The sequence below is a fragment of the Sphingomonas sp. PP-F2F-A104-K0414 genome (genome assembly GCF_004340945.1).
Lineage (GTDB): Bacteria > Pseudomonadota > Alphaproteobacteria > Sphingomonadales > Sphingomonadaceae > Sphingomonas.
The window spans coordinates 1-57,671 of record NZ_SLYD01000005.1 but is presented as its reverse complement, the minus strand read 5'-3'; the positions used below and the strand labels follow the sequence as shown (position 1 = coordinate 57,671).

Below are 57,671 nucleotides of genomic sequence, written 5' to 3'. Positions count from 1 at the left end.
CTCACGGAACATCAGCGTATTGCCGCGAGTAGTTCCGGTCCTAACCCTGTTCTTCAAGGACCTGAGGCATGCGTTACATTTCCCTGATCGCACTCCCGTTACTGGCCATGACGGCATCGCCAGCCTTGGCCAAAGGTTGTATTCGCGGTGCGGCAGCCGGCGGCGTCGGTGGCCATTTCGTTGGCGAGGGCCACGCGGTGATGGGCGCCGCGGTCGGTTGTGCCGTAGCGCATCATCACTATGCGAAGCAGGCAAGGGCCGAAAAGGCTCGCGCCCGGGCTCATGGCTGAGGTCTGCCAATGACTGGAATGTCCAAGTCGATAGGTAGCATGGCCTAGTCGTTTCGGTTGGGGCACCAGATAACGACGCACTGTCCGGTAACAGGTACGGTGCGTCGTCTGACTTTATGCCTGCCCGTCTTGGCATGCCCGTCTCAGCCGCTGCACGATTGATGCTCTGGGCCGAATCCGTGAGCTTGCCGATGCACACAGCGCGATGACGGCAACGTTAAGCGATCCGTGACTTTAACAGCGCGACGAAACGGTCGAGCCGACACGGCGCCGCACACCCCGGAACAGCAAGCGGTGTCGCGATGACCTCCGGGCGCAGCGCACGGATCGTCGCGAGAGACTGTACGCGGTAGTACAGGCGGACGAACCGTTCGCCCGATCGTGGATCGCGCAACCGTTCGATCACCATCGCACCGCCCGGAGCGACGTCGTTGCGAGCAAAGCCGGGGGCATCGAGAGCAACGTGCAGCGCGGCGGCCAGCGCGGTGACGTTGGTGTCGTGGCCGACCATCACATCGAGACGCGGCGCGCGGGCGGCGGTCAGCGTATCGATGATCCGATGGCCGAGTGGCGAAGCCTGATGCGCCGCCATATAGGGTGACCGCGTGAACACGTCGAACAGCGCGGCATGCAGGGCGCCGAGCCGCGCGATCGTCGCGGGATCGGCGCGTCCCCATCCAACCGCACGACGCGGCATGCCCTCGGAGTCTTCCAGCAGGAGGACCTGCGCGATACCCGACGCCGCCCGGATCGGCCCGGATAGTTCGATCCCACGGCGATCGGTCGACGCGACCAGCGACGGCGGGTCGACCGGGCTGCATGCGCCATGACCGCATCCCAGCACGGTGTCGAGCAACGCAAGGGCTGCGCGGTGACGCGCGACGAGCGCGGCCATCCCACCGGTGAAGCGATCGATCGAGGCGATTGCCTGGCTGGGGCTAAAGGCGGTCGCGCCGGCGGCCAGTGGTTCGAAGATCGGATCAGTCCGATCTTCGGCAAGGTGGCCTACGGTCAATCGACAATCGGGCGCTAACCCCTGCGCATACGCCTCTCCACTGGCGATCGTCCGGCTGGCCGTGTTGGTCCAGATCCGAACCGTAGCTGCGGCTGGACACCGCGTGAGCGCGAGCGACGCAAGCCAGCGACGATCATGGCGCGCGAGCAACTCGATTGCGGAAGCGCCGTGCGGTGTCAGCTGGCCTTCGGGAACGGGCCAGTTCGGCCAGGGCTGGGCGGTGCGCGTCGTCACCGGCACTTCGCCCGAGAGCGGCGCGCGGACGCCGTGCCGCATCACTATCACGACTCGTTCGAGGCGCAAGTCTCTGGGAATCGGGTGTGCCTGGGTCATGGTCGGTATGGCCGACAGCAGGGCGAGCGCCGTACAAAAACTGGACAACGAGGGACGAATAGCACGCATCGAGGAAGTCCTGGTTTGACATGAGACGGCAGCCGCCGATCGCGCTGTACGCGCACCCCTTTTCAGTGGCGTGACACCATCCTCGTCTCTTTCAGGGCCGATCCCGATACGGCGAGCCGCACCCGATGACGATCGGATGGGAACATACCCCGGCCGCTGGGCGCATACCGCGATAGCGCTTTCCAACACGCGCCCAACCACCTAAGCGACAGACATCCCCGGGGGGCCGCTGATGCGCGGCTGAGAGGTGGGCTGCAGCCCATGACCCGCTGAACCTGATCCGGCTTATACCGGCGTAGGGAGGGTCTGCGGCTGGCCCGTCGTCCCTCCGATTGGAGTGGACGTGACGTTTTTCAGTGCTGGTTTTGTTGTGACTTCCGCCGGGCGCGAGCGGCGGCTTTTTGGGCGGGTCGCGTTGACTCTGTCGGTAACCCTCGCGGCATCGTCGGCCGGGGCGCAAGTCGCACCCGATCCAGTCGAACCCGCCGAGATTCGCGTCGTCGGCAAACAGGATCCTGCCGGTCTGCTCCCTGACCAGAGCGTGCCGCGCGCGCAGAGCGCGATCTCCGCCGACTTCATCGTCAAGCAGGCGCCGACGCTCAACGCGTTCCAGCTTGTCACGCTGCTGCCCGGCGCGAACGTCGCGTCGAGCGATCCGTATGGCCTGTCGACGAGCTCCAGCCTGACGTTGCGCGGTCTCGGCCAGGACGAGATCGGCGTGCTGATGGAGGGCGCGCCGCAGAACGACATCGGCTATTATTATGCCTATCCGTCGCAGTTTGCGGACCCCGAGAATTTGAGGCGCATCTCGCTCGCGCAAGGGTCGGCCGATATCGATTCCCCGACGCTCGGCGGGGCCGGCGGGCTATTGTCGCTCGCGCTCGACGATCCGAAAGCGCGTCCCGGTGCGCTCGTCGACCTGTCACTCGGCAGCTACGCGGCGCGGCGGGGGTTCTTCCGTGTCGATAGCGGTACGATCGGCAATACCGGGCTGAAGGCGTTCCTGTCCTATTCGAACACGCGCGCGGACAATTGGCGGGGTGCCGGCTATGACACGCGCCAGCATATCGACGCGAAAATCCTGAACGAATGGGGTGCCGGCAACCGTGCCAGCCTCGCGCTGTCGTATAATGACGCGAACTCGTCGAGCTATCCGAGCCCGACGCTGGCCGAGTGGAACGCGCAGGGCCGCAGCTTCAACTACGACAAGCGCTACACGGCGGGGAACACCAACTATTGGCGCCTGTACCGCGCGCCGTTCCGCAACCTCTACGCCTCCGCGCCGGTGCACCTCGTCCTGAACGATCGGCTTGCGCTAGACACCACCACCTATCTCCAGTTCGGCTACGGCAACTCGCCCTACGGTACGCAGCTGACGACCGAAGGCAATTTCCTCGGCACCGAGGAGCTGGCCCAGCCGATCGCGCTGCCCGGCGCGGTCGACGGGGTGGCGACCGTACTCGGCAATTATACCGGCGACCAGATGCGGACCGGCAACGTCAGCACGCTGACCTTCAAGACCGGCGCGCATACGCTCACGGCGGGGCTCTGGCTCGACTACGGCACCGATCGCGTCACGCAGTCCTACACCTCGATCGACGCCGATGGGCAGCCGTTCGATCGCTGGGGCTACCGCGCCAAGGCGATCCGTACTGCCGACGGCCGCCTGCTCGCCTATGAGAACCAGCGCACCGTCACCGTGACGAAGGGCTTCTTCCTCGCCGACAGCATCGCGCTGACGCCGCGGCTGACGGTCGATGCCGGGTTCAAGGGCGTGAACGTGCTGCGCAACGGCCGCAATTATTTGCCCGGACCGCAGGACAAGGTGCGCAACGACAGTTTCGCCGCCTTGCCGCGTGCCGCGATCCACTACCGGCTCGACGATCGCCAGCAGCTGTTCGCCAACATCACGACCAACTTCCGCACGCCCAACGAGTTCACGCTCTACAACAGCTATTACGGTGGCGACGTGGTCGTGCAGGGGACGAACGCGCTCAAGAACGAATATTCGGTCTCGCAGGAAGTGGGCTATCGCTTCATCGGCGAACAGCTCTCCGCTTCGGTGACCGGCTTCCATTACAAGTTCCGCAATCGCCAGCTCGCCACCGTGATCGACCAGGGCGGCGCGCAGGTGAACGCGACGATCAACGCTGGTGGCCAGACCTCGTACGGCGTCGATGCGGAGATCGACTACCGCCCGGTGGCAGGCGTCAGCCTCTACCTTTCGGGCGAATATTTGCGTGCGCGGATCGACGACGATCTGCCGGTCGGGGCGGACTTCCTGCCGACCAGGGGCAAGCAGGCGGTCTCCAGCCCGGCCGTCCAGTTCGGCGCAGGCGGGATCTATGACGATGGCCGGTTCTTCGGCAGCGTCGCGTCGAGATATATCGGCCGGCAATATGCGAGCTTCATGAACGACGAGGCGATCAAGGGCTATGCGACGCTCGACCTGTCGGTCGGCATGCACCTTGCCGACTGGCTCGACGGCAAGCGCACCGACCTGCGCGTCAACGCGATCAACGTCACCGATCCGCACGTCCTCGCCGGCGTCCAGTCGGTCAGCACCAACGCGCAGGACACGATCGGCCGCAACGGCACGGTCATCGCCGGTTCGCCGCCCGCTTATTATGTCGGGAGCGGCGCGGCGGTCATGGCAACGATCTCGCGGGCGTTCTGAGGTGGCGACGCAGCCTGCGCATCTCGTCCACGGCATGGGCCTCGCGATGGAGGCGCCGACCTGGCCGGCGATCACCGCCGACGAGGCCGGGGCGGTGCTGGCGCACTTTTCGGGCATGGGCCGGATGACGGGGCTGCACTGGCATTCTCCCCGGCCGTTTTCCGCCGCGACCTTGGTGCACACGACCACCGGCACGTTCCTGTTGAAGCGCCACCATCACCGCATCCGCACGGTCGAAGGGCTTGCCGAGGAACACGCGTTCATCGCGCACCTTGCAGGTGCTGGCGTATCGGTGCCTGAGGTGATGGCGACCGCGGACGGTGCGACGGCGGTGGCGAGCGGCGCCTGGTCGTACGAACTGCACCGCGCGGCGCCGGGTGTGGACCTGTACCGCGACAGCCTGTCCTGGACGCCGTTCGCCGCGCGCGCGCATGCCCATGCGGCAGGGGTGGCGCTCGCGACGCTGCACGAGGCGGCGCGCGGTTTCGCTGCCCCGGCGCGTCGCCGTCAGCCGTTGGTTGCAAGCTTTACGATCCTGCCCGCCGCCGATCCGATCGCCGCGGCCGAAGCCTATATTGCTGCTCGCCCCGCTCTGGCCGCGTTCTTGAACGTCAAGCCTTGGCGACGCGAACTCGGGCAGCTCTTTGAAAGCTTGGGGCAGGGGCTCGCGCCGTTGCTTGCCGACCAAATGCCGTTGTGGACGCACAACGACTGGCACCCGTCCAACCTGCTGTGGGCGAGCGATGGCGGTGTCGAAACCGTGTTCGACTTCGGACTCGCCGATCGCACCTGCGCGGTCCACGATATCGCCATCGCGATCGAGCGCACCGCCGTTCGCTGGCTCGAGCTGGGGCAGGGGACGGACGACATCGGCGATCCGGCGGCAGCACTCGCGCTGCTCGCGGGCTATGCCACGATCGCGCCGCTCGGCCGCACCGACGTTGCGGCGATCGTCCGCCTGTTGCCGCTTGTGCACCTCGAGTTCGCGCTGTCGGAGATCGAGTATTTCGCCGCGGTCGTCGAAGACCCCGCGTCCGCGGCACTGGCCTGGGACGAGTATCTCATCGGTCACGCCGCGTGGTTCCAGTCCGCTCCGGGCCGGGACTTGCTCCGCGCGATCGAAGCCGGAGCGCTTCCTCAATGACCGCGTTCGAGATCGTCGCGGTCGCGGTCAGTGCCGCGGGTATCTGGCTGACCGCCACTCGCCGGATGCTGTGCTGGCCGGTCAACCTCATCGCCTGCGCGCTGTACTTCAAGCTGTTCCTCGACGTCCGGCTCTACGCCGACATGGTTCTGCAAGCGCTGTTCGGACTCGCGATCCTGTACGGCTGGCTCGCCTGGAGCCGCGGAAAGGACGCTGCTGGTGATGTCGTCGTGGCGCCGCTCCGACCTGCGCAGGCGCTCGCCGGTCTCGTTGCGGGCGCGGTGGGCGCTGTCGCGATCGGGTGGTTCACGAGCCGCTATACCAACGCCGCGCTGCCGTGGATGGACGCCGCGCTCAGCAGCTTCAGCCTGGTCGCGCAATATTGGACAGCGCGCCGCCACGCCGCGAGCTGGCTGCTCTGGATCGGCGTGGACGGTTTGTACGTCGGAATGTTTCTCGTCAAAGGGCTGGTGCCGACTGCAGGGCTCTATGCAGCGATGATCGTGCTTGCCGTCATCGGGTACAGGCAATGGCGACGGGCCGAAACCATAGGGCCGGCTGCCGCTTGATGGCCCCCACTTGATAGCGGTTGCCGCCGAGGTTGCCTGACGACCTCGTGCATGCTCTACCTACTCCGACAAATAGGATAGTCTGGAGAGGATGTCGCGATGATCGACCCATGTCACGCCGGGTATGCGCGTCGCCACGTCCTGACCGGCGTCGGCAAGGCGGCGTTGGTAGCGGGATTGTCGGCAGGCCAAGTGTCCGTGCTGGACGCCGCCAGGCCGTCCTCGTTGGCGACTGCGCTCCCGTTGCCAATGGCGCGGCTCGTGCCGTTCGACATGGCTGACGTGACGCTCGGTGACGGCCCATTCCTGAATGCTCAGCACAAGACGTTGGCCTATCTGCTGACGCTCCAGCCCGACCGCATGCTCCACAATTTCCGCGTGAATGCCGGGCTGCCGCCCAAGGCCCCGGTCTATGGCGGGTGGGAGTCGGACCCAATTTGGGCGGATATCAACTGTCATGGTCATACGCTCGGCCATTATCTGTCGGCGTGTGCGCTGGCCTATCGGTCGACCGGGGACGCGCGGTTCAAGGCGAGGATCGACCATATCGCGCGCGAACTTGGCGCGTGTCAGGTGGCATCGGGCACAGGGCTGGTCTGTGCCTTTCCCGACGGTCCCGCCGTGGTGGCAGCGCATTTGCGCGGCGAGGCGATTACCGGTGTGCCTTGGTACGCTCTGCATAAGGTCTATGCGGGGCTGCGCGACGCCGCGTGTCTGGCCGACAGCGACACCGCACGTACCGTCCTGGTGCGGCTCGCCGACTGGGCCGTGGTCGCGAGCCGGCCATTGAGCCCGGCGCAGTTCGAGACGATGCTCGACACCGAGCATGGTGGCATGAACGAAGTGTTCGCCGACCTTTACGCGATGACCGGCACGCCCGACTATCTCCTGATGGCGGAGCGGTTTTCGCATAAGGCGATCCTCACGCCATTAAGCCAGCACCGCGATCATCTCGACGGACTGCACGCCAACACGCAGGTCCCCAAGGTCATCGGCTTTCACCGCGTTTGGGAGATCACGGGCAAGCCCGAATATCGCGACGCCGCGGCGTTTTTCTGGAAGACGGTAGCGCTGACCCGGTCGTTTGCTACCGGTGGGCACGGCGACAACGAGCATTTCTTTCCGGTGGCGGATTTCGCCAAACACGTGTTTTCCGCAAAGGGATCGGAGACGTGCTGCCAGCATAATATGCTGAAACTGACACGTGCGCTGTTCCTGCAAGATCCGCAGGCGGAATACGCCGATTACTATGAGCGCACGCTCTATAACGGCATCCTTGCGTCGCAGGATCCGGATAGCGGCATGGCGACGTATTTCCAGGGTGCGCGGCCCGGTTACATGAAGCTGTATCACGCGCCCGAAACCGCATTCTGGTGCTGCACCGGCACGGGAATGGAGAACCACGTCAAATATCGCGACTCGATCTATTTCCACGACGATCGCGCGCTGTACGTGAATTTGTTCGTGCCGTCGGCGGTCCGGTGGAGAGACCGGGACGCGGTGCTGACGCAGACGACCGCGTTCCCGGAGTCTCCGACGACGATCCTCCGCTGGACGGTAAAACGCCCGACCGAGGTCGCGCTCAAGCTACGTCATCCAGGCTGGAGCCGCGCGGCGGTCGTCCTGGTCAACGGCGTCGAGGTGCTGCGCTCCACCATCCCCGGTCGCTACCTCGAGATCGTCCGCGTCTGGCGGAACGACGATACGGTGGAATTGCGTCTGGACATGCATCCGGTCGCCGAGCGCTCGCCGGCCGCCCCGGATATCGTCGCATTCACCGTCGGTCCGCTGGTACTGGCCGGTGCGTTCGGGCGAGACGGGCTTGCGCCGGGCGCGGACATCATCGTCAACGAGCGTAAATATGGCGAGTACAATGCAGCGCCGTTCACGCCACCGACGCTCGCCGGCGATCCCGCGACGCTGGCGAACGCGATCCGCGCTAGCCATCGTCCACTCGAGTTCACGATCCCCTCCGCCGACGGCCAACCGGTTCGCCTGATCCCGTATCACCGCATCGCCCACGAGCGCTACGCAACCTATTGGCAAGTCCAGCCGGCGCCGGCCTGACCCGAGGCCAAATTCACAGTTTTCGACAGCGGTTGAAGCGATGTCGGCGCGGCACGTAACAAGTTTACCTTACGTAACGTTACTGTCGCGAAACGTTCGCTTAAGTGACGCAGACGATACCTAGTGGCGCCGGGGGTGGCAGCGTCGCCACGGGGAAAAATCAACGATGCATATGATCAAAGGTCTGTTGCTGGCCTCGGTTCCGCTTATCCTGACGTCCGGTGTTGCCACCGCGCAGGCACAAGAGCGCGTGGACGCGGCCTCACAAACATCCCCCTCGACGGATGCAACGACCCAAGAGAATGGCGAGATCGTCGTCACCGGCAGTTACGCACGCAGCCTGCGCGCCGCGACCGAGACGAAGCGTCGTGCCGATTACGGCGTCGACTCGATCAATTCGACCGATATCGGCAAGTTCCCGGCGCAGAACGTCGCCGAGGCGCTGCAGGTGATCCCCGGCGTGACGATCACTCGGCCTCGCGGCGAGGGGCTGTACGTCAGCGTCCGCGGGCTCGGGCCACAGTTCCAGAGCACATTGCTCAACGGCAGCACGGTCGCGCTGAACGACCTGATCGAGAATGGTGGCGCGAACGGCCGCCAGTTCCGCTTCGAGATGCTGCCCGCCGAATTCACCTCGAGCATCGACGTCGTCAAGACGCCCACCGCCAACATGACCGAAGGCGCGCTCGGCGGGAACATCGATGTGAAGACGTTCCACCCGCTCGACGTCGGCAACAAGACCACGGTCAATCTGCGCGGCACCTATACGAGCCAGACCGACAAGGTGAAGCCGAACGCGACGGTCATCACCAGCGCGACCAACGCCAGCGGCACGTTCGGCATCCTGGCGGGTGCGCAATATTGGCAGAAGGCGGTGCGCAACGACCGCTTCCTGAACTTCGGCTGGAATCTGGACAAGTTCACCGCGCCCGCGTCGGGCGGTCTCGCGACCGGGCTCTACACGCCGACGCGCACGCGGCCGACGATCGAGACCGAGGATCGCAAGCGGATCTCGGGCATGGTTTCCGCGCAGTGGCGGCCAAGCCCCGAATTTCTCACGACGCTCGACATTCTCGCGACCCGGCTCGACGTCGCCTATGACGAATTCGGCCTCGACATCTATCCGGACGACGCGAGCGTCGCGGGGCATCGCCCGGTGATCGTCCCCGGCAGCGTCAAGCTCGACGGCGATACGGTGGTCGGCGCGACGATCAACGACGTGCGGTTCATGGCATCGCGCGAATACAGCCTCAATCGCCACGACCTGCTCAACATCGGCCTGCGACAGACCTGGGATTCGGATGCCTGGCACGCATCGGGTGCGGTGAACTGGTCGAGTGCGCACAGCTATCACCCGAACTATAACGAAGGCACGGTACGCAGCCGCGCGATCTTCTTCGCGCCGCTGACCTATGATGCGTCCGCCGGGTACAAGACGATCCCGACTTTCACGACGACGACCGATGCGACCAACCCGGCCAATTACCAGCTCTACCAGTTCAACATCGCGCCCAAGGACAGCAAGGACTGGGATTTCTACACCCGCGCCGATCTGTCGCATGATTTCGACGGGTTCATCACGAAGCTCGCGGCGGGTGGCGAGTATCACTGGCGCAAGCGCGATTATTTCCGCCGCGATTTCAACGTCAATCCGGCCGCCAACACGCCGCTGTCCAGCCTCGGTACGGGCGCCTACGAGCAATTGCCGTACGACGATTTCCTGAAGGGCGTCTCGGGCAACACGCTGCGGCAGTTCCTGGTGCCCGTCACGCAGGCCTATCTCGACGCTTTCTTCACCCCCGCGGTGCAGAATTCGCCGCTGACCGCGGGCGATCTACGCTCGTCATTCGTCGTGAAGGAGAAGATCTGGGGTGCGTATGCGCGTGCCGATTACGGCTTCGACGTCTCTTCGGTGGCGGTCACCGGCAATCTCGGCGTGCGCTATGTCCACACCGATCAGGTCGCGAGCGGCACGCTGACCACGGGCAACGTTGCGACGCCGGCGAGCTTTCCCAAGACGTTCAACAACTGGCTACCGAGCTTCAACCTGCGCGCCGAACTGACGCACGACCTAGTCGGCCGTCTCGCCGCGAGCCGCGTGCTGACCCGCCCGAACGTCACCGACAGTGCGCCGCGGATCACCGTGTCGACCGATGCGCCAACCGCGGGCGGCGGCAATCCTCAGCTGGTGCCGTTCCTGGCCACGCAGTTCGACGGCTCGCTCGAATGGTATTTCAATCGCGCGGGCTCGCTGACGGGCGCGGTGTTCTACAAGGCGATGGACGATTACATCACGCAGCAGAACGTCAACATCGACATCCCCGGTCGCGGTACGGTGCTGCTGTCGACGCAGGTCAATGGCGGCGATGCGAAGGTGTACGGCGTCGAGGCGGCGTACAATCAGGTCTTCACGTTCCTGCCGGCGCCATTCGACGGGCTCGGCGTGCAGGCATCCTATACGCACACCTCGGTCAAGGCGAGCTACACCGCAGGCGCGCGGCCGATCCGCGACGAACTGATCGGGCTGTCGAAGAACAGCGCCAACATTAGCGGCTTCTACGAGAAGGGACCGATCTCGACGCGACTGTCGTACGTCTGGCGCGACCGGTATCTGTCGGGCACCGGCAGCACGACGCAGGCGCCGGTCTACACCGCGCCGTTCGGATCGCTCGACGGCAATATCTCGGTCAAAGCGAGCGACCGGGTGACGTTCAGCCTGGAAGGCATCAACCTGTCGGGCGCGCATCTCTACACCTATAACGACGACGAGAACCGCTTCGGCGAAATCAACTATTGGGGCCGGACCGTGTTGTTCGGCGTGCGGGCAGAATTCTGATGCGGACCCTCGTACTCGCGGTGCTGCTGGTCGGTCTGTCGATCGGTGGCTCGACCCACGCCGCCAAGCCCGCCGGTCCATCGGGGCAGGGGCCGGCGCGAATGAACGAGATCCAGGTCGTCGGCTCGCACAACAGCTTCAAGGCGAAGATCCCCGATGCGATGATGGCCGAGCTGCGGCGGCGCGATCCGAAGACCGCGGCGGCGCTCGATTATTATCATCTGCCGCTGGCCGCACAGCTCGATCGCGGCGTGCGGCAGCTGGAGATCGACATCTTCGCGGATCCGCAAGGCGGTCGCTATGCCGATCCGAAGGGCGAGCGGCTCGCACGGGCGGCGGGGGAGACGACCGCGTTCGATCGCGCGGCGATGCTGCGGCCGGGGTACAAGGTGTTCCACGTTCCCGACATCGATTATATCTCGACCTGCGTGACGTTGCAGCGTTGCCTCGGCGAGGTGCTTGTCTGGTCGCGCGCGCACCCGCGGCATCTGCCGATCATGATCACGATCAACGCCGCCGATACGCAAGCGTCGCCGCAGGTCGCGGCACCGCTGCCGCTAGACAATGCCGGGCTGCTCGACTCGCTCGATCGTGAGATCCGCCAGGCGATACCGGGACGGCGATTGATCGTGCCGGACGAGGTGCGGGGCAATGCTGCGACGCTGGCGGCGGCCGTGCATAACACGGGCTGGCCCACGCTGGACGCTGCGCGCGGTCGGATCTACGTGCTGTTCGACGTTCGTCCGGCGGTGTCGGCCGCGTATCGCGCGGGGCATCCATCGCTGCGGGGGCGGGCGATGTTCGGCTGGTATCTCGACGGTGAACCCGAAAGCGCGATCCAGATCGTCCAGGATCCGTTGGTCGACGGCGCCCGCATCCGCGACTGGGTGAAGGCCGGCGTGATCGTCCGGACGCGGACCGACGCCAACACCGTCGAAGCGCGCACGCACGACATGACCAAGGCGAAGGCGGCGGCGGACAGCGGTGCGCAGGCGGTCAGCACCGACTATTATCCGGGCGCTCCCGACCCGCAGGGGTTCGGTTTCGCGGTGACACTGCCCGGTGGAGCGATGGCACGGTGCAATCCGGTGCTCGTCGGGGCGCCGTGCACGGTTGCGCCTTGAGGACCGCCGCTGCCGCGCTCTCGCCACCCTTTCGATGGCCGTCTAAACGTCGACAATCATGGAGGATGAACGCGTGACGGTTGAACTATACGGAATTCCGAACTGCGACACGATGAAGAAGGCGCGTAGCTGGCTCGACGCGCACGGCGTCGCGTACGGTTTTCACGACTACAAGAAAGAGGGCGTCGCGGAGGACCGGCTAAGGCGTTGGATTGGTATCGCGGGCTGGGAGGTGGTGCTCAACCGCAGCGGCACGACGTTCCGCAAGCTGCCCGAGTCCGAACGCACAGATCTGGACGCAGATCGTGCGGTCGCGCTGATGCTTGCGCAACCGTCGATGATCAAGCGCCCCGTGCTCGAAGCGGGGGAGACGCTGCTGGTAGGGTTCACGCCCGATCGGTATGACGTGGCGGGGCTGGGTCACGCTTGAAGGAGTTTATAATGCCTGTTGCAACCTGGAATGGCCACGAGATTGCCCGGTCGGACGATACGGTCGTGGTCGAGGGCAATCATTATTTTCCCGCGGACAGCATCGACGCGGCGCTGCTGGAGGATAGCGCAACGCACTCGAACTGCCCGTGGAAGGGCGTCGCGAGCTACAAGACGCTGGTCGTCGACGGAAAACGCAACGTCGATGCGGTCTGGTATTATCCGACCCCGAAATCGGCCGCGGCGGAGATCGAGGGCCGCTACGCGTTCTGGAAGGGCGTGACGGTCGCCTGAGGCGCAATAGGACCGACGATCCTCCCCCTTGCGAGGGGATGATCGTCGGGTCCAATCAGATCGCGCCGGAGAACGTATCGCACTGCGCTGGGTCGCCGCTGTCCAGCCCGCGCTTCAACCACGTCTGGCGCTGTGCCGACGTTCCGTGCGTGAAGCTGTCGGGCACCACGCGGCCTTGCGATTGCTTCTGTAGCGTATCGTCGCCGATCGCCTGCGCCGCGGTCATGCCTTCCTCGATATCGCCTGCCTCGAGCCGCGACCGGTTCGCCGCCGCCCAGACGCCCGCATAGCAATCCGCCTGCAGTTCAAGCTTCACCGACAGCGCATTGCCTTCGGTTTCGCTGGCCTGACGCTGCGCCTGCTGGACCTGCGCATTGGTGCCGAGCAGCTTCTGGATGTGATGGCCGAACTCGTGCGCGATCACATAGTCCTGCGCGAAGTCGCCATTCGCCTTGAAGCGAGTCGACAGCTCGTTGAAGAAGCTCGTGTCGAGATAGATGCCCTGGTCGGTCGGGCAATAAAACGGCCCCATCGCCGATTGTGCCGCACCGCAGCCCGAACGGCCGTTGCCGTCGAAGAAGACGAGCTTGGGGGCTTCAAAACGCTGGCCGTTCTTCTGGAAGATCGCTTCCCAGGTGTTGTCCGCCGAACTGAACGCGTTGCACGCGGCCTTGCTCTCGGGCGTCAGGTTGCAACTCGATGTCGTGTCCGTGCCCGCACGGGGCGGCCCGCTCTGGGTGGTCGGGGCGGAGGATTGCCCGCCCCCGAGCAGGCCGCCGAGACCGCCCATGCCACCGAACACGGCCATCAGGATCAGCACGACGACGATCCCCCCACAGCCGAAGCGGCTGCCGATCATCGGCAACAGTCCCATCAGCAGCCCGCCACCGCCGCCGCCAAAGCCGCCGCCTCCGCCGCCCGACCCACGTTGGTCCTCGACGTTGATGTTCGGATCGTAATCGTCGAGCCGCATGAATATGCCCCTTTTCGTTTCTGCTTGGGAACGAAATGCGCAAGGTGGCGCTAGAGTTGCACGGCGGCCGAATCCGCTGCGCAAAGCGATTGGGGAGTGTGCATGTTCCTGAAGGGCAAGACCGCGGTCATCACCGGATCCACCTCGGGGATCGGGCTCGCTTATGCCAAGGCGTTTGCCGCCGAGGGCGCGGCGGTGGTGCTCAACGGCTTCGGCGATGCGGACGCGATCGAGCGGGAGCGCGCGGCATTGGCGGAAACCAGCGGTGCGCTCGCGTTGTACGATCCGGCCGACATGACCAAGCCCGACGAGATCGCGGCGATGGTCGAGCGGGCAGCGATCGAGACCGGCAGCGTCGACATCGTCGTCAACAACGCGGGCATCCAGCATGTCGCCGGGATCGCCGACTTTCCGATCGACAAGTTCGACGCGATCATCGCGATCAACCTGTCCTCGGCATGGCACATGATGCGCGCCGCGGTGCCGCACATGCGCGCGAAGGGCTGGGGCCGGATCATCTCGACCGCGTCGGCGCATTCGCTCGTCGCGAGCCCCAACAAGTCCGCCTATGTCATGGCCAAGCATGCGATCGCCGGCCTCACCAAGACGATCGCGCTGGAGACGGCGACCGACGGCATCACCGTCAACTGCATTTCGCCGGGCTATGTCTGGACCCCGCTGGTCGAGAACCAGATCCCCGATACGATGGCGGCGCGGGGGCTGACGCGCGATCAGGTGATGAACGACGTCCTGCTCGCCGCGCAGCCGACCAAGGAATTCGTCACGCCCGAACAGGTGGCGGCGTTCGCGCTGTTCCTCTGCTGCGACGAAGCCAAGGCGATCACCGGCGCAAACCTGTCGATGGATGGTGGCTGGACCGCGGCCTGAGCAACGTAATGGCACGGGATAAATGCCGTTGCGGCCGGGTATGCCAAAAGCATAGCATCTGTGTTGTGTAGAGGAACGATGACGATGCGGACTTGGCTAAAGACGACCGCATGCAAGACGATCGTGACCTGCGGGTCGATCGTCGTCAGCGTCGCGCAGGTCGGCGCTGTGCCGCTGCTCGATCGTCAGGATCGTGACATGGACTGGCGCCGGGTCGCGACCGAGGCCGATCGCGGGCGGTTGAGGGGGTGGCGCGGTGCGTGGATCGACGCGCTAGCGCAAGTCGACCCCAAAGAGGTCGCGGGCGATCCGATATTGTTCAACCCGGATCGCTCGCTCGTCGATCCGTTGCCGCCCGAAGGCGCGTATCGGTGCCGCACCTACAAGCTGGGCGCGCGTGCCGGGATCGGTCCGACCTTCACTATGTCGGGATGGTTCGCCTGCCGGATCGGTACGGGCGACGACGACGGCGAGAAAGTGGTCAGCCTCGTCAAGCTCGACGGATCGCAGCGCCCGGTCGGTACGATCTTCGCCGACACCAACGCGCGGGCCGTCTTTCTCGGGACGATGGAGCTGGGCGACGAGAAGCGGCCGATGCGTTATGGCCGGGATGCCAATCGCGACATGGCGGGGTTGATCGAACGGATCGGCGCCAAGCGCTGGCGCGTCGTGCTGCCCTATCCCAGGTTCGAATCGGTGCTGGACGTGGTCGAACTGGTGCCCGCAAACTAGCGTGGCGAGGCGGACGTCGGTTGAGTAAGAGCTGCCGCCGCGGACTGATACGCGGTCGCGGCGGACGCCGACGCCGACGTTGCGGGTATGGCGCCAACCGGCACGATCGGCGCAAGGCTCGCGAGATACGCTTTGCCGTGCATCCCGACCGGGATGACCCGACCAATGTTCGCCGCGCCGACCGCCTTCAGATACGAGCGCGGCTTCTTCATCAGCTTGGGCTGGTCGAGCCCCGACAGTCCGACGATCCGCGCCGCTTCCTTGACGAAGTGGACGCAATTGTGATCGCCGAGACGGTACACGCTGTCCGGCTTGCCCTCGCTCCACGCGTCGACCAGCTTCAGCACCTGCGTATATTGGCCGTCGGTCATCACCACCGAGAACTGCGCGTCGCTGCCTGCGACATAGGTAGGCTTTGCGATGTCGAGCTTGCCCGAGACCGGGCCCATCAGCAGCGCCGGGGATACCGATTTCGCGGTAAAGCCGAAGTTCGCGTCGACCGGCGCGCCGCCAGCGTCGGGTACGCCGCGCACCGTGAAGAACGCATGCGGAAAGCTGTTGCCGAGCTCGTGGCTCCAGAAGGTGATGGTAACGGCAGCCTGTGCGGGGAGCGCATATCCCAAGCACAGGCAGAGCAGGGCGATCAGCCGAAATAGCGGTCTCATTCCCCAATATTATTTAAGAATGTCGAGCCTTGCCAGTGGGATGAGTCTGATTTTCATCAGTGTGGCGTGGTAGTCACAGCAGCGGTGTCCCGCGTTGCAGGAGTATGTGCGAGCGTCGCGTTCTCACGCTTCTCGGGCCGGATGTAGATCGACGACAGCGTCGGGACGGCGGCGCGGAGTTCGGTTTCCATCGCCTCGATCATCGTCTCGCCATCGCCCATCGTCACCGAATCGTCGAAGTCGGCACTGATCGCTGCGAAGATGCTCTCGGGCGCCGTGTGAATCGTGCGGACGTGATTGACCGAGACGACCGCGGGATGCGCCGCCACGATCCCGCGGATCGTGGCGATCACCGCGGGGTCGGCGCGCTCGCCGATCAGCAAGCCCTTCGACTCGCGGGCGAGCAGGACCGCGACCATCGCGAGGATCACGCCGATCGCGATCGACGCGGCACCATCGATCCAGGGCTGGTTGAACGCATGGCTCGCCCAGATGCCGATCCCGGCGATCACGAGGCCGGCAAGCGCCGCCGAATCCTCGAACAGCACGATGAACCCGGCGGGGTCCTTCGACCGGTGGATCGCGTCCCACCAGCCCAGATCGCCCTTGGCCTTGGCGAACTCGCGCATCGCGATCGTCCAGCTGCTACCCTCGAGCGCGAACGAGATCGCCAGCACGACATAGGCGACTGTCGGGCTGGTCAGCGGCTCGGGCTCGCGGATATGCCGCCAGCCCTCGAAGATCGACACGCCCGCACCGATCGCGAAGATCAGGATCGCGACGACGAACGCCCAGAAATACAGCTCGCGACCATAGCCGAACGGATGCGCCTCGTCGGCGGGGCGCTTGGCCTTGCGCTGGCCATAGAGCAGCAGCACCTGGTTGCCGCTGTCGACCACCGAATGGACGCCTTCGGTGAGCATCGACGACGATCCGGTCATCCCGGCCGCCACGAATTTAGCCACGCCGATCCCGAGATTTGCGGCGAGGGCGCCATAGAGGACGATGTCGTCCTTGATGCGAGCAGTCAGTGTCTTGGCCATGCCGCCGTCCTACACGAGGGAGGGCCATTGGAAAGGGCCGGCTTCGCAACGGGTTGGGTATCGCCACTCGACCTTCTCCTTGCCGGGGGAGGATAATCAAGAACGGGAATACCCGCCGATGGACGAGCCATCGGCGGGTACCTTTCCTCCCCAGGAAACTGTGTGAAGCGCGTCAGCCAAGCCGGCCGAGGCGGTGGTACAGCGCACTCATCCGCGTCAGGCGCTCGTCGTCGATCGAGGTCTTGCTGATCATTTCGCCGAGCACTTCTTTCATCAGCGCGAAGTCATTGGTCGAGAAGACGGCGCGGGCACGGGGTTGTTCGGTGGTCGTCTGCATGGCTTGCCTCCTTCGATGATACACGGATCGTCTTGTCTCTCTCTTTACAGCGAGGCTGGTCGAGAGAGGCGATGCACACGTACTAACGGGGATGGCCGGCAGGTTGGAACGCAATACCGCATCGTCTCCGCGTCGCGGTGTCCGTGCAGCTTGTCTTGCGACTGTCGATCTGTAAACATCGTGACAGGAGGGTTTGCGATGGCGGAGCGGAAATTGCTGGCGGGGCATGCGATCCGTCGCTTGCGGCGTGGGGCGGGGCTGACGCAGGCGGCGATGGCCGACATGCTCGCGATCAGTCCGAGCTATCTCAACCTCGTCGAGCGTAACCAGCGTCCGGTATCGGCGACGCTGCTGATCAAGCTGGCGGAGAGTTTCGACTTCGATCCGCGGTCGCTTACCGCGGCCGAGCCCGGCGGCGGCGCGGACGCGATCCGGCGCCGGCTGGCGGACCCGATGTTCGCCGACCTCGAGATCGACCGCAACGAAGTCGAGGAATGGCTCGCCAGCGCGCCCAGCGGCGCGGCGGCGTTCGCGCGCGTGTTCGACAGGATCGGCGATGGCGCGGTGACCGAAGCCGGCGACGATCCGGTGACTTTGGTACGCCGCGAGATTGAACGCTGGCGCAACCACTTCGCCGATCTCGACGCGGCGGCGGAGGCGTTGGCGGACGAACTGCGGCTTGGTGCGGGCGATCTGTATGGCGCGATCGCCGAACGATTGCGCGCGAAGCATGGCCTGACGATTAGGGTGCTGCCCGCCGATGTGTTGCCGGACATGCTGCGCCGGCTGGACCTGCATGCGCGCCAGTTGCAGCTGAGCGAGATGCTCGACCCCGCCTCACGCACGTTCGCGGTCGCTTTCCAGCTCGGCCAGATCGAGGCAAAGGCGGAGATCGACGCTCTGGCCAAGGGGGCGGGCTTCACCGATCGCGCTGCCGAGAGGCTTTATCGTCGCCATTTGCTCGGGTATTTCGCCGCCGCGCTGATGATGCCGTATGCGCGGTTCCTGCGTGGCTGCGAGGCCACCGGGTATGACATCGAGTTGTTGCAACGGCGTTTCGGCGCGGGTTTCGAGCAGGTCGCACACCGGTTGACGACGTTGCAGCGCGTCGGCGCACGCGGCTTGCCCTTTTTCATGATCCGGATCGATCGCGCTGGGCAGGCATCGAAGCGCTACCCCGGCGCAAGCGGTGCTGCACTGGTCGAGGCGGATGGGCGTTGCCCGTTGTGGCGACTGCACCACGCGTTCGACCGGCCTGGCAGCCTGATGGTGCAACTGGTCGAGCTAGAGGATGGTGCGCGCTGGCTGACGATGGCGCGGACGGTGACGCCGCAAGGCAGTCGCTTCGGTGCGGTGCATGCCGAGTTCGCGATCGGTCTCGGCGTTGCTGCGTCGCAGGCCGGCGTGCTGGCGGCGGCAAGCGGCTTCGACTTGGCGGGGAGGGCGATGCCGATCGGTCTCGGCTGCCGCGCCTGCTTTCGTAATGATTGTCCGCAACGCTCGATCGCGCCGGCAGGGCGGGCGCTGCTGATCAACGAACGCGAGCGGCGTACGTCGGCACTGACGTTTGCGGGCGACTGACACCGTGGCAACACACCGGGATCATTGCGCGTTGTGCAAAGCTTCCCGCTGGCGATTTGGTGTCATTCCGCTATATCTTCCGTTCGCGCCACAGGAAATGGTAAGCAAAAAACATGCGGTTGATTAACATAGACTGGACATCGGACGCGGTGATATTCCTCGTCACGGTGTTCGCCTTGGTCGTCGTTACAGTCGTCATGCTGGAAAGACTGTTTCCAAAAGGGCGAGACAAGCGACGGCGATCAGCGGAAAAATCGAATGAAATCATAGACTAGATACTTTAAGATGATGTGATCATCTCCGAATGAAGAAAACCATCAAAACCACGGTTTTCCACCAGTCCGTAGAGTATTCGCCCAAACCTATTAACCAACCAGCAGCATGTCAGCGCTCAGTGCATTCGTAAGGGTACCCAAAAGACAGCCCGTGCGCTAACCGGAATTTGCGTCCTCTGGTGATTTGGGGCGCATGGGGGAAGTGTAATGGCGCGTGTTCTGATATTCGGTTTCAGCGTCACGGAAGAAACCGCCGGCTTCGTTCCCTTGGTCAGACGCGCCTTGTCGGGCGAGATCGCGGTCGAAAGAAAGGCGCTCGGCGGCGCCGCCATTCCTGTCGTGCCCTATCTCGGGCGGCTGCTGCGCTACGATCGGTACGATTACGTGCTGTTCGAGATTGCCACCTGTCTGCGCTATGCCGAGGCTGATCCGGATCGCTATGACCGTGAGCTGGCGGAGATCGTCGCGCAGGTGCGGCAGGCCGGTGCGATGCCGTGTTTCGTCAACCTGTTCCGCGGCCCGGTCGATTATCGGACCGATCGGCTGATCCGAGCGATCCGCACCCTGGCGGAAAAGGACGACCTGCCACTGCTTGACCTCACCGATACTATGGTCGAAGCGAAGGCGGAGGGGCGCCTCGCGGACCTGTTGCGCGACGGTACGCATACTACACCGCTGGGGGCTGCGTATTATGCCGATGCGATCACCGCGTTCCTGCGTCGCATCGTCCGGGATCGACCCTGGGCCAATCATACCGATACGGTTTGCGAAGGCCGTTTCCGGTATATTCCTGCAACCAGCTTCGGTCCGGTGGCCGGTGTGATGGAACGCAAGGGTATCAAACTGCCGTATGTCGAGCTTGCGGCGGGCGCCGTGCTGCGCGGCACTCTGCCCGAGGGATTGACGTTTCGCGGGTTGCTGTTCGCCATGGGGCCGGCGACGGGAATTTTCGAAGTCGCGTCCGGGGGGATGGCGCACAAGGCGACCGCCTATGATGAATTCAGCTATTATCGACGCTTTTCCTATTGGCTTCGTACCCTGCCACAATCGCGCAACTTCATCGTTCGGCAACTCGATCTCGAACCGAAGGCCGTGCTACGCAAGGGCGAGCGCCATCACGGTCCCCGCGTCGGACAGATTGCCGGCATTCTCGCCGAAGAGATCGGCGAGCCGGGCGTGACCGACCAGACCGACTGACGCGCAGCAGGTCGGCGGACACAACCATCGTTCCGGTCCCGGCGCGCGCGATGCTGCTGTAATGGGGGCGGGTGCTCCCGATGCGTTGACGTCCGCGAGGCTTGCCAATAGCCAGCCTGCATGTCTTCCGTCGCTCCCCCCGCCCGCGGATGCGCGACCCCGCGCGCCACGCCACCTGATATTTCTGCGAGGATCGATCATGCCGTTTCCTGATCGCTACGACGTCCTGATCGTCGGTGCAGGGCATGCCGGGTCGCAGGCGGCGATCGCGCTGCGCCAACGCGGGTTCGACGGAACGATCGCGCTGCTCGGCGATGAGCCCTCGCTGCCCTATGAGCGACCACCTTTGTCGAAGGAGTATCTCGCGGGCGACAAGCCGTTCGAGCGCATCCTGCTTCGGCCGGCAAGTTTCTGGGACGATCGTAGGATCACGCTCCTGCCCGGGCAGACGGTCGTCGAGGTCGATCCCGACGCACACACCGTGACCACCGCCGAGGGCGTCGCGGTCGGATACGGAACGTTGATCTGGGCGACCGGCGGGGTGCCACGGCGTCTGCCGTGCGCGACGCATGATCTGGTCGGCGTTCACAGCGTACGGACGCGCGCGGATGTCGATCGAATGATCGCGGAGCTGCCGGCCGTCGATCGCGTCGTCGTGATCGGTGGCGGGTATATCGGGCTCGAGGCGGCCGCGGTGCTCACCAAGCTCGGCAAGCGGGTAACCGTCCTGGAGGCCCAGGACCGCGTGCTCGCGCGCGTCACGGGTGCGGCCGTGTCGCAATTCTACGAAGCTGAACACCGCGCGCACGACGTCGACGTTCGCACGAGTGTCGGCGTCTCGGGTATCGAAGGCGCTGCGGGGGTGGTCAGCGGTGTCCGCCTCGTCGACGGCGATGTCGTGCCCTGCCAGATGGTCATCGTCGGGATCGGCATTATGCCCGCAGTCGGTCCGCTGTTGGACGCCGGCGCCGATGGCGGTGCGAATGGCAGCGATGGCGTGCGCGTCGACGATCATTGTCGCACCACAGTGCCGGATATCTTCGCGATCGGCGATTGTGCTGCGCATGCCAATGCGTTCGCGGAGGGACAGGTGATCCGTCTGGAATCGGTGCAGAATGCCAATGACCAGGCGACCATTGTCGCAAAGACGCTGACGGGCACGCCTGAGCCGTATCACGCGGTGCCGTGGTTCTGGTCGAATCAATACGACCTGAAGCTCCAGACGGTCGGTCTCTCGTCGGGGTACGACCAGACGGTGCTACGCGGCGATCCGGCTACTCGGAGCTTCTCGCTAATTTATCTGCGGCGTGGGCGGGTAATCGCACTGGACTGCATCAACCGCGTACGGGACTACGTTCAGGGCCGCGCACTGGTCACCGGATCGGTCGAGGTGGATGCAGCAGTGCTGGCGGATACGTCGATCGAGCTCAAGACACTGGGTGTTGCCGCTATCGAGCACTGAACGATCCGCGAGCCGAGGCTGCACGTGGTGCGGGAAACGGTGCAGGCGGCAGCGATCAGGCCAGCCACCCGCCGGTGAAGCCCGCGCGCTCCAGCCCACGGCGGATGTGCGGATTGCGCTGCATCGTCGACCACACCAGCCCGGTCCGCCAATTCTCCATCATGACGACGATCGCACCCTGGTCGATCCCGAGATAATCGCCGTCGACCCAGCCCATCTTCGGATTGATGCTGCCATGCTTCAGCGGGGCCGACGCTGCGGTCAGCGTCGGGTTGAACGAGTCGAGAAACCCGTATTTGCCGTAGATCTGCGTGCCGTAGCGACCGTGCATCGTCTCGATCGCGCGGCGTGCCAGTTCGGGCTCGAACGCGATCGACGCGGCCGCGGCGGTCGGTGCCAGCGTGCCGTCGTCACGATCGTCCGGCCCGCGCGCGGAATAGCTGAAGAACTCGCGCTTGCGGCCGCCGAGGTCGATCGTGAAATCGCCGGGTCCGTCGCACGCGGTCAGTCCCCAGACGTCGGGGCCATAGCCGGTCCACCCACCCGGATTGGCGATCGCATACGCCCGCTGCGACCGCACCGCTCTGCGGCTGTTCTCGAAATAATCGATGCCCTTTTTCGCCATGTAGCGGTCGCGGATGCCGCGGAAGTCGATCCAGCAATGGCTGTATTGATGCACGAACAGCGGTGCGAAATGGATATGCGGTTCGCCGCCCCATTTGTCGGTCCACTGCGCGTCGAAGCGATCGGTCCACGCGTCCCAGGTTTCCGCCGGCAAAGCGTGCGTCGGCGAGCCGAGTGCCAATACGTAAAGCAGCATCGCCTCGTTAAAGATGTTCCAGTCGTGCGGAATAAAGCCGCTTTCGGGGTGCCAGCCCATCGACATAAACGGCGGCCGCGGCACGATCCAGCTCCAGTCAATCGCCGCATATAGCTGATCCGCAAGCGCCCGGATCCGGATCTCGCCGGGATGATCCGAGTCGAACCAGCTCTGCGCGAACAGCACGCCGCCGATCAGGAGCGCGGTGTCGATCGTCGACAGTTCCGCACGCGCGAACCGGTGCCCCTTGGTGGTACCGAGGAAGTGGTAGAACAGCCCCTTGTAGCCGCTATCGTCGCTCTTGCTGTCGCCCTGCGGCGCGGCGGCAAGGAATTCCAGCGTAGCGAGCGTGCGAGTCCGCGCCTCGTCACGCGTGATCCAGCCGTTGACGACCCCGATCGGGTACGCGGTCAGCGCGAACCCGACCGCCGCGATCGACGCGAACGACGGTGTCGGCCAGCGATCCGGTGCAAGCCCGGTCGCCGGATCCGTCGTCTCCCAGAAGAACCGAAAGCTGCGCTGATGCAGATCGGCGAGCAGCGCGGTCGGCATCGCCGTGCCGCTAGCCGTACCGGTCGTGGCGCCGGTCCCGCTGCCGAGCCGAGTAGCGGACGGCATCGCGCAGCCGGCCATAAGTCCCGCCAGGCCCAACGTCGTGTGGCCCAGCAACTGCCTGCGATCGATCATGGCGTCCTTCGGTTACTGATAAGCGAGTAGAAACGGGACGCGGTGTAACCGCGTCCCGCTGGTGTGTCTTAGAACGAGAAGCCCGCCGACAGCTTGACGGTACGCGGTGCGTTGCCACCGATGCTGTAGGACGACCGCTGACCAAAGGCCGGATCGCTCGCATTGGCGTTGAAGTCGACATAGTTGCGATCGTTCATCACGTTCAGGATATCGAGCCGCATCCGGACCCGCGCCTGATCGTTCACGAAGCCGATCGGAACATATTTGGTGAAGGCGAAATCGAGCTGACGGCGACCCCAGGCATCGCCGAGGCCGGCCGTCTGCCGTCCGACCAGGACACGCCCGAACGGATCCGCATTGTCGATGAAGCCCTTCACAAAGCTCGGCGATTCGATCTGGAACTTGCTCGAGAACGTGACGCCGATCGGGGTGTCGACGCTGCCCGCGATCACAAACCGGTGACGCGGCACGCCGGACGAGCGCAGCGTCGGATAGTCCGAGATCTGTGCATAATCGAGCGAATAGGTCTCGCCGAACTGCCGGTTCTCTTCCGCTCGGGTATAGGTGTAGGTGGCGTCGATGCTCCACGGCGAAGATGCCGAATACACCTTGGTCAGCTTGAAATAGGCCGCGTCCGAATTGGTCTTCAGGCCGTTGCTGCCGAGGATGATCGAGCCGTAGCCGCTGGGCGTGAAGGTGAAGGGCGATTGCGGGATATCGGTCGCCGAGGTCGGATCGTTGAAGAAGAACGAGCCGTCCGGACGGCGATTGCCGAGCAGGAAGACGAACCCGTCATTGCTTTCGATATGCGTGACGCCGACCTCCAGCTCGACCGGCGAGAAGCGACCGCGCACGCCAAGGCTGAACTGATCCGAATAGGGCACCTTCAGGTCGTTCTTCATGAAGCGGAACTCGCTGCCGCCGCCGGTCGCGGCGCCGAGCAGTTGCTGGCGCCCGGCATCGGTCAGGTAGATCGGATTCCAGGCTATGCAGGTCTGGCTCGGCGTGCAGGGATTGACCGAGTCGTTGCCGATGAAGTTGAAGCTGCGGACCTGGAACCGGCCCTGGCTGACTTCCTGCTGGAGGAAGTCGAACTGGTTGCGGTCGTAGGACCGGCCATAGCCGCCGAACATCGAGAAGCGGCCCGCCTCGTCGAAGCGATAGGTGAAGCCGAGACGCGGCTGCCACGCACCCTTGAACGCCTTCCGCTTGCTGCCGTCCGTGATGAAGTCGTTGATGTTATAATCGGCGCCGATGAGGTTCGGATAGTTTTCGGGCGACACCGCAGCCACATTGACCGCTGGCGTGACGTAATCGAGATAGGCGGGGGTCCGCTCATAGTCCCAGCGCAGGCCGAGATTCAGCGTGAGGTGGCTGGTGACGTCCCAATCGTCCTGCGCATAGAAGCCGATCTGGAAGTTCTTGGACCGGACCGTCGCGTTACCCGAGGCATCCGTCGTCGCACCGAACTGGAGCCGATAGGGCAGCGTGTCGTTGAAGGCGACGCCGGGGATCGCGTTGACGTCATAGGTGTATAGCGGGTTGGTCAGGTTCTGCTCGAGCGAATTGAGCTTTACCCATTTGGCCTTGCCGCCCACCTTGATCGTATGGCCCTGGAAGCCAGTGAAGGTGAAATCGTCCTGGAACGTCCAGCCTTTCTGGCCCTTCGACTGGAAGTTGCTGCCCGCGCCGAACCGCAAGAGGTCAGTCCGCGAGACGGCCGTTCCGAACCGCTGGGTCGCCTGGAAGAATTGCGTGATGCCGTCGCTGGCGGGCGTCGGCGAAAAGACCGCATCCTCATAGGACAGGCGCGCATCGTTGATCCACTGGTTGCCGGTATGCTGCCAGCGCAGCAGCCCGCGCTTTTCGTCGACCTTGTTGAGCGTGGACGTGCTCGCCGCGTCGATCCCGGTCGTGTTCTGGAGACCCGATTCCTTGCGGTACTTGCCGGACAGCTCGATCAGGTCGTTGTCGGTCGGCACGATGTCGATCTTGCCGAAATACAGGTCTTCTTTGAATGTCTGCGCGAAGGTGCCGAAATTATCGCGATACTGCTCGGGGACGGACGAGATCGGGAAGTCGTTGTTCGGGCGGACGTCATACGGGCTGGAGATGCGCTTGCCTTCGTAGGTGCCGAAGAAGTGCATCTTGTCCTTGATGATCGGGCCACCCAGCGCGGCGCCGAACTGTTTGTTGCTGGTGTCCGCCTTGGGGATGTTGGTCGGGAAGATCTCGCTCGGGCGGCGGTCGCGCAGATCCTGATTGGTGAAGTCGAAAAACGCCTCACCGTGAAACTCGTTGGTGCCCGACTTGGTGCCCGCGGTGATCGCGACCGAACTCACCTGGTCGAACTCGGCCTTGTAGTTGGACGACAGCACCTGATACTCGCCGATCGCGAGCTGCGGAAAGGGGTTGCCCGAGCTGGTGTCCTGGCCAGTGATACCGTTCTTGAGAACATAATCCTTCTGGCTGACGCCATCGATGAAGACGTTGACCGTGCGGCTGTCCTGCGCGCCACCCTGGATGCGCGACGTGCCGCTCGAATCCTCGAGGAAGCGGACGCCCGGTGCGAGATCGGCGAAGGCGAGGAAGTTGCGATTGTTCTGCGGCAGTTGCTCGATCAGGCGCGACGAGATGACGCTGCCGACCTGGCCACCCGACAGCGAACGGATGCGGTTGCCGGTGACGACGATCTCGTCACCGCCGGAGGCTGCACCAGTGGCTGGCACATCGGCGCCGGGGGTGCCGGCAGGTTCGGCGCCGGTGGTCGCAGCGGGTGCGGTAGGCGCGGACAAGTCGAGGTCGAGCCCGGCGACCTGGCCGACGCGCAGCGTGAGCGCGTCCGAATTGCGCGTGCCGTTGCGCTGTTTGATCTCGAGCCGATAGGTGCCCGCACGCAATGAGGCAAAGTTGTACGCGCCGCGGGCATCCGCTGGCACGGTGCGCCGCAAGCCCGTGGAAATCTCGATCGCGCTGACCTCGACGACCGGATTGTCGGCGGGTGCGGTGATCGTGCCGCGCAGCGAAGCCTGGCCGACCTGCGCAGCCGCCGGGGCAGGCGCATACAGCAGCCCGCCGGACAGCGCAGTCAGCGAGACGACCGCCGCACGCAACATCATCTTGTTCATGGTAGTTCCCCTATTCCCGATTATTCGGGTTTCTAGTTGTGGACGTTGGAAAGATTCTGATTGGGCTGGGCACTCAGCCTCGGCCCGGTGGACTCGCGCACGATCACGATCGGTACGCGCTGCTCGACACCGCCATCGTCGTCGCCCGCGATCGCCTTCACGAGCCGGGCGACCGCGCTGGCGCCGAAGCTGGCGATGTCGATGCTCGCCGAGGTGAGCGACGGCGAGATGAGCCGGGTCAGCGGAACATCGTCGAATCCGGCAATCGCAATCTGGTCGGGGACGACGATGCCGGCACGCTTGAGCGTCATCATCGCGCCGATCGCCATCATGTCGTTGGCGGCGAAGATCGCGTCGATATCGGCGCCCTCCTCGACCAACGTCGCGGCGGCAGCGGCGCCCGATGGCTCCTTGAAGTCGCCGGCCAGCACGCGGAGCGGAAGCCCGGCGCGCGCGCACGCCTCCTGCGCGCCGCGCAGTCGTTCGTCGGCATCGATGTTGCCCGCTGGCCCTGAGATATGGACCAGCCGCCGACGGCCGGTCGCGATCAAATGCTCGACCAGCGCCGACGCGCCCGCGACATTGTCGATCCGCAATTCGGTGCGTCCCGAGTGTCCCGGCGCACAATTCACCAGCACGGCGGGCATGCCGCGGGGCAGGTGCGCGAGCAGTTCGTCCGCCGACACCTGCGGCGCCATCACCACCAGCCCGTCGACCCGGCCGCGCATCGCGTGCAACGCCGCGACGCCGCGCTGCGCATCGCCGTGCATCACCATCATCATGCAATACAGGCCGCGCTCGGACGCCTCGCGGTCCATGCCGCGCAACAGTTCGGAGAAGAATTCGCCGTGCAGGTCGGGGACGACGACGCCGATCATCCCCGACTTCGCCGAGCTCAGGTGGCGTGCCGCCGCGTGGGGGACATAACCGAGCCGCAACGCGACGCTCTCGATGTGCTCGCGTACTTCGGGGCGCACGTTGCTGTGCCCGTTCAGCGCGCGCGACACGGTCGCCACCGACACCGCGGCTTCGCGGGCGATATCACGGACAGTGGCGTGCGGCATGAAGCGTCAGGATCCCCTCTGGCACCGATCTTCCGTTTTGCGATCGGCATCTTGTTCTTGATGTAACCGGTTACATGATCCAGAAGCAGGGATCAAGAACCTTGCGACGATCGTCTTTCCGGTGTGTGCCGGCGCGATCGCTAGAGGCATGGACAGGGGTGAGCGGATGACGGTGGCAACAAATTCACGGGCGAATTCAACGGCGATTTCACGGCGGGCGATGATGATGGGCGCCGCCGCGGTGACGGCCTGGGCGGCGAGTCCCGCACGCGCGCTGCTCCAGCAGGCGAGGGGCGGTACGGCGGCCTTGCCCGCATCGGTCGAGGCGCTGATCGGCCGGATGACGGCGGTGGAAAAAGCCGGCCAGCTGACGCTGATGGCGGCGGCCTGGGCTGGCGGCGCAGCAACATCGCTCAACCCGGCCGGCGGGACCGCCAGTTTCGATAGTCAACTTGCCGATGTTCGGGCGGGGCGGCTTGGTGGTGTGTTCAATGGCAACGGCGCAGTGATGGCGCAGCGGATGCAGACCGCTGCCATGCGCGAGTCGCGGCTGAAAATCCCGTTGCTGTTCGCGGCGGACGTCATCCATGGGCTGCGGACCGTGTTCCCGGTGCCGCTGGCCGAGGCCGCGAGTTTCGATCCGGAACTGGCCCGGCGGACCGCGCGCGCGGCCGGGGCCGAGGCTGCTGCGTCGGGGATCGACTGGACCTTCGCGCCGATGGTCGACATCGCCCATGACGCGCGCTGGGGTCGCGGCGTCGAGGGTGCGGGCGAGGACGTCCTGCTCGGCCGGATGATGGCTGCCGCCCGAGTGCGCGGGTTCCAGGGCGAACGCGGTCTAGCGGCGCCCGATGCAGTCGCGTCGTGCGCGAAGCATTTTGCCGCCTATGGCGCGGCCGAGGCGGGGCTCGACTACAACTCGGTCGACATCTCCGAACGCACCCTCCGCGAAACGTATTTCCCGCCGTTCCAGTCGGCCTTTGCGGCGGGGGCGCCGACTGTCATGGCGTCGTTCAACGAGATCAACGGCGTCCCCGCCACTGCCAACCCCTGGCTGCTCACCGACGTGCTGCGGCGCGAATGGGGGTTCGGCGGCCTCGTCGTCTCGGACTATACCGGCGACGAGGAGCTGATCGCGCACGGCTTTGCCGCGGATGCGCGTGAAGCGACCAAGCTCGCCTTCATGGCCGGCGTCGACATGAGCATGCAGAGCGGGTTCTACCTCAAGCACCTTCCCGATCTGGTCGCGTCCGGCGATGTGCCGATAGCGCGGCTCGACGAGGCCGTCCGCCGCGTGCTCGCGCTGAAGGTGCAGCTCGGACTGTTCGACGACCCGTTCCGCCGGATCGATCCGCGCCGCGAGAAGACCCGGATCCGCACGCGCGAGAGCCTCGCGCTCGCCCGCGAGGCCGGTGCGAAGTCGATCGTCATGCTCAAGAACGACGGCGGTCTCCTGCCGCTGCCGAGGCAAGGCAAGCGGATCGCGCTGATCGGTCCGTTCGCGGCAGGCCAGCACGACCTGATCGGCCCGTGGAACGTCTACGGCACCGATGCCGAAGCGGTCGACCTCGCAACTGGCGTCCGCGCAACGGTTGCCGATCCGTCGCTCGTCAGCATCGCGCTCGGTTCGGGTGTCGACGATCCACTGGCTGGCGGCATCCCCGCCGCCGTCGCTGCCGCGCAAGCCGCCGATATCGTCGTGCTCGCGATCGGCGAGAGCCAGCGCATGTCGGGCGAGGCACAGTCGCGCGTCGACATCGTCATTCCGGCCGCGCAGATGGCGCTGGTCGACGCGGTCGCGGCAACCGGCAAGCCGATCGTCGTTCTACTCCGCAACGGCCGCGCATTGGCGCTCGGCGGTGCCGTGCTCGACGCCCCCGCGATCCTCGTCACCTGGTTCCTCGGCTCGCAGGACGGTCCAGCGATCGCCGACGTTCTGTTCGGCAAGACCGGGCCGTCCGCGCGCCTCCCGGTCTCATTCCCGCACGCGACGGGCCAGGAGCCCTATCATTACGATCACAAGAGCACCGGTCGTCCAAACCCGCCGGGGCCGTTGACGGAATACAAGGCGCATTACCGCGAGTTCGCCAACGACGCGTTGTTCGCGTTCGGCCACGGCCTGACCTATGGCACGATCGGCTATGCCGGCCTCGACCTCGGTACAGCGCAGATGGCGAGTGGCGGTGCGCTGACCGTGCGCGCGACGATCACCAACACCGGCACGCGGGCTGCCGAGGAAACGGTGCAGCTCTACATCCGCGACGTAGCCGCCAGCGTCACGCGCCCGGTCCGCGAGCTGAAGGCGTTCCGTAAGGTCATGTTGAAGCCCGGCGAGAGCCAGGTCGTGGCGTTCACCCTGCGCAAGGCCGACCTGCTGTTCGTCGGACGAGACCTGAAACCGACCGTCGAGCCAGGCCGGTTCCAGATATGGGTCGCCCCTTCGGCGCAGGCCGAGGGCGTCTCCGGCGAGTTCACGCTCGCCTGACCTGCAACAGCGTATCGCGGCGAAGCGGGATGGCGATCACCGCCACCAGCATCGCCGCGATCAGCAAGGCGGGGCCCGCTAGCATCAGCCACCGGATCGCGTACAAGCTGTCCGAGCCTTGCGCCGCACCGGCCACGAACCCGTTCGCCTGATAGACCGCACCGATCGCGAATCCCGTGCCCGCGAGCGCGATCTTCTGCACCAGCGCGAAGCTGCCGAACGCCAGCGCCTCGACGCGTTTGCCGCTCTGCGCTTCGCCCCAGTCGACCGCATCGGGCAACAGCGTCCACGCCGCCACCGAGACGCCGACGAACGCTGCCTGCATCGCCAGCAGGAACGCTGCCGTCGCGGTGGTGCCGGGGCTTGCGATCAGCGCGAACCCGGCGGGCAACAGAAGCGCGAACACTCCAGCAACGATCCAGGCGGTCCGCGCACCCCGGGCTCTCGCGACCGCCGTCCAGAGGGGCACCGCCACCAGGCTGCCGAGCGCCATGCCGGCCAGCGCGTGCGGGCCACCAGGCGCGTCGTGGAGCACATAGCGAAAGAAATAGAGCACCGATTGGCTGGTCAGCGCGGTCGCGGCACCGCCCGCTGCCGCTGCGATGTTGAGCGCGACGAACGCGCGATTGCGAACCAGTGCGCCAAGCCCGGACAGGATCCGGGGATGGTCGGATGTCGAAACGGGCGGTGTCGGTTCGGGAACGCGCCATGCGATGACGATCAGCACCGGCACGCCCAGCATTGCGAGCAGCGCGGTCGCGGCGGCGTGGGTGCCGGTACCTCGGACCAGCCAGGGCAGGGCCAAGGCGACCAAAACGCCTGCCGCTGCGCCGAACCCCATCCGCAGACCTGCCACCAACGAGCGCTCCCGGCTGGTCGGCGCGACCCGCGTCGTCCACGCGGCATAGGGTATGTTGGTGAAGGCATAGAGCGTGCGGAACACGACCTGTGTCGCCAGCGCCCAGGCGGCTGCACCAGCCGGGACCGCGAACATCGCTACGAATGCCAGACCGAGCGGCAGCGCACCCCATCCCACTAGCCGACGATAGGAAAGCCGCATCCGCTCCGCTGCCGCGCCGGCGGCGAAATCCGCGATCCCGTCCCAGATCGCGCCGATCATGAAAACGATACCCGCGGTCGCCGGCGGCAACGCCAGCACGTCGATATAGTAGAATAGCAGATATAGACTGATCGCCTGCCAGTAGAGATTGAACGCGAAGTCCCCGGCACTGAACAATACCAGCGTGCCGCGCACGGACGACGATTTACGACGTCGGATCATAGGGTCACGCGGTAGAAACGGCATTTCACGTAGGATCGCACGCAGTTGGACCGGCGGCGTCGGCCTAGGAGAATAACAACCGGGGCAACGCAATCTGCGAGTATCGCGAGGGGCGGTGGGGGAAGCGACATCATGGCGCGTCTTCGCGGCTCGTTCGCCTTGGCGCAACGGCTGACCGCGTCACTAAAGACTGGCGTCGCAAAACACTGCCCTGTAAACAAAGGCATGCAGGCATATTCCGCGTTGAAACTTCTCGTCGTAGCGCTGGGTGCTCTGCCGTCGATCGCCACCGCGGGTGGGCCGGTGCTCGCGGCCGGACGATGGGATGTCACGTCCACCGTGGCCGACATCGCCATACCCGGAGCGCCGGGCTTCATCTTGCGGATGATGCGCGGCAAGTCGAAAGCCGAGCATAAGCGACTACCGCCGGCGCAAGGCGTCGAGGCGTTGTTGGTCCCCGATCCAAAGGCGGGATGCAGGGTCGATAGTCAGCGTATTGCGGATGGCCGCTATGCACAGGCGCTCACCTGTCCACAGAAGCGCGGCGAGCCGATGCAGATTGTGCGCGCCGGCACGTATGACAGCAATGGCTTTGTCGGGCAGGCGACGGTCACGGGTACGACCCCCAAGGGTGCGATGCGGATCGTGCTGAACCAGCGCGCGGCGCGGATCGGCAACTAGGCTCAAACGCGACATTTTCGGCCGGATGGATCATCCCGCGATCGGTCCTGTATCAAGTTCAAAGTAGAGTTCTTCCGCAGCAACATCGCTGTTAGTGCAGAAGGACGTCGCAATGAGCCTCGAATACTCCCCGATCGTGTCGGCCGACCCGGATGAATCGTCTTATCAAGCCATCGAAACGCGGCCAACACCCGCGCCACGCCGACTTTTCGAGGCCGCCGATCTGGAAACGCAATTCGACCCCGCGAGCAATACCCTGTGGACCTATATGCGGCAGCGCAGCCGGCCCAGTTTCAATCCGGGGCTGCTGGCCGAATTCCGGCAATGGCAGGATGATATCCGCAGCGCGCAGTCATCCGGTGCGATGCCGATCCGCTATGTCGTACTCGGATCGCGTTTTCCCGGCGTCTTCTCGCTGGGTGGCGATCTCGACCTGTTCGCGGCACACATCCGCAACGGCGACCGCGGCGCACTGGTCCGGTACGGTCGGGCCTGTGTCGAAATCCTGCATCGCAACATGCGGAGCCTGGACCTGCCGATCATCACGATTGGCTTGGTCGAAGGCGATGCGCTGGGTGGCGGTTTCGAAGCCCTGTTGTCGTTCAACGTCGTCATCGCCGAGCGCGGCACGCAGTTCGGGCTGCCGGAAACCAATTTCGGTTTGTTTCCCGGGATGGGCGCGCACTGCTTCCTGTCGCGCAGGCTTGGTGCCGCACGCGCGGAGCATATGATCCTTAGCGGGCGGTCCTACAGTGCCGAAGAGCTGTACGAGCTCGGTATCGTCCATGCTCTGGCGGACCCCGGCAAGGGACGCGCCGAAGTCGAGAGCTATATCCGCCAGAACCGACGTCGTCACAGCGGACATTGCGCGATTTACGAGGCCTCGCGCTCGGTCAATCCATTGCCCCTGGCTGAACTGGAAACGGTCGTCGACCTTTGGGCGGATGCGGCGTTGCGGCTCAGCGATGCGGATCTGAAATTGATGCGCCGGTTGGTCGGCGCACAAACCAGATTGCTGGAGAAGGCGGCGGCATGATCGCCGCGTTCATGATCGACCCTGTGCCTTGATGTGTTCACCGGCGAGCATGGTCGCGACCATGCTCGCCGGCATTGGCCGCGCCAGCAGGAAACCCTGCACCGCATCGCAGCGAGTCCGGCGCAACTGATCCAATTGGGCCTGCGTCTCGATCCCTTCGGCGACCGTCCGCATCCCGAGCTTCGCCGCCAGGTCGATCACGGTCTGGACGATCGCGACCGATGCCGGGCTTTGCTCGAGATCGGCAATGAACGATCGATCGATCTTCAACGTCTGGAAGGGAAATTTCGTCAGGTAGCTGAGCGAGGAATAGCCGGTGCCGAAGTCGTCGAGCGTCGTGCGAACATGGAGGCGGTTGATCGCGTCGAGTGCGGCCAACGACGCTTCGATGTCGTCGAGCAGGACCGACTCGGTGACTTCGAGTTCGAGCCGTTCCGCGGCGAGGTTGCTCGAGGCCAATGCACTCATGATGACCATCGGCAAATTGGCCGATCGCAACTGGATCGGCGACAGATTGACGGCGATCTTGACCTCGACCGGCCATGCGCTCGCGGTACGACATGCCTCGCGGATGACCCAACTGCCGATCGGCACGATCAGGCCATTGTCTTCGGCGATGGGAATGAACTCGGCCGGCGAGATTGGACCGTGACGGCGATTGGTCCAGCGCAGGAGCGTTTCGCAAGACAGCACGCGTTGTCCCGCGAGATCGAATATCGGCTGGAACATCAAGTGGAACTCGCCGCGTTCCAACGCACCCTGCATTTCACTGGCGAGATCGCGGCTACGCTCGATCTTTTCATCCATCAACGGTTCGTAGAAACACATCTGTCCACGCCCGCTGTCCTTGGCACGATAGAGAGCGAGATCGGCATTCTTCAACAGCGTATCCGCGTCGGTTCCGTCGACGGGTGCGATCGCGATGCCCAGCGATGCACCGACATGCAGCAGGCGCCCGTCATGGTGAACCGCCTGCTCGACCAACTCGATGATCGTCCGGCCGATCGTCGTCGCGGCAGTCCGGTTCTCAACCTCGCAAACGACTGCGAACTCGTCACCGCCCAATCTCGCGACGATCCCGGTGCTGCCAAACGCATCGTTCAGCCGGTGCGCGACCCCTGCAAGCAGCGCATTGCCCGCAAGATGTCCGAACGAGTCGTTGATCTCCTTGAAGCGATCGAGGTCGATCCAGTGGATCGTCAGCCATCGGTCCGCGCCGGAAAGTGCCCGCAACCGCGCCTCGAATTGTTCCCTGAACGCCGTTCGATTGGCGACCCCAGTGAGATCGTCACGACGCGCAACCGCGGCATGATACTCGGCCAGCGCGGCTTTTTCGCGAGAGACGGTGGTCGCCTTCAGGATCACGCCGTACGTCTGGAGCGTGATGTCCATCATCGCGACGACGAACAGCATGATCACGACCGCGAGCGCGACCTTCAGCGGATCGAACGAGACGATCAGACCTACCGCAAGCGGCAGGGACGCGAAGCATAGCTGGGACAGGGCAATCCAGGGGCGGCCGGCGTTACGTCCTGCGATTCCGGCCGCGTATCCGATCGTCGTCGTAACCGCGAGCAATTGCAGAACGGCGTCGTGCGTATTCACAAGCGTCAAAAGCCCGAACACGCCAAGCAAGCCCGAATAACACAACGCACCGAACCGGTAGAGCATCTCCTGGCGGTCGGTCTGCATCCCCGCCAGCACGCCCTTCCGTTTGGATCGCGGCCATATCCCGATCGCGTCGAACACCCTTACGCCGGCGACGAACGCAATCGCCACGGCGCACAGGATCATCGATCGGTTGCCGCTGACGAGCGCGACGATGGTCATGACGCCGCTCGATGTCAGCGCACCGATCACGAGCGACTGCGGGGACGCATAAAGCGATCCCACAAGGGTCTCGCGCACCGAGGCGGCGATCGCATGGTCGGAGTGCCTGAGCTGTCTCAGGCGTGATATCAGGCCGCTCATCCACGCTGCCATGAACGGCATAAGTGTAAAAGCAACGAACAAAACCCTTCAAGTCGGCCAAACTGCCAGATATTTTCGATCGAGCGCCTTCAGGGTTCATGAACGCGCCCGCGGTTAGCAAACGGCCAAGGTGGATCTTACCAATCCAATTTGCGCAGGCGCCAAGTGAAGGCGATCCGGCATCGAGAGCGCCAGCGGCCTGCCGGTTCACCTCGCCGCTAGCGGTCGGTCTCGGTGACAAAATCGAGCGCATCGGCGGGCCCCACTTTCTGCTCGCCGGAGAACAGCTGATCGAGCCGCGCATCGATCTCGCTGCGGTGATCGCGCGAGGCGAGACGGCGATAGGGTCCGATTGCGAGTTCGTCGCCGATCGCTGCCTTGATCCGCGTAAGTGCGGCTTCGGTCAGCACGTCGGCCTGCCTGAGTTCGATGCACAATTGGATCAAGCCGACCGCGGTCGCCTGCGCGCGCAAGCCGACGTTCGTCACGTCGTGATGCAGCCGTTTCTGCTTCTCGTAGGTGTTCGTCACTGCCGTCTCCCTGAGGGTAGCTGAGTGGATCTTCTACGACGGATCGTATCGGTCTCGACCAACGCCGCGCAACATCCTGATTATCATACGCATTCGATCAAGAGCGCAATGCCCTGACCGACGCCGATGCACATCAATGCCATCGCATAACGGCCGCCGGTGCGGTGCAGCTCCTCAACCGCGCTCATCGTGATCCGCGCGCCCGACATGCCGAGCGGGTGGCCGAGCGCGATCGCGCCGCCGTTGCGGCTTACGCGGGGGTCGTCCAACGGATCGATATCGAGGTCGCGCAGCGTCGCGATCGCCTGGCTGGCGAACGCTTCGTTAAGTTCGATCATGTCGAGCGTGATGCCGCCGATCCGCATCAGCTTGCGCGCCGAGGTCGCGATTATACAGGTTGTTCACGGTGGTCGGCGTATTGCGGTAATACATCGCACCGGTCTGCCCTCTGAACTTTGAGTCGTTCGGCGTGCTGTGGATCCGCAACTCATGCGTGACGAACTTGTCGTCGGGCGTCAGGATGGTCTGGTCGGCGTTGAACACCGTACCGCGCGCCACGATCGTCGCGTTCTGATACCAAGTGCGGACCGCGGGGATGTAGGTGATTTCGACCGGCCCGAGGTCGAGTTTGAAGTTCCCAATATTGACGGAAATGGTTCTTGCCGGTGCCGCTGCCCTGCGACGTCGCGACCGTCGCGGCGGCGCCGCCGACCACGCGGGGAACGTCTTCGAGGATGTTCTTAAGTTCGTAGCGAACCTGGCGAAGCATCTCCGCGCTCGGACGCACGGTGATCGCCGCCGCGGTCTTCTGCGCGGTGTTGAACCGGCTCTCCGCCGTGACGATGATGTCCTGCAATGCGGAGGCGTCGACGGGCGCCTGACCGGGTGTCGATGGAGGCACTGCCTGAGCGGGGCTTGCCGAGGCGAAAGCCGCTTCGTCCTGCGGGTTCGCCGTGGACGGCGGGGCAGGGGGGACACCGTCCTGCGCCATAGCCGGCGTGGCAGCGGCCATACACACCAGCAGCGACGTCGACAGAAGTAATTTGAACTTATACATTACGTTCCTCCCCAACTGCCCAATTTTACTTGGGTCGGTTACCTGGTCTTGCAATTGGCTTGGCCGAGCTCTTGATGGCTTGCAGATCAAAAATTCTTCGCAGTATCAGATCGATTTCGCGATGCTCGCAGCCCCGCTATTCGTGTTGTTTTCGCGAATAAAAGGGCGGACGCCGCTCTTGATAGTGGGTGTTACCAGGCTTCCAAAAGCCAGCTAGGTGTCTGAATTGTCGTTGCCAGGGCGGCGAGAGGCATACTGCGAAATCTACACGGGGGCCGAACGGTCCATCGAACTGAGGCGCTGTCGTCGAAAGGCGGTTGAAAATACCCGATCATCGCCAGCGCGACCCAAGCACATTTTCACGGAGCGGCGCTTTAATAAGCTAGCGGCGCGAACGATCAACTGCGGGTCATCATAGTTGTGACGCCGATGAGCGGGAAAGCGCGATGGCCTCTTTACCCTATCCGAACTCGTCTATCCCGCTATGTTTTTTTAACGGTCGGCGATTTTTACTCATGGGCTCGGGCTAGCGTGGCCTTCGCCAATGTGAAAATCTAACCGAATTGCCCGGCTTAGGGCGTCGTACTCGTTGTGGCCCGTCGCGCATGAGCGCTTCCGCATCGGGATCATCGCTCGAGTTCAATGACCACGATTCCAAGCGCTCGTTATCGAAGACGAAGCCTGCCCGATCATCGAGCCGGAAGGTGACGAAATCGGTCCAGTGCTGACCGCACGCGACACCGTTCTCGACGGTAAAGAAGCGACCCTTGATAGAGATCGAACCGTTACTGTCCAAAAACGGATCGCATTGCCCGCCCCGATCCGCCCTGAGGATCACAAAATCATTCCGACCGACTAGGATAAACCGTTCGCCGTGCCGCTCGAAAATGAGAAGGGGCCGCGCGTGTGCGTTCCCCCGTAGTGAGCGGAAATTCTCCCCGATGCGTCCGAGCGCGACGAGCTCGAAAATGCGTGAAGGCCGCGTGACGGACATGGTCACGCTGGAGAGACGTTCGTATCCCGGGGGCAACTGTCGAGCGATGCCAGACGGTATCGAACCAGCTGGAGCCGGTAGCGCCACGAACGCGGTCGTCGGTGCTGCCAAGGCTAGAAGAACAAGCAGAATCCTTGTCATTTCAGCAGACTGCGCAATCGCCCGGATTTTGGCAATGCAGCGCAGCCGCGTGGATGTCTTGTCGTCTCGCGCGGAACGCAATGGAAGAATGGTCCGTCAAATGACGTCGACACGCGAACCGAGCCGTTCCGAATCGGCAACGTGCCAAGTCAACGTCCCCTGGATCGTCACATTCGGGAAGTCTTGGCTGCGGCCCTTCACGAACACCGCCATCGCGTACCCGTGAGCTCGAATGGCGTGCCTTATCAAGCCAGCGACTGCTGATCGAAGCGTGCTCGCGCGGTTTCGACCTTTAGCAAATTCTCTTCAGCTCAAAGCCACACCCCACAAAAGGCAGCGCCGAGCGTCTCGCCCAGCGGCGTGAGGCGATAGTCGACGCGCGGCGGAACCTGGGCATGCACCGTCCTGATGAGCAACCCATCGCGCTCCATGTGGCGTAATGTTTGGGTGAGCATCTTCTGGCTGATCCCCGCCACCCGGTGTGACAGTTGCGTAAATCGCTGCTCGCCATTCTCCTCAAGCGCCTCAAGGATCAGCATCGTCCATTTATCTGCAACCCGACCAGTCAACTGCGTGACGAGCGCTTCGACACGGGGATCGACCTCCGCGCAGAATGCTGCTTCCGGCATGACATTCGACGCAACGCAGGCCGCCGCGACGGGCTCCGACGCGACGGGCTCCGAAGCAACGGGCTCCGACGCAACGGGCTCCGACGCAACGGGCTCCGACGCAACGGGCGCGCTCGATGCAGACGCGCGTGCATCACTCTCCTTCGAGTAAGTATCGATCTTTTCGGTGCCTTCTTTCCAGGAGTTCGCGACCAATTACATGGACGTGTCACGGAAATACAGGAGCAACCACGATGAAGCGGACAGGCAACACCATTTTGATCACCGGCGGCGGATCGGGCATCGGTCAGGCGCTCGCGCACCGCTTTCACGACCTTGGCAACACGGTCATCATCGCCGGCCGCCGGCAGGACACGCTCGATCAGGCGATCGCGGGGCGGCCGAACATGCACGGCGTGACGGTCGACATCGACGACGCGACGGCAATTACTGCGTTTGCCGCATCGGTGATCGCGCGCTTTCCTGCATTGAATGTGTTGGTCAACAATGCCGGGATCATGCGGACCGAGACGCTGGACGTCGCGCGCGATCTGTCGGATGCGGAGGCGACGATTACCACCAATCTGCTCGGGCCGATCCGGCTGACCAATGCGCTGGTGGATCATCTCCTCTCAAGAGGCGATGCGACGATCGTCAACGTCACGTCAGGGCTGAGCTTCGTTCCCCTGATTACCACGCCGACCTATTCGGCGACCAAGGCGGCATTGCATTCCTACACGATGTCGTTGCGTGCAGCGCTGAATGGCAAGGTCGAAGTCGTCGAACTCGCGCCACCGGCAGTGCAAACGGAACTGACGCCGGGCCAGTCGACCCGCGACGGCTATCAGCCGCTGGAGGCGTTCGCGGATGTAGTGCTCGCGCTGTTCGAAGCGCAGCCGACACCGGCGGAGGTGCTGGTCAAGCGCGTCCACGCGCTGCGGTTCGCGGAGCGCGACGGGCGACTGGATGAGATGCTGGCCGCCTTGAACGGGCATGCGGGGTGACTGCCAGATGGAAGGCTGAACGTTTGCAAGACGTCGACACAATGAGCTTTGAGGGAATGGAATGAACGATATCGAAATGAGCCATCTGCGGCGGTGCGTCGAGCTGGCGACCGAAGCCGTTGACGCGGGCGACCAGCCGTTCGGCTCGATCCTTGTGTCGCGCGACGGCGAGGTGCTGTTCGAGGACCGAAACCGAACCGGCGGCGGTGATCCGACGCGTCATCCCGAGTTCGCGATCGCGCGTTGGGCCGCCGAGCATTTGTCGCCGGAGGAGCGGCGACAGGCTGTCGTCTATACCTCGGGCGAGCATTGCGCGATGTGCGCGGCGGCGCATGGGCTCGTGGGGATGGGAAGGATCGTCTACGCGACGTCGACGATCCAGCTGAATGAATGGCTGCGCGAATTCGGCAAGCCATCGCTCGGCATCGTGCCGCTGCGGATCACCGACGTCGTCCCCGATGCGGTCGTCACCGGCCCGGTGCCAGCGTTCGCCGACGAGGTCCGTACGCTCCACGCACGTGCGGGCAACTGACCCGAGATCGCTGATCGCGTGCGAAAAGGGGGACCGAGAGTGACGATCGGGTATTCGAACATTCACGTTACGGAAGCGGCTGGTACCTTACGGCTCTGGTAAGCCACGCATGGCCGAGCGACTTCGGTTCGGGCCCTTGCGCATAGCCCCACAACGGCGCACTTCGCCGACGCAGAGTAGAGATAGCGGAGAGCCAGAATGACCGAGACCGCCGAATACACGCCGCCCAAGGTCTGGACCTGGGACAAGCAGAGCGGAGGCCGGTTCGCCAGCATCAACCGCCCGATCGCCGGCGCCACGCATGACAAGGACCTGCCCGTCGGCAAGCACCCGCTCCAGCTCTATTCGCTGGCAACGCCCAACGGCGTCAAGGTGACGGTGATGCTCGAGGAACTGCTTGCCGCGGGTCATACCGGTGCCGAATACGACGCCTGGCTGATCAAGATCATGGATGGCGACCAGTTCGGCAGCGGCTTCGTGGCGGCCAATCCCAACTCGAAAATCCCCGCTTTGGTCGATCGCAGCGGCGCGGAGCCGATCCGCGTGTTCGAATCCGGATCGATCCTTCTCTATCTTGCCGAGAAGTTCGGCGCGTTCCTCCCGACCGATGTCGCCAAGCGCGCCGAGGTGCTGTCGTGGCTGTTCTGGCAGATGGGGGCGGGGCCGATGCTGGGCGGCGGTTTCGGGCATTTCTACGCCTATGCTCCCGTGAAGATCGAATATGCGATCGCCCGTTTCGCGATGGAGGTTAAGCGCCAGCTCGACGTGCTGGACCGGCGGCTGGCCGAGAGCGAATATGTCGGTGGCGACCACTATTCGATCGCAGACATGGCGGTGTGGCCCTGGTACGGCGCGCTGGTGACGGGCCAGGTGTATGACGCCGCCGAGTTCCTTCAAGTAAGCGATTATAAGAACGTCCTGCGCTGGACCGACCTGATCGGCGCGCGACCGGCGGTCCAGCGCGGCCGGATGGTCAACCGCGTGATGGGCGATCCTGCCAGCCAGCTCCACGAACGCCACGATGCCGGCGACTTCTACACACGGACACAGGATAAGCTGGACGGGGCCGTGGCGTAAATTCAGGTGCGGTGACGTAGTGCGCGGGCGGGCGCGACGTCACCCGCCGGGGCGGTAGCTGCGCTCGACGTGGCCCTTGAGGTCGTCGGGATAGAAATAGACCGGGCGCAGTCTGCCCTCCGCATAGCGCTGCGTCTGATCGGCAAAGTGCGGTGATGCCGGATCGCCGCTCTGGCCGCCGGCCATGACCGCCATCGCCTTCACGCGCGGGCCGAACTCGACGACCGCGACGAAGCTGTTGCCGCTGGTGCCGTAATAACGCTTCGTGCCGGGCCAAGGCTTGGCGCCGAACGACGCCAGGCTGCCCCATTGCGCCGAGGTGAACGGCACCGGGATCGAGGCGCGCGCGTCGTCGAAATGCGGCTGGATCGCGTCGTCGAGCCGTTGGAAACGGTTGATCGGCTGCCACGGCGTGCGCCAGTCGCCGAAGTCGCGCGTCAGGCAGTCGACCGCGGCGGACAGCGCGGTAAGCTTGGCCTCGGGCGACACGCGCGCGTCGATGTAGTCGGGCACGTTCAATCGCTCTGCCTGCGCGAAGCTGCCGACCTCGCGCCACAACTGGTCGCCCCAGAACACCGCCAGGCTGGTCGCGACCGAGTCGTAGCTCCAGCGGTGATCCCATTTCTTCAACAGCGCGATCGGCGCCGCGAGCGACGCCCGCTGTGGGTCGCGCGCAGGCAGCGCGTCCCAGGCCTCGACCAGTCCGGGCAGCAATCGCGCAAAGGCGGGCAGATAGGCATCGAAGGCAGCCGCACGGAGCGTGTCGGGGGTCCAGCCGCGTTTGCCGGTCAGCAACAGGTCGGCATGGACGCCGCGCGCATTGCCGCCAACCTGATCCATGTACTTCGGATAGTCCGCCGCCTTGGGGCTGTCCGGACCCGCCGCGCTCCAGGGCCAATCATTGGTGTTGTGCGCCCAGCCGGTCCGCGGGTTTGCGACGCTCGGCAGGCTGTCGAGCGTGTGGAGCCCATGCCAGTCGGTCGCGGGATCGCTGCCGTCGACCGGCCGCGTATAGTCGAAACGGTCGCTGCGGATCGGCATGAACTGCGGCATTAGGAACGCGATCTCGCCCTTGTCGTCGGCGAACAGCGTGTCGTTCGACGAATTCGCCTTCCGCTCGGCGACCGCGATGTAGCTGGCGAGATCGGTCGCCTTGGTCCGCAGATAGCTTTGTTCGAGCGCGGGGACGGGTTTCCACATCAGCGCGGTCGCGATCCAGCTCCCGGCCTTGATCGCGACGATCGGCCCGTGATGCGTGGCGTAGGTGGTGAAGCGGCGCTCGCCCATCGTACCGTCGGCGCGGCGATAACGCACCGACACGGAACGCGTGGTGACCGGGCGGACGTCGCTGCCGTAGCGATAGGCATAGCGATTGCCGGTCCGCGCGATCCGTTCGGCGAACTCGTCGATATTATCGACTGTCGCGGAGGTGTGCATCCAGCCGGCCTTGGCGTTGAAGCCCTGATACACGAAGAACTGCCCCCAGGTGCTGGCGCCATACGCGTTCAGCCCTTCGTCGCTCGTCATCTGTGCCTCGGAGCGGAAATAGAAGCTGGTGTGCGGGTTGATCAGCAGCAGCGCGCGGCCGTTCTTGGTGAGGCGGGGTGCGATCGCGATACCGTTAGACCCCGACGGCTCTCGCGGTACCATGCCGCGTTCCTCCGGCGAGGGCGGGGTGGGCTTGCCGTAGAACGTCTTCAGATCACTGAGCGAGATCCGCTCGATATCCCCGCCGATGCTGCCTTCGGTGAAGCTGAGCGCCATCCATGGTTCGAACCGGGTGAGGACCTTCGGCCTGGCCTGCGGATGCGTCGCCAGATAATAGTTCAGCCCGTCCGCCCAGCCCTGCATCAGTGCCCGCAACCAGGTCGGGCTGGCGGCATATTGGTGCTTCAGGTCCGCGGGATCAACGAACAGCCGCTGGCGAAGATCGGCCCAGACCGCGTCCTCGCCGTCTGCTTCGGCGCTACGCCCGAGCGCGGTCAGGTAATTCGCCTCGATCCGCGCGAAATCGTCCTCGGCCTGTGCGTAGATCAGCCCGAACACCGCATCCGCGTCGGATCGGCTACGGATATGCGGGATCCCCCAGTCGTCGCGCGTGATCGTGACGCGCGCGGCCTGCACCTGCCACCGCGCTATGTCGGTTGGTGGCGGACTGGGCGCAGCCGTCAGCAGGGCCAACAGGATCACCGGATTGCGCGCACGCCGAAGGAGCTTATCCATGGTGGCAGCGTAAGGCGGGAACGAGGGAAAGACCATGCGGTGGCTGACGACGATAGTGCTGACGTCCGCGGCGGTTCTGCTCGGGCCCGGAGCCGCGGTGCCGGCGTCTAACCCCCGATCGACGCTGCTGAAACCCGCGGGCGTTTTCGATGGCGCGGATGGTATCGTCCATGCCGGCTGGCAGGTGCTCGTCTCGGGCGACCGGATCGTCGCAGTCGGTCCCAATCTGCCGGTGCCCACCGACACGCAGACTATCGAGCTTGCCGGCGATACGCTGATGCCCGGCATGATCGAGGGGCACGGGCATCTGTTCCTGCATCCGTATAACGAGACGAGCTGGGACGATCAGGTCCTGCACGAGCCGCTCGCGCTCCGCACCGCGCGCGCCGTTGCGAACGCAAAGGCGACGTTGCTCGCCGGCTTCACCAGCGAACGCGATCTCGGCACGGAGGGCGCCGGCTATGCGGATGTCGGGCTGAAGGCGGCGATCGACCAGGGCATCGTGCCGGGCCCGCGGCTGTCGGTCGCGACGCGCGCCATCGTCGCGCTTGGCGCTTATGGTCCGAAGGGTTTCGAGCCAGGCGTCGCGGTGCCGCAGGGGGCCGAGGAAGTGTCGGGCGTCGACCAGATGGTGGCAGCAGTGCGCCGGCAGATCGCGGCCGGTGCGGATTGGGTCAAGCTGTATGCCGATTATCGCTGGCGACCCGGCGAGGAGAGCCGTGCGACGTTGAGCCTCGCCGAGATGACGGCGGCGGTGGCAGCGGCGCACGATGCGGGTCGCCCGGTTGCCGTCCATGCCGCGACCGCCGAGGGTATGCGGCGCGCGGTCGCCGCGGGCGTCGATACCATCGAGCACGGCTATGGCGGTACGCCCGCGATCTTCGCAGACATGGCGACCAAGCGCATCGCGCTGTGTCCGACGCTCGCCGCATCCGACGCGACCGCGCGCTATCGCGGCTGGAACCGCAGCGAACCAGCGCCACCCGCCGTCGCACTCAGTCGTTCAAGCCTCAAGCTGGCACTCAAGGCAGGCGTCCCGATCTGCGTCGGCGGCGACGCGGGGGTATTCGCGCACGGGCAGAACGTGCGCGAGATCGAATTGCTGGTCGCGGCGGGGATGCCTCGGGCGGCGGTCTTGATGGCCGTTACCTCCGGCAACGCGCGGTTGCTTCATCTTGGCGACACGCGAGGTACGGTGAAACCTGGCCTGCTGGCCGATCTGGTTGCGGTGTCGGGCGATCCGACCGCAAATATAGCCGCGCTCCATCGCATTCGGATGGTCATGAAGGGCGGCACCATCGTCCCGGACCCGTTCTCGAACGATGCGCAACGGCCTCGCCATCCGAACGACGACGAGGAATAGGCATCTGCTTGCAGCAATTGGAAAACCACCCGCGGATGTCGCATTGCGGGTCAGTCCGCTGGTCGGCTCGGAGCGGCCGTCGGAGCTATGTCATCTGCAGAACTGGAGACCAGTTGCCCAAGCGTGATCCGACGTTCTGCTTAGGCGGCGGAGGCCATCCAGGACGGCCCGAACCCATGACCATCAGGGTCCTCGAACGCGCGGCTGTACATGAAACCCAAGTCTTGCAGCCCATGCAACTCGCGGCCGCCTGCCTCGACAGCCGCCTGCGTGATCGCATCGACCTCGTAGCGACTATCGAACGACAACGCATAATGCCCGGTGGAGTTCGTCGTCGCATCAACAATCGTCTTCTCGGTGAATGTCGCGAAGAAAGGCCTGGCGGGCAACATGACGTGGATCGCATCCGACCACACCATCGACGACGACTGCTCGTTGCTGAACCGAGCGTTCTTCTCGAAGCCAATCGTCTCCTAGAAGGCCGTTGAGGCCGCAACGTCTGCGACCGGCAGACTGACGACGATCATCCTGGGCACTGGTGCTCCTCGCGTTGCTAACAGCAATCGCCGAATCGGCCGGCTCGTGGACTATGCTCTTCTTGGCACTCTACGTCGCCATGGCGTATGGGCACCGTCCCACCCGGGACGAGCGGCGGGCTATTGAACGTCGCCAGCGCCAGCCCGGCGTGATCTGTGGATAAGACTTCGCCAGCGTGCAGATGACTTATCCCGCAGGCGGGCATCGCCCGTACAAGGTGTCGATCTGACTGGCATTTTCGTTGAGCGTGCCGAGGTTTGCCTTTGCCCGCAAAGTATCGGTGACCGCGTCGGTGTTCACCAGCGGCAGCGGCACGCGTTTGCCGTCCTTGCACGTCCATTGCGTACCGTATTGCTGGTGACCGGAGAGCTTGAGCAGCATGCGGTCCGTCAACATAGCAACGTTGCGCGGATCGATCTCCTCTTTAGACGCCAGCGGCGCCATCAGGCGCAGGGCAGTTAGCTGGAAGGCCGGATTGGCATCCGCGTGTTGGACAAGCAGCCAAGCGGCGGCGGATGCCTCGTCGCCTAGTTGCGAACGCGTTGGCCAACCCTGACGGGTCACTCTCGCGGAAAGCCAGGCTGTATTATCCTGATCGCGGTCATCCAAGGCACGCAGAAGAATGCCTTCGTAGACAGCCCGTTCGAGCGACGAATAGGTCGCGGTTTGTCCTTCATGTCGTTGGCTTTCGACCCACGCGAAACGCAAAGTCTGCTCCCCGAGTGGTCGGGTGCGCAACTGCTCGGCATAGTCGCCGTGATCGATCACCTGCTGCTCCACGAGGGCGATCGCACGGATGATACCGAGCGCATATGGCCGGACACGATCTAGCGCAGCGGAAAAGGCTGACCATGTTACGTCCGCCCGTATTGGAAGCTGGATGAACTGACGGCATAATGCAGGCCGTGCATAGACGTCCCGACCTGGGTCGAACGTCTGGCCCATCGCCGCCAGTTCGTCTTTCATCGCGACACGCGACTGCGTCTCACATCTTTCATTCCATTCCAGGGCAACAATGAACGCCTGCGTGTCCGCAGCCGACGCGCCGGCAAACCGCCCACGGAACCATCGATAGTCGCCGTATTCGACAATGTCGTTGTGCAGGAAAGAGGAGAGGGCAGGTGGGATACTTGGCGGTCGAGTTGCCGCGCCGACAGGAGCCGATCCTATAATTATGGCGCTCAAACCGATCCGGAATGCCCGCACATCTACTCTCCTCTGACTTGACGCGTTGTGCGACAGGCAATGTAAGAACACAACGGCGCGGACAACGGTCGATGTTCGCGGGTTGGACGTTCTGCCGTAAAGCAGCTTGGCCGCGCTCCCCCGCCTGTTATTATTGAGCTGGTAGATCCGCATCGAAAGTGCCGTTGGCCGATGAACGAATGGCCGATCCCGCAAGGCGCAAATCAGTACGAGAATGCCCGTAACTGGGTCAGACCCGTTGCTTTGTTCCCAAGTGCGCAACTCACTTCGCCAATGATCAAATATCGCGCACCATGGATAGGCGTACGTCGCGCGCTCCATTCCAGAACAAATTTCGGCTCGGTCCAGCAATGAAAAGCGTTCTGCTCTGAGTCCGCTTCGTCCTGATCCCGATTTGCTAACCGATCCGCTCGCGCGCGACCTTTTCTAGCACCGTCAGCGGCATCGCGCCCATCGTCAGCAGGCGGTGGAACTGCTTGGGATCCCAATCGGCGCCGGCCTTGAGCTTGGCCTCGTCGCGCAGGCGGACCCACATGGTGTGGCCGATTTTGTAGCTGCACGCCTGCCCGGGCCAGACCGTGTAGCGGTCGATCTCGCCCTGGCTGCGGCCACGCGCGATGCCGGTGGTGGCGATCAGGTAATCGGTCGCTTTCTCCCGGCTCCAGCGCTTGGCGTGCATGCCTGAATCCACGACCAGGCGGGTCGCGCGGAACAGCAGCGACTGGAGATAGCCGACCTGACCCAGCGGGTTTCCGTCGTACACGCCCATCTCGTCGGCAAGCTGTTCGGCGTAGAGTGCCCAACCCTCGGAATACCCGGAATAGAAGCCGCGGCGGCGGATCAGCGGGATGTCCTCGCTCTCCAGTGCCGACATGACCTGGAGATGGTGGCCCGGGATCGCCTCGTGATAGCTCAGCGTCGCCAGACCGAATTTCGGGCGGTCGAACGTGTCGCGCAGGTTGATGAAATAAATCGCCGACCGCGACCCGTCGAGCGACGCGGATTGGTAATAGCCGCCCGGCGCACCGGCCTGGATATCTTCGGGAACGCGGCGGACCTCGACCGGCGCCCTGGGGAGAACTCCGAATTGCTCGGGCAGGCGCTTCGCCATCGCAGCGATCTGCGCACGGAGTTGCTCCAGCAGGGCTTCACGACCCGGATCGGTATTGGGGAAGAGCTGATCGGGTCGCGTGTTGAGTGCGACCAGACGCTCGCCGACGCTCCCTTGCGTCATGCCCTGCATCTTGAGGATGCCATTGATCCGCGCGCTGATTTCGGCGACCTGCGACAGGCCCAGCGTGTGGATCTCGTCTCCCGTCAGTTGCACCGTGGTCGCGGCGCTCGCCGCCGCTGCGTAATACGCGTCACCATCCGGCAAGCGCCAGACGCCCGCATCGTGCGTCGCCTTGCTACGCAATTCGGTCACCAGCGCGCGTTGCCGGTCGAGCGCGGGAAACACCTGGTCGCGCATCAGCGCCGCTACCGCCTGGCCGCGCTCGGGGGGCAAATTGGCCGCTTTCAGCTTGGCGGCCAGGTCGGTCGCCGGGCCCGACAGGTCGGGCGCCTTGTCGCGCGCCGACGCCAGCTGCTTTAGCGTGGTGTCGAGGATATAGTCCGGCGCGAACACCCCCTTGGCGGCATCCTCGCGCTGACGCTCCGTTTCGGCATCTATCGCGCCCGCAAACGCCAGCACGCGGGCGACATAGGCATCCGCGTCGGCAGCACTGCGGACCGCGTGCTGGTTGGCCAGGAAGTCCGGTACGTCGCGATAGGCGCCCGTCAATTGGGTCAGCACATAGGGCGCATACCGTCCGGCGCTGGCACCATAAGCGTAACGCTGCCCCGCGATCTCGCGGTCCAGGCTGTATTCGACCACGTCGTAATCGAGCTTCGCCGCGTCGCCCAGCGCGTCGCGCGACACTGTCTTCAGCGCGGCCAGCTCTCTCTTTGCCCGCGCGAACTGGCGCTGCTCGCCGGCGCGCGAGGTATCGTCGAGCTTCGATTTAAGCCGGGTCCGCGCACCCGTATCGAGACCGAGCGAGGTCGCCTGTTCGGGGCTCTCGTCCAATCGCGCGTAAAAGAACCCGTCGAGCATCGCCCTCAATTTGGCGTCATCGCGACCCAATGCGGCCCGCGCGATCGCCGGCAGGGCCATCAACGCGGAGGCGAAACCGGCAGACGCGATAAAGTGGCGACGATGCATGAAGGCTCCTGACCGAACATTACGCGCACCTGAGTGGTGCATGCATGGTCTGGAGGCCATGACCGGATTTGTCGAGCGTGACCGGCACTCGCCGCGTGACGACCGTTGTCGTCCGATCCTGAGACGTCGGCGTGATGGGCGACCACCGCCGCGTCTAAAATCCGAGACCACGTTTTCAGCCGCTGCGTCTCGTACCGATCAGGGTTCCCTGTCATCAGGGCCAGTGCCCTACAGGTATTCCGACTGGGGGCGGGTAACGCTTCACCGCCAAGAACATAGCGTCGCCCGTAGCATTTATGACCGGCTAGTTCGGGCGCGGGTGTTCGTGACGATATTGGTTGTAAGCCTGCCGTTTAGGACGGGGGCTACATGCAATCGAGCGATCAGAGCTCATGTCTTAGTTGCGGCAACTATAACATCGGGGAGTGGCGGATAAGCCATGCTTTCTGGAACCTTGTCCAGGTCGGCACGACTTATCCGAACCTCATAAAACCTTACGTCGCCTGGTTGGACGATACAGGCTTTGCCGAGATGTCGAAACGGTCGGCATTCATGACCTTGACCCACGCCTTGATGAAGTCGCGAACGAACTTCTGCTCGTGACCGTTCTCGGCATAGACTTCAGCCGTCGCACGCAGCTGCGAGTTCGAGCCGAAGATCAGGTCGGTGCGCGTCGCCTGCCACTTCTTCTCGCGACCACCGCGATCGTAGCCGATGAACTTCTCGTCGCTCGACGTGTCGACCAGATCCCAGAACGTGTCGTTGTCGAGCAGGTTGACGAAGAAGTCGTTGGTTAACTGGCCCTTGCGCTCGGTGAGGACGCCCTCGGGCGCATCGCCGAAGTTCGCACCAAGCACGCGCAGGCCACCGACCAGAACGGTCATCTCCGGCGCGGACAGCCCGAGCAGCGAAGCCTTGTCGAGCAACAACTCCTCGGTCTTCACCGGGTGACGCGTCTTCAGATAGTTGCGGAAGCCGTCAGCCTGCGGCTCCATCCACACGAAGCTCTCGACGTCGGTCCACTCCTGCGTGGCGTCACCGCGTCCGCCGAGGAACGGCACCGAAACGTCGTGACCGGCATCGAGTGCCGCCTTCTCGACCGCTGCCGAACCCGCCAGCACGATCGCATCGGCCAGCGACATGTCGCCGCGCAGCTCGTTGAGCTTGGCCAAGACCTTGCTCAGCTGCTCGGGCTCGTTGACCGGCCAGTCCTTCTGCGGGGCGAGCGCGATGCGTGCACCGTTCGCACCACCACGGTGGTCCGACCGGCGATAGCTCGATGCCGACGCCCAGGCGGTCTTGACCAGCTGGCCGATCGTCAGGCCGCTCGACAGCACGGCGTCCTTGAACGCAGCGATGTCGGCGTCCGACGGCGCGGTGCCCTCGGGAACCGGATCCTGCCAGATCAGCGTCTCTTCCGGAACCTCAGGCCCAAGGTAGCGAACGCGCGGACCCATGTCGCGGTGCGTCAGCTTGAACCAGGCGCGTGCGAACGCGTCGTCGAGCGCCGACTGATCGTCGCGGAAACGCAGCGCGATCTCGCGGAACTCGGGGTCCATCTTCAGCGCCATATCGGCGGTGGTCATCATCGTCGGCACGCGCTTGTTGGGATCGCGCGCGTCGGGTGCCATGTCCTCGGGTGCCGGGTTGACCGGCTGCCACTGCTTCGCGCCGGCCGGGCTCTCGGTCAGCTCATAGTCGTACTTGAACAGCAGGCGCAGATAGTCGCCGGTCCACTTGGTCGGGTTGTTCGACCATGCGCCTTCGATGCCCGAGGTCGTGATGTGGCCCTGACCAATCTCCTCGCTGTCGGTCAGCCAGCCGAGGCCCTGCATGTGCACGGATTCCGAAGACGGAGCCTTGAAATGCGGGGCAGGCTTGGCGCCATGCGACTTGCCGAACGCGTGGCCGCCAGCGGTCAGCGCAACGGTTTCCTCGGAGTTCATCGCCATCCGCAGGAACGTCGCCTTCATGTCGCGCGCGGACAACAGCGGGTTCGGATCACCGCCCGGGCCTTCCGGATTGACGTAGATGAGTCCCATCTGGATTGCGGCGAGCGGTCCTTCGAGCTCGGGCATGTCCTCGCTGATGCGCGTCTGCGCACCCTCGTTGACCCAAAGTTCTTCGGCACCCCAGAACGTGTCGCCCTCGGAGGCGAAGACGTCCTTGCGGCCGCCAGCGAAACCGAAGACCGGACCACCCATGCTCTCGATCGCGACGTTACCGGCGAGGATGAAAAGATCGGCCCAGCTGATGTTCTTGCCGTACTTCTGCTTGATCGGCCACAACAGGCGACGCGCCTTGTCGAGGTTGCCGTTATCGGGCCACGAGTTGAGCGGCTCGAAGCGCTGCTGACCCGACGACGATCCGCCACGGCCGTCCGTCACACGGTAGGTACCGGCGGCATGCCACGCCATGCGGATCATGAACGGGCCATAATGGCCATAGTCGGCAGGCCACCAGGACTTGCTATCGGTCATCAGCGCCGTCAGGTCCGCCTTCAGTGCGGCATAGTCGAGCTGCTTGAAAGATTCGGCGTAGTCGAATTCCTCACCCATCGGGTCGGGTGAGACACCGTGCTGGTGCAGCATGTCGATCGGCAGCGCATCGGGCCACCAATCCTTGTTCGTACGACCCAGTAGCGAGCGAGCCTTGACCTCGCCGCCGCCGTTGGGCCCCATTGGGCAACCGCTGCTCTTGGGCTGTTCGTAATCGGCCATCTTGGCGTCCTCTCTCGATGAGTCTTACCGTCTTAGTTGTTAAGATGCAGGATCTGAGGGACATTTGTCCAATCGATTATTCGGAACCAATTAATGAGAGTAGTCGATCACTGATGACCATCGAGCATACTGCCTTACGGCGTACGCCCACCGTTATATGGGCGACCGCTATAATGCCGCAGCGCACGCCTTCTCAGGGCTCTGACGCGCCTGCAAAGGCGCCATCCCGCGCTACCCTATCAATGCGGCCCTATCGATGACGTCCGCGGTATCGCAACCAAGACGCAAGCGGCATTCCGTTATACGTAGCTGCGTCATTTGCGCCGACGCGACCTTTTCGATGCCGTCGCCCATTTGCAACATCCAACATCCAACATCTAAGATCTAAGATCAAGTGATGCTTGGCATCGAGCCAGCCATGGTTGGCACCACCAAGGCTGTCGAAGGGGCGACGGTCGATCATGTTCGGTCTCCTGGGGAGCGCTGCTGCTCCGATGACCTAAAGATGCGCCATGATGGGGCTTGACGAAACGGCAAGATTGGCATTGCAATCTTGCCGAAAATGACGAAGCGCCTTCCCGATCTCGAAGCCTGGGCGATTTTCGCCATGGTCGCCAAACATGGCTCCTTCTCGCGTGCAGCACGCGAGATGGGCATGTCCGATCCCACCGTCTCGAAGGCGATCGCGCGACTTGAGGCGCGCCTGGGCCTGACGCTGATTGCACGGACGTCGCGGCGCGTCGCGCTTACCGATGCCGGCCGCGCGGCGTTGGCGCGTGCGTCGCGCATCCTGAGCGAGGGCGAGGCCGTAGAGGACGAAGCTGGCGAACAATCCACCGTGCCCCGCGGACGCGTGCGGATCAGCGCGCCCTTGTCGTTCGGCATCGCGTATCTCGGTGCGGTGCTGCCGGCTTTCTTGCAGGCCTATCCCGAAATCACCGTCGATTTCGCGCTGAGTGACCGCAAGGTCGATCTGGTGTCGGAAGGGTTCGACCTGGCGCTCAGGATCGCAAGCCTGAACGACTCCTCACTGCTGTCGCGTCGGCTCTGTACTGTCCGGTTGCTGCTGGTAGCGTCGCCCAACTATCTCGAACGCCAGGGCATGCCGACGCACCCGGCCGAGCTGAGCCGGCATTGTGCGCTGGCCTATACGGGGGGTGCATCCAGAGCGTGGCGTTTCACGCATCCGACGTTCGGGGAGGAGGCAATCGAACCGCCGGTGCGCGTCTGGACCGACAATGCCGATCTTCTGAATCCGGCGCTTGTTGCGGGGCAGGGGCTTGCGATCCAACCCGAGTTCCTGGTCTGGCGGGAACTGCGCGACGGCAAACTGATGGTGGCGATGCCGGAATGGTCGGTGACCCCGTTGGGGCTACACCTCGTCATGCCGCCAAGCCCGCTGCGACCACTTCGGGTCCAGGCTCTCATTGATTATCTTGCCCGCGAATTGGCGAACGCGCCTTGGGGCGGCGGGTAGGAGGGGGGTAAAATAGCAAATACTTCCTTTCGACAGGTGAGCTTCGGACCGGAACGAAGACCCAAGTTGGGATTAACGAACGGCAGAAGTTCGGAAGCCCAAAAAACGTCGTGAATGACTGCAAATGGGTCTGGCCGGCAGCCGTAGGGCAGGGGGCCGCTCGCCCAAACGCGGACGTTGAAGCTCGTGATCTGGACTCCCGATAACGGCCATTCGTTAGGCGCGATCTTTCCTGTCACTATGGGTTAAAACTTGGAATGCTGCGCCGATGTGATCTCACTGCCCTATCGGCGTCGGCGCGTGCTAAATTGCAGCAGCTTCGATCCGGCTTTGAAGGTTTTTGATATTCTGCTCCACAGCGTGCTGTATAACTGCATCGCCGAGAGCCCGCGCGGCCTCATATTCTGCCCTCCTAATCTTGAGCACCTCGCTGGCGACATGTTGCCAATCGGCAGAAGGTATGCCGTAGTCGCGGGTAGCTTCTGCTTGTTCGAGAGCGCTGATTCCAATTAAATGGAGGCGAGGCCACTGATCAATCTCGTCGACATAGGCATAATCGAAGTTGATTTTAGCAGTTTCGGTCAACGTCACCGTGACGTGATTCCAAGGCCTTGGCAGGAAGATGTCCAGCGTTCTCATTCTCGCGAGATCGACCTTGATTGACTCCTCTACCTTTTCGGGCCTGCTACCAAAGCCGGCATACTGCCCTTGAACACCGTCTCGACGGGTCCACTGACTGACTCCCGGCGTCTGCATCCACTCATGAAATTGCGCCTCGAACCGCATCTCCACAGCATCCGCGGGGAAGATCGACCAAAGCTTTCGACCAATGTCGCCAACGATTGCTTCGAAATGCTGCTTGTCTGCCATCGGTGTCCCAATCCGTTTGTTAGCATTAATTCGTCGGTCTCAGGCAGCAGGTCCAGTCTCGTTCCAAACTTCGTAATTCGGTGCCGACCAACAGGACGTTTATCGCGCAATCATTTCGGAAAATGCGACGTACCATCTCGGCTATCGCGATCGATTTTTCGTAAGCAGTCCGTCCGCTTTCCTCTCCATTCCGGCCATCCTGATGCAAATTCAAAAGTTTTGCATCAGGCCTGGGCGCTTGGCCGAGGCCGCAAGCGCCCAAGGGGATCTAGGATCTTCACCCGTTGGCCAGGTATTCCCGCATAGTCTGTTGCGGAGCGGTGACCGTCGCGGTCAGTGATCGTCACTGTGAAGTGGCAGTTCAACGCGTCGGACCAAAAGCGGGCCTTTGCTTCTACCACGTTAGCGATTGATCCACCGGCTTTCGAACAGAGGTCAGCGAATGCAGTCTTATAGAGCGCTACCGACTCCACCAGCGAGGTAGACGGTTCACCTTCGATGATAACGCCGTGTAGGAAATCGACCGTGATCGCGCGCTCGTGAGAGCGCTCGGCATCTCCATAAACGTCCATCTCGTAATGGCCGATCATGAGACCGATGCCGCTACCGAGGGAATCGGCGACGTTGTGAACGATGGACCGTAGTTCGGCATGTTTCATAGGGCAGGCTATGATGGCTCAGACCCGTTTCCTATGACTTTCGCACCCATCTGATGCAAAACTCACGGATTTCGCATCGGCCTCAAGGCGGCCCAATCTGCGGCCTTCCTCGATGCAGAACTCCGATGCTTCCCGAGCAGCACGTCGGTTGCAAAAGGGTTCGTTTTTTGGGAACGCTGAGAAGCTCCTACATTCCCTTCGTGAACCAGCAGTTGACCACGCGACCGTCCTCGGCATCCACGTGGCAACGCCCGGTCCATGTCGTCACTTCGAGCACCGCCTGATCTAACGCTATGATCTGAGAGTAGCCTTTCGCGTCCGACCACTCTTCAACCGCCATCGGTGCGCGCCAGGCATGGCCTGCCTCGCTCAACTTGGTGACGAGTGTCTTGCCGATGCGCCCTGTCCCAAGAATGCCGATCTTCATGTGTCGTTCCTATGCGATCATTGCTTCGCACCGGAAATTATGGTCAGGTACCAGAAGTGACAAGAACCTACCGAAAGGTGGGTTACCCACTAAAAGGTAAGTGACCTATGCAGCGTGACTGGCAATGCGAGGACCCACAGCAGCAGCTTGTCTGGGCTGCGGCGACGAGCGAGGCCCTCCGCGTCCTGGAGGGAAAGTGGAAGATGGTGATCATCTTCCAACTGTTTGCCGCACGATCGCCTTTGCGCTTCTCCGAGCTGGAACGACGTGTCGAAGGCGTGAATCAGAAGATGCTGATTCAACAGCTGAAAGAACTGGAGAAGGACGGGATCGTCACCCGGACGATCTATCCTCAGGTTCCTCCCCGGGTCGAATACGCGCTGAGCGAAATCGGTCTGGCACTTGGGCCGTCTATTGAAGCCCTTATCGATTGGACATTCATGCGGCGCGAGACTGAGACGTCGGCTAGATTGGAAGAACAAGGGTCCCTTTAGACGTCAGCTTATTCGATCGAAGCACCAAAAGCGGATGGCCGCTTTCCTCTCCCTTCACGGAATTCGCAAGCGGATAGCCGCCCTTCGAAATCGTTCATTCGCAAAGATGAACCAGCGTCCGAAGTTGGGAAGCGAGGGGAGGGGCGTGAGTGTCCGATAGTGGGTCTTTTTGCAGTCTCGCGCTGCCGGACAGTTTCGCCCAATTCCAGACGCTCCGGTCATAAATCATGACTCCCGATTACGGCCATTCGTTCAGCGCATCTTTCCGGTTTTAAATTTGCCCCATCTGCTTCGAACTGCGACCCTTACCTGCCGCCGTATCGTAAAGGCCGCCGCGAAGATTAACTTCAATCAAGTATTATCTGACAGCTTATGGTATGAACGATAAATTGCTGACCGAGCACGGCCCTTGGCAACTGAGAGACTCATTGCTCCCGCCGATATTACGGGAACTGCGTTTTGATCTCAGAAATTGACCCTCGCGGTTTGATTGCAAAAAATCTCTCGGCGCATTCGCAGATACAGGTTTCTGACGACGAAGCTTTGGGACGTTTGAAAGCTCGAACAAGAACCTTCGAGTCAGGAAGCTACGTATTCAGGGAAGGCTTGCCATTTTCAGAATATGCATTTGTAATATCGGGGTATTTATTCCGTCAAAAGCAGACATCGGATGGTCACCGACAAATTGTATCGTTAATAATTCCTGGAGACATAGTTAATCCGGAAAACAGATTCGTGAATAATCTGGACTATAACGTGGTTTGTGCGGAAAGATCTAGCATCGGGTATGTGCAAAAATTCGAGTTTGAATCATTAACGGATTCCCACCCATACATTCGGTTGGCCTTAGATTTAGTAACTACTGCAGAGTCACGCCAATTACGGGAGTGGTTGTTAAATATAGGTGGGCATTCTGCACGAACTCGTGTAGCTCATTTCTTAAACGAATTTGCTGCCAGAACTAGGTTGCGCGGCTTGAATGATGGATTGCGGTTTTACCTGCCCATGTCGCAGGAGCAGATTGGGGACGCCGTCGGTATTACACCTGTTCACGTTAACAGGGCTATCAGATCGCTAGTTGAAAGCGACTTAATCAATCATACAAATAGAGAATACGAAATAGTTGATCTTAACGGATTTCGGCAAGCTGGTCAGTTTTCAGAACGGTTTCTTACAGTCAATAATTTTTCTGAATAATTATTGCTGCGTGGATACCCTGACGCCCAACGTTAGACGCTAAGCGGTTCCATGTCGGCTATTGTCGCCTAACTCTCCGTTGAGGGGACGGACCGCTTTCATCTCCATCTTTGCCGTTCCGCTTCCGCCGCCTGCCTCCCTGAAGCAGGCATTCGTCAAGCCCTTTGACGGGAGTCAGTCCGGTAGCCCGTCTGACACTATGGTCAATACATCCTCGAGCAGGGCTGCGGCCAGAGTGTTACCCTGCTGGTCTGCGAGTTGCAGACCAGAGTGTTACCCTGCTGGTCTGCGAGTTGCAGCGCCCACGCAACCGCGCCGCGTAACGCTTCCGCATTTTGATCGATCAAGTTCATGGCTGAACTAACCGCAATGAACCGCACGCGTAAACCGTAAATCGCGAATCTTCGCGCCATTTGTGAGCATGCGAAGTGGTGAAAACATTTCGCCTAATTTGGTTTAGCGACCGGTGCCGTTTTCTAGATTAAGCTTATGCCATGACAGGTGATCAAAGGCGGCTAAAAACAGCTATGGCGATCCTTGCGGTGCGGAAAATGCGCTGCCAGTTATTTCCATCGGAGATATTTGACGAACATGCATGGACAATGCTCCTGCAACTGTTTGTCAGCTTAGCAGATAACCAAACGATGACAGAGACTGCCTTGGCCCACTCCGCTGGCGTATCGGTAGGTGCGGGACAGCGTTGGATAGCACACTTGGTAAAAGATGGACAGGTTGTCTCGAGCGAAAGTGGTGAGGATGTTGCCCTAACCGGTGAAGCTATCGAGCGGATGCGAAGGTTTCTTGATTTTGCTTCGAGCGAAGCACAGAAAATTGAGGGGTATAAGGCTGAGCGGTGACATCAACTGGCAAATGTTCAAGCGCACCGGCTGACCTAAGAAAAGTAAAAAGGCGGGATCAGAACGTGCCATAAGTCGTTACAATACCAGCCTTTTGCGCAAGGGATGGGTGTGACAGACCACGCTTTGGAATACGAACGAGCGCGAGCAGCTGGCGCTAGCGCCGCCAGTAGCGACAAATTGGGATATGATGATTGTCCCTATGATGAAGGTCTTGAGCCAATCCTACGGGCCCTGTGGCAGGATTGACGTGACCCCCGTTTTTTCCTCCAGTTGAAGCTAGAGTCCGACCCCGGAAAGGGACGGACAGATGAAGCGGAAGCAGTTTTCGGAAGAGCAGA

Annotated in this window: 48 protein-coding genes, 1 pseudogene and 1 riboswitch; of the genes and pseudogenes, 26 read left to right on the top strand and 23 right to left on the bottom strand. The window is 63.3% G+C overall.

What is annotated here, in order from left to right; translation table 11 throughout:
- Positions 1–68: 68 nt before the first annotated feature.
- Positions 69–290 (top strand): hypothetical protein, encoded by a 222-nt coding sequence (locus tag C8J46_RS12760; protein ID WP_132739797.1) that lies wholly within the window; start codon positions 69–71, stop codon positions 288–290.
- A 217-nt stretch (positions 291–507) separates the two neighbouring features.
- Here C8J46_RS12760 and C8J46_RS12755 read toward each other — a convergent pair whose 3' ends face one another.
- The gene (locus tag C8J46_RS12755) at positions 508–1,608 is read right to left on the bottom strand and encodes a histidine-type phosphatase (RefSeq protein ID WP_243643369.1); all 1,101 of its coding nucleotides are present in this window, start codon (positions 1,606–1,608) and stop codon (positions 508–510) included.
- A 308-nt stretch (positions 1,609–1,916) separates the two neighbouring features.
- A riboswitch (TPP riboswitch) is annotated at positions 1,917–2,026 on the top strand.
- Between the two features lie 102 nt (positions 2,027–2,128).
- Between C8J46_RS12755 and C8J46_RS12750 the strand changes: the two genes are divergently transcribed.
- From C8J46_RS12750 to C8J46_RS12715, 8 genes are all read left to right on the top strand, one after another.
- Complete coding sequence (locus tag C8J46_RS12750; protein ID WP_243643419.1) at positions 2,129–4,384, top strand: TonB-dependent receptor; 2,256 nt, start codon at positions 2,129–2,131, stop codon at positions 4,382–4,384.
- A gap of 1 nt (position 4,385) precedes the next feature.
- Entirely contained in the window at positions 4,386–5,528 is a 1,143-nt protein-coding gene (locus tag C8J46_RS12745) for a phosphotransferase (protein ID WP_132739789.1), read from the top strand.
- Entirely contained in the window at positions 5,525–6,097 is a 573-nt protein-coding gene (gene pnuC, locus C8J46_RS12740; RefSeq protein WP_132739786.1) for a nicotinamide riboside transporter PnuC, read from the top strand. Before C8J46_RS12745 ends, pnuC begins: the two co-directional genes overlap by 4 nt.
- A 99-nt stretch (positions 6,098–6,196) precedes the next feature.
- A complete protein-coding gene (locus C8J46_RS12735) occupies positions 6,197–8,164 on the top strand; it encodes a glycoside hydrolase family 127 protein (RefSeq protein WP_132739783.1) in 1,968 nt (655 codons plus the stop codon).
- A 166-nt stretch (positions 8,165–8,330) separates the two neighbouring features.
- Entirely contained in the window at positions 8,331–11,000 is a 2,670-nt protein-coding gene (locus tag C8J46_RS12730; protein ID WP_132739780.1) for a TonB-dependent receptor, read from the top strand.
- Positions 11,000–12,124, top strand: a complete 1,125-nt coding sequence (locus tag C8J46_RS12725; RefSeq protein WP_132739778.1) for a Ca2+-dependent phosphoinositide-specific phospholipase C — start codon at positions 11,000–11,002, stop codon at positions 12,122–12,124. Before C8J46_RS12730 ends, C8J46_RS12725 begins: the two co-directional genes overlap by 1 nt.
- A gap of 73 nt (positions 12,125–12,197) precedes the next feature.
- On the top strand, positions 12,198–12,554 hold the full coding sequence (locus C8J46_RS12720) for an ArsC family reductase (protein WP_132739775.1): 357 nt from the start codon (positions 12,198–12,200) through the stop codon (positions 12,552–12,554).
- A gap of 11 nt (positions 12,555–12,565) precedes the next feature.
- A complete protein-coding gene (locus C8J46_RS12715) occupies positions 12,566–12,847 on the top strand; it encodes a DUF427 domain-containing protein (RefSeq protein WP_056418405.1) in 282 nt (93 codons plus the stop codon).
- A gap of 55 nt (positions 12,848–12,902) precedes the next feature.
- On the opposite strand, the gene C8J46_RS12710 is transcribed toward C8J46_RS12715, so the two are convergent.
- On the bottom strand, positions 12,903–13,820 hold the full coding sequence (locus tag C8J46_RS12710) for a neutral zinc metallopeptidase (protein ID WP_132739772.1): 918 nt from the start codon (positions 13,818–13,820) through the stop codon (positions 12,903–12,905).
- A 102-nt stretch (positions 13,821–13,922) separates the two neighbouring features.
- On the opposite strand from C8J46_RS12710, the gene C8J46_RS12705 reads away from it, so the two are divergent.
- Entirely contained in the window at positions 13,923–14,708 is a 786-nt protein-coding gene (locus C8J46_RS12705) for a 3-hydroxybutyrate dehydrogenase (protein ID WP_132739769.1), read from the top strand.
- A gap of 78 nt (positions 14,709–14,786) precedes the next feature.
- On the top strand, positions 14,787–15,440 hold the full coding sequence (locus C8J46_RS12700; RefSeq protein WP_243643368.1) for a DUF4893 domain-containing protein: 654 nt from the start codon (positions 14,787–14,789) through the stop codon (positions 15,438–15,440).
- Here C8J46_RS12700 and C8J46_RS12695 read toward each other — a convergent pair.
- From C8J46_RS12695 to C8J46_RS20855, 3 genes are all read right to left on the bottom strand, one after another.
- A complete protein-coding gene (locus tag C8J46_RS12695; protein WP_132739767.1) occupies positions 15,437–16,105 on the bottom strand; it encodes a hypothetical protein in 669 nt (222 codons plus the stop codon). The two genes, C8J46_RS12700 and C8J46_RS12695, sit on opposite strands and share 4 nt — an antisense overlap.
- 56 nt (positions 16,106–16,161) lie before the next feature.
- Entirely contained in the window at positions 16,162–17,148 is a 987-nt protein-coding gene (locus tag C8J46_RS12690) for a cation diffusion facilitator family transporter (RefSeq protein WP_132739764.1), read from the bottom strand.
- A 172-nt stretch (positions 17,149–17,320) separates the two neighbouring features.
- Positions 17,321–17,485, bottom strand: a complete 165-nt coding sequence (locus C8J46_RS20855) for a hypothetical protein (RefSeq protein ID WP_164913371.1) — start codon at positions 17,483–17,485, stop codon at positions 17,321–17,323.
- Positions 17,486–17,683: 198 nt separating this feature from the next.
- Here C8J46_RS20855 and C8J46_RS12685 point away from each other — a divergent pair, with 198 nt between their 5' ends.
- The 3 genes from C8J46_RS12685 (at position 17,684) to C8J46_RS12675 (ending at position 22,000) form a co-directional block, all read left to right on the top strand.
- Positions 17,684–19,066, top strand: coding sequence for a helix-turn-helix transcriptional regulator (locus C8J46_RS12685; RefSeq protein ID WP_132739762.1), 1,383 nt, complete (start codon positions 17,684–17,686; stop codon positions 19,064–19,066).
- A 482-nt stretch (positions 19,067–19,548) separates the two neighbouring features.
- On the top strand, positions 19,549–20,538 hold the full coding sequence (locus tag C8J46_RS12680; RefSeq protein WP_132739759.1) for an SGNH/GDSL hydrolase family protein: 990 nt from the start codon (positions 19,549–19,551) through the stop codon (positions 20,536–20,538).
- Between the two features lie 199 nt (positions 20,539–20,737).
- Entirely contained in the window at positions 20,738–22,000 is a 1,263-nt protein-coding gene (locus C8J46_RS12675) for an FAD-dependent oxidoreductase (protein ID WP_132739757.1), read from the top strand.
- Between the two features lie 55 nt (positions 22,001–22,055).
- On the opposite strand, the gene C8J46_RS12670 is transcribed toward C8J46_RS12675, so the two are convergent.
- The 3 genes from C8J46_RS12670 to C8J46_RS12660 form a co-directional block, all read right to left on the bottom strand.
- Entirely contained in the window at positions 22,056–23,507 is a 1,452-nt protein-coding gene (locus C8J46_RS12670) for a glucoamylase family protein (RefSeq protein ID WP_132739754.1), read from the bottom strand.
- Positions 23,508–23,575: 68 nt separating this feature from the next.
- Positions 23,576–26,635, bottom strand: coding sequence for a TonB-dependent receptor (locus C8J46_RS12665; RefSeq protein ID WP_243643367.1), 3,060 nt, complete (start codon positions 26,633–26,635; stop codon positions 23,576–23,578).
- Between the two features lie 32 nt (positions 26,636–26,667).
- On the bottom strand, positions 26,668–27,699 hold the full coding sequence (locus C8J46_RS12660; RefSeq protein ID WP_132739752.1) for a LacI family DNA-binding transcriptional regulator: 1,032 nt from the start codon (positions 27,697–27,699) through the stop codon (positions 26,668–26,670).
- 220 nt (positions 27,700–27,919) lie between these two features.
- Between C8J46_RS12660 and C8J46_RS12655 the strand changes: the two genes are divergently transcribed.
- Complete coding sequence (locus C8J46_RS12655; protein ID WP_132739749.1) at positions 27,920–30,184, top strand: glycoside hydrolase family 3 N-terminal domain-containing protein; 2,265 nt, start codon at positions 27,920–27,922, stop codon at positions 30,182–30,184.
- Here C8J46_RS12655 and C8J46_RS12650 read toward each other — a convergent pair.
- Entirely contained in the window at positions 30,171–31,466 is a 1,296-nt protein-coding gene (locus C8J46_RS12650) for an MFS transporter (protein ID WP_132739747.1), read from the bottom strand. The two genes, C8J46_RS12655 and C8J46_RS12650, sit on opposite strands and share 14 nt — an antisense overlap.
- A gap of 225 nt (positions 31,467–31,691) precedes the next feature.
- On the opposite strand from C8J46_RS12650, the gene C8J46_RS12645 reads away from it, so the two are divergent.
- Together C8J46_RS12645 and C8J46_RS12640 are read left to right on the top strand one after the other, a co-directional pair.
- Complete coding sequence (locus tag C8J46_RS12645; protein WP_132739744.1) at positions 31,692–32,147, top strand: DUF3617 family protein; 456 nt, start codon at positions 31,692–31,694, stop codon at positions 32,145–32,147.
- 136 nt (positions 32,148–32,283) lie between these two features.
- A complete protein-coding gene (locus C8J46_RS12640) occupies positions 32,284–33,183 on the top strand; it encodes a crotonase/enoyl-CoA hydratase family protein (protein ID WP_243643366.1) in 900 nt (299 codons plus the stop codon).
- Positions 33,184–33,192: 9 nt separating this feature from the next.
- On the opposite strand, the gene C8J46_RS12635 is transcribed toward C8J46_RS12640, so the two are convergent.
- The 6 genes and pseudogenes from C8J46_RS12635 to C8J46_RS12605 form a co-directional block, all read right to left on the bottom strand.
- Positions 33,193–35,091, bottom strand: a complete 1,899-nt coding sequence (locus C8J46_RS12635) for an EAL domain-containing protein (RefSeq protein ID WP_165886546.1) — start codon at positions 35,089–35,091, stop codon at positions 33,193–33,195.
- Positions 35,092–35,372: 281 nt separating this feature from the next.
- A complete protein-coding gene (locus C8J46_RS12630) occupies positions 35,373–35,684 on the bottom strand; it encodes a hypothetical protein (RefSeq protein ID WP_132739737.1) in 312 nt (103 codons plus the stop codon).
- Positions 35,685–35,767: 83 nt separating this feature from the next.
- Positions 35,768–36,064: pseudogene (locus C8J46_RS12625) on the bottom strand (acetyl-CoA C-acyltransferase); the annotation flags it as partial.
- 107 nt (positions 36,065–36,171) lie between these two features.
- Positions 36,172–36,741: a hypothetical protein gene (locus tag C8J46_RS12620; RefSeq protein ID WP_132739732.1), complete on the bottom strand. Its 570-nt coding sequence runs from the start codon at positions 36,739–36,741 to the stop codon at positions 36,172–36,174.
- A 526-nt stretch (positions 36,742–37,267) separates the two neighbouring features.
- Positions 37,268–37,876: a hypothetical protein gene (locus tag C8J46_RS12615; protein ID WP_165886545.1), complete on the bottom strand. Its 609-nt coding sequence runs from the start codon at positions 37,874–37,876 to the stop codon at positions 37,268–37,270.
- Between the two features lie 311 nt (positions 37,877–38,187).
- Positions 38,188–38,505, bottom strand: a complete 318-nt coding sequence (locus tag C8J46_RS12605) for a helix-turn-helix domain-containing protein (protein WP_132739728.1) — start codon at positions 38,503–38,505, stop codon at positions 38,188–38,190.
- Here C8J46_RS12605 and C8J46_RS20850 point away from each other — a divergent pair.
- The 4 genes from C8J46_RS20850 (at position 38,504) to yghU (ending at position 41,097) form a co-directional block, all read left to right on the top strand.
- Positions 38,504–38,656, top strand: a complete 153-nt coding sequence (locus C8J46_RS20850) for a hypothetical protein (protein WP_165886544.1) — start codon at positions 38,504–38,506, stop codon at positions 38,654–38,656. The genes C8J46_RS12605 and C8J46_RS20850 overlap by 2 nt on opposite strands.
- Positions 38,657–38,738: 82 nt before the next feature.
- On the top strand, positions 38,739–39,488 hold the full coding sequence (locus tag C8J46_RS12600) for an SDR family oxidoreductase (RefSeq protein ID WP_132739725.1): 750 nt from the start codon (positions 38,739–38,741) through the stop codon (positions 39,486–39,488).
- A 61-nt stretch (positions 39,489–39,549) separates the two neighbouring features.
- Positions 39,550–40,020 (top strand): nucleoside deaminase, encoded by a 471-nt coding sequence (locus C8J46_RS12595; RefSeq protein WP_132739722.1) that lies wholly within the window; start codon positions 39,550–39,552, stop codon positions 40,018–40,020.
- 198 nt (positions 40,021–40,218) lie between these two features.
- On the top strand, positions 40,219–41,097 hold the full coding sequence (yghU, locus tag C8J46_RS12590) for a glutathione-dependent disulfide-bond oxidoreductase (RefSeq protein ID WP_132739719.1): 879 nt from the start codon (positions 40,219–40,221) through the stop codon (positions 41,095–41,097).
- A 39-nt stretch (positions 41,098–41,136) separates the two neighbouring features.
- Here yghU and C8J46_RS12585 read toward each other — a convergent pair whose 3' ends face one another.
- Positions 41,137–43,320, bottom strand: coding sequence for a penicillin acylase family protein (locus C8J46_RS12585; protein WP_132739716.1), 2,184 nt, complete (start codon positions 43,318–43,320; stop codon positions 41,137–41,139).
- Positions 43,321–43,354: 34 nt separating this feature from the next.
- Between C8J46_RS12585 and C8J46_RS12580 the strand changes: the two genes are divergently transcribed.
- Positions 43,355–44,683 carry an amidohydrolase family protein gene (locus tag C8J46_RS12580; RefSeq protein WP_207894174.1) on the top strand — a complete coding sequence of 443 codons (1,329 nt, stop codon included), beginning with the start codon at positions 43,355–43,357 and terminating at the stop codon, positions 44,681–44,683.
- A 140-nt stretch (positions 44,684–44,823) separates the two neighbouring features.
- On the opposite strand, the gene C8J46_RS12575 is transcribed toward C8J46_RS12580, so the two are convergent.
- The 4 genes from C8J46_RS12575 to katG all read right to left on the bottom strand — a co-directional run bounded on the left by C8J46_RS12575 (position 44,824) and on the right by katG (position 51,310).
- Complete coding sequence (locus C8J46_RS12575; protein ID WP_243643365.1) at positions 44,824–45,102, bottom strand: VOC family protein; 279 nt, start codon at positions 45,100–45,102, stop codon at positions 44,824–44,826.
- Positions 45,103–45,406: 304 nt separating this feature from the next.
- A complete protein-coding gene (locus C8J46_RS12570) occupies positions 45,407–46,426 on the bottom strand; it encodes a DUF6624 domain-containing protein (protein ID WP_132739713.1) in 1,020 nt (339 codons plus the stop codon).
- 397 nt (positions 46,427–46,823) lie between these two features.
- Complete coding sequence (locus C8J46_RS12565) at positions 46,824–48,629, bottom strand: DUF885 family protein (RefSeq protein ID WP_132739710.1); 1,806 nt, start codon at positions 48,627–48,629, stop codon at positions 46,824–46,826.
- Between the two features lie 494 nt (positions 48,630–49,123).
- Positions 49,124–51,310, bottom strand: coding sequence for a catalase/peroxidase HPI (gene katG / locus C8J46_RS12560; RefSeq protein ID WP_243643418.1), 2,187 nt, complete (start codon positions 51,308–51,310; stop codon positions 49,124–49,126).
- A gap of 601 nt (positions 51,311–51,911) precedes the next feature.
- Here katG and C8J46_RS12550 point away from each other — a divergent pair.
- Positions 51,912–52,826, top strand: coding sequence for a LysR family transcriptional regulator (locus C8J46_RS12550; protein ID WP_132739701.1), 915 nt, complete (start codon positions 51,912–51,914; stop codon positions 52,824–52,826).
- A 303-nt stretch (positions 52,827–53,129) separates the two neighbouring features.
- Here C8J46_RS12550 and C8J46_RS12545 read toward each other — a convergent pair whose 3' ends face one another.
- The 3 genes from C8J46_RS12545 to C8J46_RS21095 form a co-directional block, all read right to left on the bottom strand.
- Entirely contained in the window at positions 53,130–53,696 is a 567-nt protein-coding gene (locus C8J46_RS12545; RefSeq protein ID WP_132739698.1) for a hypothetical protein, read from the bottom strand.
- Positions 53,697–53,920: 224 nt separating this feature from the next.
- Complete coding sequence (locus C8J46_RS12540; protein ID WP_132739695.1) at positions 53,921–54,355, bottom strand: hypothetical protein; 435 nt, start codon at positions 54,353–54,355, stop codon at positions 53,921–53,923.
- 187 nt (positions 54,356–54,542) lie between these two features.
- A complete protein-coding gene (locus C8J46_RS21095; protein WP_132739692.1) occupies positions 54,543–54,782 on the bottom strand; it encodes an NAD(P)-binding domain-containing protein in 240 nt (79 codons plus the stop codon).
- Between the two features lie 107 nt (positions 54,783–54,889).
- Here C8J46_RS21095 and C8J46_RS12530 point away from each other — a divergent pair, with 107 nt between their 5' ends.
- The 3 genes from C8J46_RS12530 to C8J46_RS12520 all read left to right on the top strand — a co-directional run bounded on the left by C8J46_RS12530 (position 54,890) and on the right by C8J46_RS12520 (position 57,330).
- Entirely contained in the window at positions 54,890–55,276 is a 387-nt protein-coding gene (locus tag C8J46_RS12530; RefSeq protein ID WP_132739689.1) for a helix-turn-helix domain-containing protein, read from the top strand.
- Between the two features lie 459 nt (positions 55,277–55,735).
- On the top strand, positions 55,736–56,473 hold the full coding sequence (locus tag C8J46_RS12525; RefSeq protein WP_132739686.1) for a Crp/Fnr family transcriptional regulator: 738 nt from the start codon (positions 55,736–55,738) through the stop codon (positions 56,471–56,473).
- A gap of 527 nt (positions 56,474–57,000) precedes the next feature.
- Positions 57,001–57,330: a hypothetical protein gene (locus C8J46_RS12520; RefSeq protein ID WP_165886543.1), complete on the top strand. Its 330-nt coding sequence runs from the start codon at positions 57,001–57,003 to the stop codon at positions 57,328–57,330.
- Positions 57,331–57,671: the final 341 nt, after the last annotated feature.

What these genes read in the sequence shown, in the direction of transcription:
- C8J46_RS12680 (WP_132739759.1), top strand. Translation starts at nt 19,549, where the DNA reads ATGGCGCGTGTTCTGATATTCGGTTTCAGCGTCACGGAAGAAACCGCC.
- C8J46_RS12615 (WP_165886545.1), bottom strand. Translation starts at nt 37,876, where the DNA reads ATGACAAGGATTCTGCTTGTTCTTCTAGCCTTGGCAGCACCGACGACC.
- C8J46_RS12715 (WP_056418405.1), top strand. Translation starts at nt 12,566, where the DNA reads ATGCCTGTTGCAACCTGGAATGGCCACGAGATTGCCCGGTCGGACGAT.
- C8J46_RS12710 (WP_132739772.1), bottom strand. Translation starts at nt 13,820, where the DNA reads ATGCGGCTCGACGATTACGATCCGAACATCAACGTCGAGGACCAACGT.
- C8J46_RS12580 (WP_207894174.1), top strand. Translation starts at nt 43,355, where the DNA reads ATGCGGTGGCTGACGACGATAGTGCTGACGTCCGCGGCGGTTCTGCTC.
- C8J46_RS20855 (WP_164913371.1), bottom strand. Translation starts at nt 17,485, where the DNA reads ATGCAGACGACCACCGAACAACCCCGTGCCCGCGCCGTCTTCTCGACC.
- C8J46_RS20850 (WP_165886544.1), top strand. Translation starts at nt 38,504, where the DNA reads ATGACATTCGACGCAACGCAGGCCGCCGCGACGGGCTCCGACGCGACG.
- C8J46_RS12670 (WP_132739754.1), bottom strand. Translation starts at nt 23,507, where the DNA reads ATGATCGATCGCAGGCAGTTGCTGGGCCACACGACGTTGGGCCTGGCG.
- C8J46_RS12675 (WP_132739757.1), top strand. Translation starts at nt 20,738, where the DNA reads ATGCCGTTTCCTGATCGCTACGACGTCCTGATCGTCGGTGCAGGGCAT.
- C8J46_RS12690 (WP_132739764.1), bottom strand. Translation starts at nt 17,148, where the DNA reads ATGGCCAAGACACTGACTGCTCGCATCAAGGACGACATCGTCCTCTAT.
- C8J46_RS12660 (WP_132739752.1), bottom strand. Translation starts at nt 27,699, where the DNA reads ATGCCGCACGCCACTGTCCGTGATATCGCCCGCGAAGCCGCGGTGTCG.
- C8J46_RS12595 (WP_132739722.1), top strand. Translation starts at nt 39,550, where the DNA reads ATGAACGATATCGAAATGAGCCATCTGCGGCGGTGCGTCGAGCTGGCG.
- C8J46_RS12565 (WP_132739710.1), bottom strand. Translation starts at nt 48,629, where the DNA reads ATGCATCGTCGCCACTTTATCGCGTCTGCCGGTTTCGCCTCCGCGTTG.
- C8J46_RS12650 (WP_132739747.1), bottom strand. Translation starts at nt 31,466, where the DNA reads ATGATCCGACGTCGTAAATCGTCGTCCGTGCGCGGCACGCTGGTATTG.
- C8J46_RS12530 (WP_132739689.1), top strand. Translation starts at nt 54,890, where the DNA reads ATGCAGCGTGACTGGCAATGCGAGGACCCACAGCAGCAGCTTGTCTGG.
- yghU (WP_132739719.1), top strand. Translation starts at nt 40,219, where the DNA reads ATGACCGAGACCGCCGAATACACGCCGCCCAAGGTCTGGACCTGGGAC.
- C8J46_RS21095 (WP_132739692.1), bottom strand. Translation starts at nt 54,782, where the DNA reads ATGAAGATCGGCATTCTTGGGACAGGGCGCATCGGCAAGACACTCGTC.
- C8J46_RS12730 (WP_132739780.1), top strand. Translation starts at nt 8,331, where the DNA reads ATGCATATGATCAAAGGTCTGTTGCTGGCCTCGGTTCCGCTTATCCTG.
- C8J46_RS12545 (WP_132739698.1), bottom strand. Translation starts at nt 53,696, where the DNA reads ATGGCAGACAAGCAGCATTTCGAAGCAATCGTTGGCGACATTGGTCGA.
- C8J46_RS12760 (WP_132739797.1), top strand. Translation starts at nt 69, where the DNA reads ATGCGTTACATTTCCCTGATCGCACTCCCGTTACTGGCCATGACGGCA.
- katG (WP_243643418.1), bottom strand. Translation starts at nt 51,310, where the DNA reads ATGGGGCCCAACGGCGGCGGCGAGGTCAAGGCTCGCTCGCTACTGGGT.
- C8J46_RS12700 (WP_243643368.1), top strand. Translation starts at nt 14,787, where the DNA reads ATGACGATGCGGACTTGGCTAAAGACGACCGCATGCAAGACGATCGTG.
- pnuC (WP_132739786.1), top strand. Translation starts at nt 5,525, where the DNA reads ATGACCGCGTTCGAGATCGTCGCGGTCGCGGTCAGTGCCGCGGGTATC.
- C8J46_RS12655 (WP_132739749.1), top strand. Translation starts at nt 27,920, where the DNA reads ATGATGATGGGCGCCGCCGCGGTGACGGCCTGGGCGGCGAGTCCCGCA.
- C8J46_RS12585 (WP_132739716.1), bottom strand. Translation starts at nt 43,320, where the DNA reads ATGGATAAGCTCCTTCGGCGTGCGCGCAATCCGGTGATCCTGTTGGCC.
- C8J46_RS12735 (WP_132739783.1), top strand. Translation starts at nt 6,197, where the DNA reads ATGATCGACCCATGTCACGCCGGGTATGCGCGTCGCCACGTCCTGACC.
- C8J46_RS12695 (WP_132739767.1), bottom strand. Translation starts at nt 16,105, where the DNA reads ATGAGACCGCTATTTCGGCTGATCGCCCTGCTCTGCCTGTGCTTGGGA.
- C8J46_RS12705 (WP_132739769.1), top strand. Translation starts at nt 13,923, where the DNA reads ATGTTCCTGAAGGGCAAGACCGCGGTCATCACCGGATCCACCTCGGGG.
- C8J46_RS12520 (WP_165886543.1), top strand. Translation starts at nt 57,001, where the DNA reads ATGGCGATCCTTGCGGTGCGGAAAATGCGCTGCCAGTTATTTCCATCG.
- C8J46_RS12665 (WP_243643367.1), bottom strand. Translation starts at nt 26,635, where the DNA reads ATGAACAAGATGATGTTGCGTGCGGCGGTCGTCTCGCTGACTGCGCTG.
- C8J46_RS12600 (WP_132739725.1), top strand. Translation starts at nt 38,739, where the DNA reads ATGAAGCGGACAGGCAACACCATTTTGATCACCGGCGGCGGATCGGGC.
- C8J46_RS12725 (WP_132739778.1), top strand. Translation starts at nt 11,000, where the DNA reads ATGCGGACCCTCGTACTCGCGGTGCTGCTGGTCGGTCTGTCGATCGGT.
- C8J46_RS12645 (WP_132739744.1), top strand. Translation starts at nt 31,692, where the DNA reads ATGCAGGCATATTCCGCGTTGAAACTTCTCGTCGTAGCGCTGGGTGCT.
- C8J46_RS12685 (WP_132739762.1), top strand. Translation starts at nt 17,684, where the DNA reads ATGGCGGAGCGGAAATTGCTGGCGGGGCATGCGATCCGTCGCTTGCGG.
- C8J46_RS12540 (WP_132739695.1), bottom strand. Translation starts at nt 54,355, where the DNA reads ATGAAACATGCCGAACTACGGTCCATCGTTCACAACGTCGCCGATTCC.
- C8J46_RS12620 (WP_132739732.1), bottom strand. Translation starts at nt 36,741, where the DNA reads ATGTATAAGTTCAAATTACTTCTGTCGACGTCGCTGCTGGTGTGTATG.
- C8J46_RS12605 (WP_132739728.1), bottom strand. Translation starts at nt 38,505, where the DNA reads ATGCCGGAAGCAGCATTCTGCGCGGAGGTCGATCCCCGTGTCGAAGCG.
- C8J46_RS12575 (WP_243643365.1), bottom strand. Translation starts at nt 45,102, where the DNA reads ATGGTGTGGTCGGATGCGATCCACGTCATGTTGCCCGCCAGGCCTTTC.
- C8J46_RS12550 (WP_132739701.1), top strand. Translation starts at nt 51,912, where the DNA reads ATGACGAAGCGCCTTCCCGATCTCGAAGCCTGGGCGATTTTCGCCATG.